At 45.1% G+C, this 57,671-nt stretch carries 53 protein-coding genes and 1 tRNA gene (2 of these 54 running past the window's edge); 31 read left to right on the forward strand and 23 right to left on the reverse strand.

What is annotated here, in order from left to right; all coding sequences use genetic code 11:
* Together LDX50_RS20005 and LDX50_RS20010 are read right to left on the reverse strand one after the other, a co-directional pair.
* Positions 1 to 302, reverse strand: the beginning of a protein-coding gene (locus tag LDX50_RS20005) for an SGNH/GDSL hydrolase family protein (RefSeq protein ID WP_225697978.1). Its footprint begins 331 nt before the window's first position; 302 of the gene's 633 nt are visible here — the first part of the coding sequence; the start codon lies at positions 300 to 302; its stop codon lies beyond the left edge, outside the window.
* Positions 303 to 386: 84 nt separating this feature from the next.
* On the reverse strand, positions 387 to 614 hold the full coding sequence (locus LDX50_RS20010) for a hypothetical protein (protein WP_225697979.1): 228 nt from the start codon (positions 612 to 614) through the stop codon (positions 387 to 389).
* Positions 615 to 745: 131 nt separating this feature from the next.
* On the opposite strand from LDX50_RS20010, the gene LDX50_RS20015 reads away from it, so the two are divergent.
* The 6 genes from LDX50_RS20015 (at position 746) to LDX50_RS20040 (ending at position 4,368) form a co-directional block, all read left to right on the forward strand.
* Positions 746 to 1,216, forward strand: a complete 471-nt coding sequence (locus LDX50_RS20015) for an RNA polymerase sigma factor (RefSeq protein ID WP_255647358.1) — start codon at positions 746 to 748, stop codon at positions 1,214 to 1,216.
* A gap of 193 nt (positions 1,217 to 1,409) precedes the next feature.
* On the forward strand, positions 1,410 to 1,814 hold the full coding sequence (locus tag LDX50_RS20020) for a hypothetical protein (protein WP_225697981.1): 405 nt from the start codon (positions 1,410 to 1,412) through the stop codon (positions 1,812 to 1,814).
* 246 nt (positions 1,815 to 2,060) lie between these two features.
* A complete protein-coding gene (locus LDX50_RS20025; RefSeq protein WP_225697982.1) occupies positions 2,061 to 2,909 on the forward strand; it encodes an SPFH domain-containing protein in 849 nt (282 codons plus the stop codon).
* A 2-nt stretch (positions 2,910 to 2,911) separates the two neighbouring features.
* The gene (locus LDX50_RS20030) at positions 2,912 to 3,424 is read left to right on the forward strand and encodes a hypothetical protein (RefSeq protein ID WP_225697983.1); all 513 of its coding nucleotides are present in this window, start codon (positions 2,912 to 2,914) and stop codon (positions 3,422 to 3,424) included.
* Positions 3,417 to 3,587 (forward strand): type II toxin-antitoxin system antitoxin, encoded by a 171-nt coding sequence (locus tag LDX50_RS20035; protein ID WP_225697984.1) that lies wholly within the window; start codon positions 3,417 to 3,419, stop codon positions 3,585 to 3,587. The genes LDX50_RS20030 and LDX50_RS20035 overlap by 8 nt, the downstream gene beginning before the upstream one ends.
* A gap of 16 nt (positions 3,588 to 3,603) precedes the next feature.
* On the forward strand, positions 3,604 to 4,368 hold the full coding sequence (locus LDX50_RS20040) for a hypothetical protein (protein WP_225697985.1): 765 nt from the start codon (positions 3,604 to 3,606) through the stop codon (positions 4,366 to 4,368).
* Here the strand turns inward: LDX50_RS20040 and surE are convergent, their stop codons facing one another.
* The 4 genes from surE to dnaG form a co-directional block, all read right to left on the reverse strand.
* Positions 4,369 to 5,145: a 5'/3'-nucleotidase SurE gene (gene surE / locus LDX50_RS20045; RefSeq protein ID WP_225697986.1), complete on the reverse strand. Its 777-nt coding sequence runs from the start codon at positions 5,143 to 5,145 to the stop codon at positions 4,369 to 4,371.
* Entirely contained in the window at positions 5,142 to 5,762 is a 621-nt protein-coding gene (locus LDX50_RS20050; RefSeq protein ID WP_225697987.1) for a hypothetical protein, read from the reverse strand. Before LDX50_RS20050 ends, surE begins: the two co-directional genes overlap by 4 nt.
* Entirely contained in the window at positions 5,752 to 6,978 is a 1,227-nt protein-coding gene (locus tag LDX50_RS20055; RefSeq protein WP_225697988.1) for a bifunctional 3,4-dihydroxy-2-butanone-4-phosphate synthase/GTP cyclohydrolase II, read from the reverse strand. The genes LDX50_RS20050 and LDX50_RS20055 overlap by 11 nt, the downstream gene beginning before the upstream one ends.
* Before the next feature lie 99 nt (positions 6,979 to 7,077).
* On the reverse strand, positions 7,078 to 8,997 hold the full coding sequence (dnaG, locus tag LDX50_RS20060) for a DNA primase (RefSeq protein WP_225697989.1): 1,920 nt from the start codon (positions 8,995 to 8,997) through the stop codon (positions 7,078 to 7,080).
* Positions 8,998 to 9,088: 91 nt separating this feature from the next.
* On the opposite strand from dnaG, the gene LDX50_RS20065 reads away from it, so the two are divergent.
* From LDX50_RS20065 to LDX50_RS20095, 7 genes are all read left to right on the forward strand, one after another.
* Positions 9,089 to 9,586, forward strand: a complete 498-nt coding sequence (locus tag LDX50_RS20065; RefSeq protein WP_225697990.1) for a hypothetical protein — start codon at positions 9,089 to 9,091, stop codon at positions 9,584 to 9,586.
* Positions 9,587 to 9,671: 85 nt separating this feature from the next.
* Entirely contained in the window at positions 9,672 to 10,763 is a 1,092-nt protein-coding gene (locus tag LDX50_RS20070; protein ID WP_225697991.1) for an Mrp/NBP35 family ATP-binding protein, read from the forward strand.
* A gap of 17 nt (positions 10,764 to 10,780) precedes the next feature.
* Positions 10,781 to 11,068, forward strand: coding sequence for a NifU family protein (locus LDX50_RS20075; protein ID WP_225697992.1), 288 nt, complete (start codon positions 10,781 to 10,783; stop codon positions 11,066 to 11,068).
* Between the two features lie 62 nt (positions 11,069 to 11,130).
* Entirely contained in the window at positions 11,131 to 14,118 is a 2,988-nt protein-coding gene (locus LDX50_RS20080) for a T9SS-dependent choice-of-anchor J family protein (RefSeq protein WP_225697993.1), read from the forward strand.
* A gap of 44 nt (positions 14,119 to 14,162) precedes the next feature.
* Positions 14,163 to 15,224, forward strand: coding sequence for a D-alanine--D-alanine ligase family protein (locus LDX50_RS20085; RefSeq protein WP_225697994.1), 1,062 nt, complete (start codon positions 14,163 to 14,165; stop codon positions 15,222 to 15,224).
* Positions 15,225 to 15,285: 61 nt separating this feature from the next.
* Entirely contained in the window at positions 15,286 to 16,083 is a 798-nt protein-coding gene (locus tag LDX50_RS20090; RefSeq protein WP_225697995.1) for a PASTA domain-containing protein, read from the forward strand.
* Positions 16,083 to 17,987, forward strand: a complete 1,905-nt coding sequence (locus LDX50_RS20095; RefSeq protein WP_225697996.1) for a T9SS type A sorting domain-containing protein — start codon at positions 16,083 to 16,085, stop codon at positions 17,985 to 17,987. Before LDX50_RS20090 ends, LDX50_RS20095 begins: the two co-directional genes overlap by 1 nt.
* 1 nt (position 17,988) lies before the next feature.
* Here the strand turns inward: LDX50_RS20095 and LDX50_RS20100 are convergent, their stop codons facing one another.
* On the reverse strand, positions 17,989 to 19,098 hold the full coding sequence (locus tag LDX50_RS20100; RefSeq protein WP_225697997.1) for a site-2 protease family protein: 1,110 nt from the start codon (positions 19,096 to 19,098) through the stop codon (positions 17,989 to 17,991).
* A gap of 222 nt (positions 19,099 to 19,320) precedes the next feature.
* Here LDX50_RS20100 and LDX50_RS20105 point away from each other — a divergent pair, with 222 nt between their 5' ends.
* Both LDX50_RS20105 and LDX50_RS20110 read left to right on the forward strand, forming a co-directional pair.
* Entirely contained in the window at positions 19,321 to 20,451 is a 1,131-nt protein-coding gene (locus LDX50_RS20105) for a tetratricopeptide repeat protein (protein WP_225697998.1), read from the forward strand.
* A gap of 62 nt (positions 20,452 to 20,513) precedes the next feature.
* Positions 20,514 to 21,815 (forward strand): GntP family permease, encoded by a 1,302-nt coding sequence (locus LDX50_RS20110; RefSeq protein WP_225697999.1) that lies wholly within the window; start codon positions 20,514 to 20,516, stop codon positions 21,813 to 21,815.
* Here the strand turns inward: LDX50_RS20110 and LDX50_RS20115 are convergent.
* Positions 21,812 to 22,438: an HAD family hydrolase gene (locus tag LDX50_RS20115; protein ID WP_225698000.1), complete on the reverse strand. Its 627-nt coding sequence runs from the start codon at positions 22,436 to 22,438 to the stop codon at positions 21,812 to 21,814. The genes LDX50_RS20110 and LDX50_RS20115 overlap by 4 nt on opposite strands.
* A gap of 154 nt (positions 22,439 to 22,592) precedes the next feature.
* Here LDX50_RS20115 and LDX50_RS20120 point away from each other — a divergent pair.
* Positions 22,593 to 22,666 (forward strand) — tRNA-Ile (locus tag LDX50_RS20120).
* Between the two features lie 355 nt (positions 22,667 to 23,021).
* On the opposite strand, the gene LDX50_RS20125 is transcribed toward LDX50_RS20120, so the two are convergent.
* The 6 genes from LDX50_RS20125 to LDX50_RS20150 all read right to left on the reverse strand — a co-directional run bounded on the left by LDX50_RS20125 (position 23,022) and on the right by LDX50_RS20150 (position 28,392).
* Complete coding sequence (locus tag LDX50_RS20125) at positions 23,022 to 23,630, reverse strand: TMEM175 family protein (RefSeq protein WP_225698001.1); 609 nt, start codon at positions 23,628 to 23,630, stop codon at positions 23,022 to 23,024.
* A 23-nt stretch (positions 23,631 to 23,653) separates the two neighbouring features.
* A complete protein-coding gene (locus LDX50_RS20130; RefSeq protein ID WP_225698002.1) occupies positions 23,654 to 24,175 on the reverse strand; it encodes a hypothetical protein in 522 nt (173 codons plus the stop codon).
* A 74-nt stretch (positions 24,176 to 24,249) separates the two neighbouring features.
* On the reverse strand, positions 24,250 to 26,625 hold the full coding sequence (locus LDX50_RS20135) for an ABC transporter permease (RefSeq protein ID WP_225698003.1): 2,376 nt from the start codon (positions 26,623 to 26,625) through the stop codon (positions 24,250 to 24,252).
* A 273-nt stretch (positions 26,626 to 26,898) separates the two neighbouring features.
* Positions 26,899 to 27,435 (reverse strand): DsrE family protein, encoded by a 537-nt coding sequence (locus tag LDX50_RS20140; protein WP_225698004.1) that lies wholly within the window; start codon positions 27,433 to 27,435, stop codon positions 26,899 to 26,901.
* Positions 27,436 to 27,465: 30 nt separating this feature from the next.
* Positions 27,466 to 27,813, reverse strand: a complete 348-nt coding sequence (locus LDX50_RS20145) for a putative quinol monooxygenase (protein WP_225698005.1) — start codon at positions 27,811 to 27,813, stop codon at positions 27,466 to 27,468.
* Between the two features lie 210 nt (positions 27,814 to 28,023).
* A complete protein-coding gene (locus LDX50_RS20150) occupies positions 28,024 to 28,392 on the reverse strand; it encodes a hypothetical protein (RefSeq protein WP_225698006.1) in 369 nt (122 codons plus the stop codon).
* 118 nt (positions 28,393 to 28,510) lie between these two features.
* On the opposite strand from LDX50_RS20150, the gene LDX50_RS20155 reads away from it, so the two are divergent.
* Together LDX50_RS20155 and LDX50_RS20160 are read left to right on the forward strand one after the other, a co-directional pair.
* Positions 28,511 to 29,419 (forward strand): alpha/beta hydrolase, encoded by a 909-nt coding sequence (locus LDX50_RS20155; protein ID WP_225698007.1) that lies wholly within the window; start codon positions 28,511 to 28,513, stop codon positions 29,417 to 29,419.
* A 171-nt stretch (positions 29,420 to 29,590) separates the two neighbouring features.
* Positions 29,591 to 30,367 carry a hypothetical protein gene (locus LDX50_RS20160; RefSeq protein WP_225698008.1) on the forward strand — a complete coding sequence of 259 codons (777 nt, stop codon included), beginning with the start codon at positions 29,591 to 29,593 and terminating at the stop codon, positions 30,365 to 30,367.
* 58 nt (positions 30,368 to 30,425) lie between these two features.
* Here LDX50_RS20160 and LDX50_RS20165 read toward each other — a convergent pair whose 3' ends face one another.
* The 4 genes from LDX50_RS20165 to LDX50_RS20180 all read right to left on the reverse strand — a co-directional run bounded on the left by LDX50_RS20165 (position 30,426) and on the right by LDX50_RS20180 (position 37,019).
* Positions 30,426 to 32,345: a DUF3604 domain-containing protein gene (locus LDX50_RS20165; protein WP_225698009.1), complete on the reverse strand. Its 1,920-nt coding sequence runs from the start codon at positions 32,343 to 32,345 to the stop codon at positions 30,426 to 30,428.
* A 160-nt stretch (positions 32,346 to 32,505) separates the two neighbouring features.
* Positions 32,506 to 33,030, reverse strand: coding sequence for a hypothetical protein (locus LDX50_RS20170; protein ID WP_225698010.1), 525 nt, complete (start codon positions 33,028 to 33,030; stop codon positions 32,506 to 32,508).
* Between the two features lie 17 nt (positions 33,031 to 33,047).
* Entirely contained in the window at positions 33,048 to 33,506 is a 459-nt protein-coding gene (locus tag LDX50_RS20175; protein WP_225698011.1) for an ankyrin repeat domain-containing protein, read from the reverse strand.
* Between the two features lie 135 nt (positions 33,507 to 33,641).
* Positions 33,642 to 37,019 carry a HEAT repeat domain-containing protein gene (locus tag LDX50_RS20180; RefSeq protein WP_225698012.1) on the reverse strand — a complete coding sequence of 1,126 codons (3,378 nt, stop codon included), beginning with the start codon at positions 37,017 to 37,019 and terminating at the stop codon, positions 33,642 to 33,644.
* Positions 37,020 to 37,199: 180 nt separating this feature from the next.
* Between LDX50_RS20180 and LDX50_RS20185 the strand changes: the two genes are divergently transcribed.
* A complete protein-coding gene (locus tag LDX50_RS20185) occupies positions 37,200 to 38,141 on the forward strand; it encodes a hydrogen peroxide-inducible genes activator (protein WP_225698013.1) in 942 nt (313 codons plus the stop codon).
* Positions 38,142 to 38,152: 11 nt separating this feature from the next.
* Here the strand turns inward: LDX50_RS20185 and LDX50_RS20190 are convergent, their stop codons facing one another.
* Both LDX50_RS20190 and acnA read right to left on the reverse strand, forming a co-directional pair.
* Positions 38,153 to 38,443 (reverse strand): hypothetical protein, encoded by a 291-nt coding sequence (locus LDX50_RS20190; protein WP_338030001.1) that lies wholly within the window; start codon positions 38,441 to 38,443, stop codon positions 38,153 to 38,155.
* The gene (gene acnA, locus LDX50_RS20195) at positions 38,440 to 41,166 is read right to left on the reverse strand and encodes an aconitate hydratase AcnA (RefSeq protein ID WP_225698014.1); all 2,727 of its coding nucleotides are present in this window, start codon (positions 41,164 to 41,166) and stop codon (positions 38,440 to 38,442) included. The genes LDX50_RS20190 and acnA overlap by 4 nt, the downstream gene beginning before the upstream one ends.
* A 315-nt stretch (positions 41,167 to 41,481) precedes the next feature.
* Between acnA and LDX50_RS20200 the strand changes: the two genes are divergently transcribed.
* The gene (locus LDX50_RS20200) at positions 41,482 to 44,802 is read left to right on the forward strand and encodes an amidohydrolase family protein (RefSeq protein ID WP_225698015.1); all 3,321 of its coding nucleotides are present in this window, start codon (positions 41,482 to 41,484) and stop codon (positions 44,800 to 44,802) included.
* A 126-nt stretch (positions 44,803 to 44,928) separates the two neighbouring features.
* Positions 44,929 to 45,567 carry a hypothetical protein gene (locus LDX50_RS20205; RefSeq protein ID WP_225698016.1) on the forward strand — a complete coding sequence of 213 codons (639 nt, stop codon included), beginning with the start codon at positions 44,929 to 44,931 and terminating at the stop codon, positions 45,565 to 45,567.
* On the opposite strand, the gene LDX50_RS20210 is transcribed toward LDX50_RS20205, so the two are convergent.
* Complete coding sequence (locus LDX50_RS20210; protein ID WP_225698017.1) at positions 45,568 to 45,957, reverse strand: DUF302 domain-containing protein; 390 nt, start codon at positions 45,955 to 45,957, stop codon at positions 45,568 to 45,570.
* A 132-nt stretch (positions 45,958 to 46,089) separates the two neighbouring features.
* Here LDX50_RS20210 and LDX50_RS20215 point away from each other — a divergent pair, with 132 nt between their 5' ends.
* The 3 genes from LDX50_RS20215 to LDX50_RS20225 all read left to right on the forward strand — a co-directional run bounded on the left by LDX50_RS20215 (position 46,090) and on the right by LDX50_RS20225 (position 47,830).
* Positions 46,090 to 46,521: an Hsp20/alpha crystallin family protein gene (locus LDX50_RS20215; protein WP_225698018.1), complete on the forward strand. Its 432-nt coding sequence runs from the start codon at positions 46,090 to 46,092 to the stop codon at positions 46,519 to 46,521.
* Positions 46,522 to 46,587: 66 nt separating this feature from the next.
* Positions 46,588 to 47,439 carry a CHAD domain-containing protein gene (locus LDX50_RS20220; RefSeq protein ID WP_225698019.1) on the forward strand — a complete coding sequence of 284 codons (852 nt, stop codon included), beginning with the start codon at positions 46,588 to 46,590 and terminating at the stop codon, positions 47,437 to 47,439.
* Between the two features lie 73 nt (positions 47,440 to 47,512).
* On the forward strand, positions 47,513 to 47,830 hold the full coding sequence (locus LDX50_RS20225; RefSeq protein WP_225698020.1) for a rhodanese-like domain-containing protein: 318 nt from the start codon (positions 47,513 to 47,515) through the stop codon (positions 47,828 to 47,830).
* Positions 47,831 to 47,835: 5 nt separating this feature from the next.
* On the opposite strand, the gene LDX50_RS20230 is transcribed toward LDX50_RS20225, so the two are convergent.
* Complete coding sequence (locus LDX50_RS20230; protein ID WP_225698021.1) at positions 47,836 to 49,359, reverse strand: DUF4301 family protein; 1,524 nt, start codon at positions 49,357 to 49,359, stop codon at positions 47,836 to 47,838.
* A 172-nt stretch (positions 49,360 to 49,531) separates the two neighbouring features.
* Between LDX50_RS20230 and LDX50_RS20235 the strand changes: the two genes are divergently transcribed.
* Both LDX50_RS20235 and LDX50_RS20240 read left to right on the forward strand, forming a co-directional pair.
* The gene (locus LDX50_RS20235; protein ID WP_225698022.1) at positions 49,532 to 51,571 is read left to right on the forward strand and encodes a transketolase family protein; all 2,040 of its coding nucleotides are present in this window, start codon (positions 49,532 to 49,534) and stop codon (positions 51,569 to 51,571) included.
* 4 nt (positions 51,572 to 51,575) lie between these two features.
* Positions 51,576 to 52,601 carry an aldo/keto reductase gene (locus tag LDX50_RS20240; RefSeq protein ID WP_225698023.1) on the forward strand — a complete coding sequence of 342 codons (1,026 nt, stop codon included), beginning with the start codon at positions 51,576 to 51,578 and terminating at the stop codon, positions 52,599 to 52,601.
* A 16-nt stretch (positions 52,602 to 52,617) separates the two neighbouring features.
* On the opposite strand, the gene LDX50_RS20245 is transcribed toward LDX50_RS20240, so the two are convergent.
* Positions 52,618 to 53,346 carry a 3-keto-disaccharide hydrolase gene (locus tag LDX50_RS20245; RefSeq protein ID WP_225698024.1) on the reverse strand — a complete coding sequence of 243 codons (729 nt, stop codon included), beginning with the start codon at positions 53,344 to 53,346 and terminating at the stop codon, positions 52,618 to 52,620.
* Between the two features lie 206 nt (positions 53,347 to 53,552).
* On the opposite strand from LDX50_RS20245, the gene LDX50_RS20250 reads away from it, so the two are divergent.
* The 5 genes from LDX50_RS20250 to LDX50_RS20270 form a co-directional block, all read left to right on the forward strand.
* The gene (locus LDX50_RS20250; RefSeq protein WP_225698025.1) at positions 53,553 to 54,956 is read left to right on the forward strand and encodes a fasciclin domain-containing protein; all 1,404 of its coding nucleotides are present in this window, start codon (positions 53,553 to 53,555) and stop codon (positions 54,954 to 54,956) included.
* Positions 54,957 to 55,019: 63 nt separating this feature from the next.
* Positions 55,020 to 56,048: a sensor histidine kinase gene (locus LDX50_RS20255; RefSeq protein WP_225698026.1), complete on the forward strand. Its 1,029-nt coding sequence runs from the start codon at positions 55,020 to 55,022 to the stop codon at positions 56,046 to 56,048.
* The gene (locus LDX50_RS20260; protein ID WP_225698027.1) at positions 56,029 to 56,781 is read left to right on the forward strand and encodes a LytR/AlgR family response regulator transcription factor; all 753 of its coding nucleotides are present in this window, start codon (positions 56,029 to 56,031) and stop codon (positions 56,779 to 56,781) included. Before LDX50_RS20255 ends, LDX50_RS20260 begins: the two co-directional genes overlap by 20 nt.
* 91 nt (positions 56,782 to 56,872) lie before the next feature.
* Positions 56,873 to 57,220 (forward strand): hypothetical protein, encoded by a 348-nt coding sequence (locus LDX50_RS20265; RefSeq protein WP_225698028.1) that lies wholly within the window; start codon positions 56,873 to 56,875, stop codon positions 57,218 to 57,220.
* Positions 57,217 to 57,671: the 5' portion of a DUF4082 domain-containing protein gene (locus tag LDX50_RS20270; RefSeq protein WP_225698029.1), read on the forward strand. 124 nt of this gene lie beyond the right edge of the window; the window shows 455 of its 579 coding nt (coding positions 1-455); its start codon is at positions 57,217 to 57,219; its stop codon lies off the right edge, out of view. The genes LDX50_RS20265 and LDX50_RS20270 overlap by 4 nt, the downstream gene beginning before the upstream one ends.

A 57,671-nucleotide genomic window follows, 5' to 3' on the forward strand; every position in this document is an offset into this window, starting at 1 on the left:
TCCTTTCGATAATCCTCAACCGGACGCTGCTGATATTGATTATTCACCCCGATCAGAAGACTAACCAGGTCAAAATCGTCTGTAGGTTTCCTGTCACCAATTGCAGAGATCAGCTCATCCGTTCGCCATCCGGTTCTGGCGATGATTACCGGAGCTGCAAATGCTGAGTCAGCTAAACTATTAATCTCCTCTGCAAGTTGAACAGGCCAGCGGTCATCCTCCCCCACGGATTCACCAATCGTATAAGAATCGCCCAATGCAAGGAACTGCCGCATTTCTTTTTGCTCACTTTGATTATTCATAGAAATCATTTCAGAGGCAGAATCACTTCCGCAATGAAAACACAAGATGCAAAAAAGAAGGATGATTACGCGCACAGGCAACCTCTACTTTTGATAAAAGTAATGGATTACGCCTACAAAAGTTGTCACCAACAACGATGTATTTTCCAGTGATTTGGCTGTTGTGGAGGAAGGAATTACACTTTCTATTTCCGTCTTACTGGCCTTGGAAGCTTTCAGATGCTGTTTGCCAAGATGCACCGCACTTATACACCAGGCACACAGGAATAATGCGACGAAGATATTACGGATTTTTCTTGTAAGAGATAGCATGACCTTGGTTGTTTATGTATTAGACTGATTTTGCTGCCTTTTTGTTACACTAGCTCAAGATTTTTTTTTCAAAAAACATTTTTCGTCAACTATTGTAAGGATTTTTAATGTCGGGTTACTAATAATTCAGGTTGAACACAAAGGAACATGCATTTATTAAAATGATCACCGAGAATCAGGGGATTCTCCATAAGATCTGTAATGCGTACACATCCCCTTCTGAACGGGATGATCTGTTTCAGGAGATTCTCACAACCCTCTGGCAAAGCATCGACAGCTTCCAGAATAAATCAAAACTGAGCACCTGGATGTATAAAGTGGCATTGTTTACAGCCTTGAATTACCAGCGCAAAGAAAAATTGAGGTCTTACGATCCTCTGCCGGAAACCGTTGTAATGGATAAGACATCTTCAGACGAAGCTGAGTTGGTTCAAATAGCCATTCAGATGCTCAGGCCGGAAGAACGGGCATTGCTCATTCTGCAGATGGAGGATTACAGCTATGACGAAATCGCTGAGATTGTTGGAATTTCCGTTTCCAATGTAGGAGCAAGACTCACCAGAATACGAAAAAAGCTAAAGGAAATCATTGAAAAGATCTAGGGACATGGACGAGATTCAATACACGGAAATATGGAAAAAATCGGCTGAGGACAGTACTCATTATAACTTTAGCCAAATGGAATCCTTCATGGGCAATTCTCTCAGGAAATCCATTGCTCACCTACATAAAAAATTGATATATGATTACTTCATATCAGTCGCTATAAGTATTTTAATCATTGGCATATCCTTCATGTTTGCTTTTAAATATAAGTGGATCATACTGGCATCGATGATCGGATTCAATATTTTACTCTGGGTTCATTTCCAACTGAAATTGGCCCTGATCACCAGGAAACACACCGAAGCCGGAGGGTTACTGCAGCTTCTTAAGAATAATCTGGACATCCTCCTCCTCTATCGCAATGTCTACAGATATGGCATACCTTTATTTGCAGGCTTTTTAATGTTACTGTACGCTGTACTTTATATGCCCCCTGTGGGTTTCATTGAAATTTCTGCCATTGCCGGGGTGGTGCTATTTTCATCTCTGATTGTAGAAGCTTTATGGAAACTGATCTACCATGAGCACGTACGCAAAATAAAGTCACTAAAAGGAATTTGCGAACGACTGAGCGATCCGCACGCGACAGTGTGATAATCAGGTTAGTTTCAAAGCATAACTGACAAGGCAATCCGTAATTCCGGTCGGAATGATTTTATAAGACTTTTATTTCTCACTCCATTTGAAGTTCAGACTTCTTACCTGTGCCCTGTGAAGGAACCTCGGCAGGAAAAAGACGCCTTTGGCGCTGAATGCGCAGCACGATGGCAACCTTTTCAAAAAGATTGCGTAAATTACATTAATATAATATATTTATGATATCAATTTAATATCACACAAATGGAAAAAGAAAATAATCCCCTGTCCGGTTACATCATGTTATTTGTAACCTTTCTGCTGCTGGCAGTTACCCTCTTTCTGTTTATTGGAATGAGGAATTTAATCGGACTGGCGAGCTTACTTGCCTTTCTGATCATGCTACCCGGATTCTTCTATGTGAATCCAAACAGTTCCCGTGTTCTGGTTCTTTTCGGAGATTACAAGGGCACAGTAAAAAAGAATGGTTTCTATTGGGTGAACCCATTCTTCACAAAGCAGGCCATTTCACTGAGAGCCCGCAACTTCGACAGTGAGCGTGTCAAGGTGAATGATAAAGTTGGTAATCCAATCCTCATTGGAGTTATCCTGGTATGGAGGGTAAGCGATACATTCAAGGCTGCTTTCGAGGTAGATGATTATGAGAACTTTGTTCGAATTCAGAGCGATGCGGCAGTACGTAAACTTGCCGGATTGTATCCCTATGACAATTTTGAAGATGATGAAGCGGAAATCACTCTCAGAAGTGGCCTCGATGAGGTAAACCATGCACTGGAGCTGAATTTAAGTAACCGTCTGGAAATTGCAGGAATTAATGTAATCGAAGCACGTATCGGCTACCTTGCATACGCCTCTGAAATTGCTGGTGCAATGCTGCGACGTCAGCAGGCAACAGCCATTGTAGCGGCCCGCCATAAAATTGTGGAAGGTGCGGTAAGCATGGTGGAGATGGCGCTTGAAGACCTTTCGAAAAGAAATGTGATAGATATGGATGACGAGCGAAAGGCAGCTATGGTGAGCAATCTCATGGTAGTTCTATGTGCCGACAAGGATGTGAGCCCTGTTGTTAACACCGGAACCTTAAATCATTAGAAATGAAGTCCCGCATTTACCACGAAGTTCAGTACATGCGACAGACCGTATTCATGTATATTATGACAGGCTTCGTTGCGCTGACCCTGGGAGGTATGGCCTTCATTTTTCTTACCGAGAATAAGGAAAGGGACACCATGGAAATGATTATATCATCTGGAATTGCCATGGTTGTCCTATTCTTCCTGACATGGCTACTTTATAGCTTGTACCTGGATGTGCGCATCGAGGAAGGCCGTATCATTTACAGAATGCCTCCCCTGGTCAACAAGGAAAAATCGATATCGCGCACAGATATCAACAGCTATGAAGTCGTTAAATATCCCATCCGTCACTATGGTGGTTGGGGTGTGCGGTATTCGTTTAAACACGGTAAAGCCCTTACTATTTCCGGGACAAGGGGACTGAAACTACATCTGAAAAGTGGACAGACCCTCCTCCTGGGGACACGAAATCCCGAGGGCATCAAGAACGCGATGGAGAGAATGATGAAGAACGAATCAGATTATGTCTAAGAAAAAAGCATTTGCCTTACGTTTGGACCCAAATTTGCTTAATGCATTGGAGAAATGGGCAGCGGATGAATTCAGAAGCACCAACGGTCAGATCGAATGGATTTTGAATGATGCGCTAAAAAAAGCCGGTCGCCTAAAAAGGGATGGGAAAAGATCGGATTAATTGTAATTTTGCAAACATGAGAGGACTGATAATACTGTTTATTTTGCTTGGGTCGTATACGCTATACGCCCAGGATCAACTTGTTACCGTTCAGGGTGATACACTTTCAGGGACTATTGAAATTTTATTCCCTGAGGAATTATATGAGGAAATAATTTTTGATGACGGATCAGATAAAAAGCGTCTGAAAGCCTATGAGTTCCAAAGCATCATTAAGGACGGTCAGAAATACAGAACCATCAAGCAAGGGGATAAATATCGGATCATGATGCTGGAGAAAGATGGATACCTGAGTCTTTACAGGTTTCGCATCGATAAGAACTTCGCTTTTGCCGGCACCTACCTGTATAAGATGGACGGGACGGGTATCGAAGTTCCCACCATGTTATTCAAAAAAACCATGACGAAGTTCCTGGACGGATGTAATGCGATCACTTTGGGACTGGAAGACGGCACATACAAGCGGAAAGAAATGGAAGAACTTGTGGATGCCTATAATGCCTGTATCGCATCCAATACTTCCAATCAAATGGCTGGTAGTCCTGCAGGAATCACAACCACCGTTGCAGTTGATACAGAAGTGATGGCACAGGCAAATGATATTTTGAAGGGAGCCAAAGAAATGGGCGATGACGAATTAACCACCATGATTAATGATGTTGTCAAGCGCCTGGGCACTGGCGAGGAAATTCCACCCTATCTTAAAAAGGCCATAGAGGGGCATGTAACCGAATCACATGCTTTATATCAGCAGGTTACAGGGTTTTTGTCGCTGCTCTGATCAAAGAATATCGTCCCAGTTTGAATTAAGCGATACTACCGTGTGGTGTGCTGTCAGGTCGAACTGACATGGCACCACCGAAACGTAGTTATTGGCAATCGCCCATTCATCATTGTCCTCACCCTTATCATGATTGACGAAATTGCCCGCCAGCCAGAAATATCTGCGGCCGTTGGGATCGTACCTTAAATCGAATTCTTCCTGCCAACGTGCTCGGGCCTGCCGGCAAATTTTTATTCCCCTGATGGATTCATTCCTTTTAGGTGGAAAATTCACATTAAGGGCAACTCCCTCATTCAGACCGTCCTTAAGGACTTTTTTCGTGATGGTGCGTACGTAATCAGCCACATGACTGAAGTCAGCATCAGATGCATAATCGCACAATGAAAATCCAATCGCCGGCATCCCTTCTATGGCACCTTCAATAGCAGCTGACATGGTTCCGCTGTAAAGCACACTGATGGATGTATTACTGCCGTGATTTATCCCGCTCACCACCAGATCCGGTTTGCGGTCCTTCAGGACAAAGTGCTTGGCTATCTTCACACAGTCTGCGGGCGTCCCGGAACATTCATAAGCTGCTACGCCCGGAAAGATATCATTTTCCTCCAGCCGGAGAGTATTGCCAATCGTGATAGCGTGCCCCATCCCGGATTGCGGTCCGTCGGGAGCCACAACCACCACTTCGCCAAGTTCACTCATGATACTTACCAACAGCCGTATTCCTTTGGATGTGATTCCATCATCATTTGAAACGAGTATAAGCGGCTTCTTCATTTAGTTACGAGTGAATTATAATGGGAACAAATCTTAATCAAATGATCCAGACGATCAAGCTTTAGACGCTCATCCTTCACAAATCTTCTGATTTCAGCGGCATGATCTCTGAAAATACGGTTCAAATCGCTCTTTTTACCATTGAACTCGTTGATCCTACCAGACCTGTCAAGGAAATAATAAGTATACACCATCTCCTCATTTGTATAGGTTGAATACATGTAGGGCAGGCTTCGCACAACCAGCTCCAGCTTTTCAGTTCGCAGCAGGGAGACATACGGACCTTCATAGGACAATTCAAAAATAAAAGGTGCCTCGTAGGTTCCCTGACTTTTATAAGGAAGTATATAGAATATCCTGTAGGACTGGATTATCTTGTCATAGATTTCAAAGGCCAGGATTTTCCGGGGGCTGAACGCCTGGACTGTCGATCCATCCCTGGTGAACTGGACCGACTGGTTTTCCATATTGTACTTTATTTCACCACTCAGGGTATCCCCCTCAAACAGGAAAAGGTTGCCACGGTGCCATACGTCAGTTGAATATGACTGTCCGTGCGCCGTAAACGCAGTTACCAGGAACCCGCAGAAAATCAACGTTACTATTCTACTTTGCATCGCGCAAGATCTGATGACCCATCTTGTCTCTCTTCGTAGTCAGATAACGCTCATTGAATTTGTTTGGTTTGATCTCTACCGGCACATTATCAATAATTTCAAGTCCGTAACCGATAAGGCCAACTCTCTTTTTAGGGTTATTGGAGATAAGGCGGATTTTATTCACGCCCAGATCGCGCAAAATCTGTGCACCTACCCCATAGTCCCGCTGATCCATATCAAAGCCCAGTTTCAGGTTAGCCTCAACTGTATCAAGACCCTCTTCCTGGAGTTTATAGGCCTTCAGCTTATTCACAAGACCAATACCCCTACCTTCCTGGTTCATGTAAAGAACTACACCTTTACCAGCTTTTTCAACCATTTTCATGGCCGCATGCAACTGACCGCCGCAATCACACCTGCAAGACCCAAAAATATCACCGGTCACGCAACTTGAATGAACCCTTACAAGTACTGGTTCATCTTTCTCCCATGTGCCCTTTACCAGGGCGATATGATTATCTCCGGTATTCGTTTGTGTATAGGAAGTTAGCTTAAAATGGCCCCAGTCGGTAGGCATATCCACGTCCTCAACCTGCTTTTCGATAAGGGACTCTTTTTCGATACGGTATTGAATAAGATCCTGAATAGACACCAGCTTCAAATCAAACCGGTCAGCCACTAAACGTAAATCGGGCAGCCTTGCCATCGAACCATCCTCATTCATAATCTCTACCAGCACGCCAGCGGGCTGAAATCCTGCCAACCTGGCAAAGTCAATGGCAGCCTCAGTGTGCCCTGCGCGGCGTAAAACTCCCCCACGTTTGGCTTTCAAGGGAAAGATATGTCCGGGCTTACCAAGATCTTCCGGTCTTGTTTCCGGATTGGTTAGGGCTTTAATGGTTTTAGAACGGTCGTGAGCAGAAATACCTGTGGTGCAACCATCCCCCAGCAAATCAACCGAAACAGTAAATGGGGTTTCATAGGCCGCTGTATTTCGACCCACCATCAATTCCAGTTCAAGCTCTACACATCGGTCTTCTACCAGCGGAACGCAAATCAATCCACGGCCATGAGTGGCCATAAAATTTACAATTTCAGGTGTAATACTTTCTGCGGCACAGATGAAGTCACCCTCATTTTCACGGTCTTCATCATCGACTACGATAATGATCTTGCCATTACGTATGTCCTCAATAGCCTCAGGTATTGTATTTAGTTTTATTTTTTCCTCCATAAGATTCCAGCTGCGGCGAATTTACCGCATTTTTACCGCTTTAAAAACTCATCAGGGTTAACAATGAAATACCTGATGTCGTTCATATCTTTTCAATGTTTATTTGGGAATCACGATCCCCAGCACGTCTGCAAGCTGTTTCTCGGTTCTTTTAAGTTCCTGCTGGATGTGCAATAATTCATCAATTTCATCCGGATCAGTAGCATTTTTCAACTTCTCCTTATGTTCATCAATCAGCTTCTGAATGATACTGCGTTTCAGGCGGGCCATATTTGTAAAAAACATCCTTCCTACCAGATCCTCCTCAGAAGGAACGTAAATTTTAAACCGTTCAAACCACAGGCTGCTCACTTCATGACGATCGGAGATCAGATCCACCACGATCTTTTTTACTTCTTCCGAGCCATTTCGAATAAAATAATCTGCATCCACGGCTTCACCCGCCTGAACCCGTTTGGTGTACATGGTGAAGATTTCGCGATATATGGGGGTAATGAATTCAACATCCTCCAGTTCCTGTCGGGCTACTTCATGCATGGGCTGCTCCTCATCGTCGGGATGGGATCCAAATTTGATGAGCAACCGTATAAATTCACGTTCGTGCAGCGCTATAAGTTCTTCATGAGCTGCCGGCTGCTCCTCCGTTACAGGTTCCTGTGAATAATCGGGCAGTGGTGGCTCTGGCATATCGGGCTTACGCTGACTCCGTTGCTCCTTTATCATGAGCTTGTTGAGTTCAGACCAAAGCACTGATTCCTCCATCTCAAGCATCCGGGAAGTATCTTTTACATACACCGCCCGCTTCAGTCCATCCGGTATCTTCGAGATACTGTAAAGAATCTCCTTGATCGATTCTGCCCGTTTTATCGGATCACGAGCCGCCTCACTGGCATACAATGCCGCCTTGAAAGAAATGAAATCCTGCTCATGCTCTGCCAGATATTTCTGAAAACCCGAAGTCCCTAACTCACGCGAGTAACTGTCGGGGTCATGGCCTTCCGGAAAGACCACCGTACGCACATTCATTCCCGATTCCAGGATCATGTCAATCCCTCGCAGCGAAGCCTTTATCCCCGCCGGATCCCCATCATAGAGAACGGTGATATTCTTGGTAAACCGGCTGATCAGTTTGATCTGATCTGTGGTGAGGGCTGTACCTGAAGAAGCCACCACGTTGGGCAGATCTGCTTCATGCATCGAGATAACATCGGTATATCCTTCAACCAGGTAGCACTTATCCTGCTGACGGATGTGGTTCTTTGCCTGAAAAATACCATAAAGAACCTTGCTCTTGTGATAGACATCACTCTCGGGTGAATTCAGGTATTTCGGCTTATCGTCTTTTCGCAGTGTCCTGGCACCAAAAGCGATCACCCTGCCTGAAACGTTATGAATAGGAAAAATAACCCGTCCCCTGAAGCGGTCATAAACCTTGTCTTCAGACTTTCTTACGATAAGGCCTGCCTTTTCAAGCAATTCCTCCTTGTAGGCCCTGGCTGTGGCATCCTCGAATAAGGCAGTCCACTTCTCAAGACTGTAACCAAGCTGAAACTTTTCTATCGATTGTGAATTGATGCCCCGCTCACGGAAATAGCTTCCTGCAATGCTTCGACCTTCATCAGTATCACTGAGATTTCTTCTAAAAAAATCGGCTGCGTAATCAAGAACAATGTAGAGGCTTTCCTTTTCATTCTGAAGTTCCTGATCCTTATCAGACATCGTGGTCTCCTGAATTTCAATTCCATATTTACCGGCCAGGTAGCGGATTGCCTCCACATAACTCAACCCATCATGTTCCATCATGAAATTGATCGAGTCACCTGATTTACCGCATCCAAAACACTTGTAAATCCCTCTGTCGGGTGTTACTGAAAATGACGGTGTCTTTTCATCATGGAACGGACAGTTGGCCCATAAATATTTACCACTACCCTTTCGCTTCAGCGTAACAAAATCAGAAACGATATCAACGATATCCATTCGATCCTGCACTTCCTGTATAGTGGCCTTTGAAATCATACTGTAAATCTACTAAAATATATGGTGTCGTTCGATCCGATTTAATTTTTCGAATAATATGGTATATTCAGAATATCTAAGCCTTTTCAACATGAAAAAACCAATTATCCTTCAACTCCTGCTTGTTTTCAGCTCTTCTTTTGTCATCGCCCAGGATTCACAACTTGAAAAATTAAAAATGCTTTCCGGAACATGGCTGTTTTCTCCTGCCGACTTCTCATCGAGTGTTGACATGCCTTCACCACCCGAGACAATGATCACATGCAACGAGGTTACAGAAACCAATGGTCTTTATTGCATAGTCTATTCCAAAAATGCTACCGGCAGTTTTGAGCTTACGCAATCTGAATTAATGGCATATGACCAAATCACAGACAAAATTCACATGTTCTTTTACGATGGTAAAAGTGCTATACGTGCGGAAGGAAGTTTCAAAGGAAATTCGCTGATCTATGCCGACCTGGACATGAATGGAAATAAACTGATGGACGGCACCATTACCATTGAAAAAAATAAAATGACTCAGAAAGTGGTGACAGCCGGTGATAATCCTGCCTCACTAACATTGATCTTCCATAAGAAGAAATAAGGTAAAAGAATCCTTCATGCATTGCTGTAAAGGGAATAAATGACGTATTTTTGATGCTTCAACAAAGAACGGACAGACTGGAAATATGAAGTACGGAATTGAAGATGTTAAAAAGGCCCTTTCCACTGTAATTGATCCTGATTTAAAAAAGGATCTGGTGACGCTGAATATGGTGAAGGACATCGAGGTATTTAGTGATGCGGTAAAGTTCACTGTGGTACTAACCACCCCGGCATGCCCCCTGAAAGAAGTGATCCGGAAGGACTGTGAACGTGCCATCAATGAGCATTTGTCGCCTGAAATCCGGGCGGAGATCCTGATGACCTCAAATGTGACTACAACCCGGGACAAAGGACCTTTGTTGCCGGACGTTAAAAATATCATCGCTATAGCATCCGGAAAAGGAGGCGTAGGAAAATCAACTGTTGCCGCTAATCTGGCAGTTTCTCTTGCGCAACAGGGTGCCTCAGTAGGGCTTATCGACGCGGATATCTATGGTCCGAGCGTGCCAGTCATGTTCAATTGCGAACATGAACAACCCGGGGTTCAGCCCGTTAACGGGAAGAATATGATTATGCCACTAGAGCAATATGGTGTTAAGCTCATTTCCATTGGATTCCTCACGCCTGCCGACAATGCGGTCGTGTGGCGCGGACCTATGGCCAGCTCGGCACTTAAACAATTCATAAGTGATACGCTTTGGGGCCCCCTCGACTATCTTTTAATTGATCTGCCTCCCGGAACCAGTGATATCCACCTGACCATGGTGCAAACCGTTCCTGTGACAGGTGCAATCATTGTAACTACTCCGCAGAAGGTGGCGCTTGCGGATGCCAGAAAAGGACTTCAAATGTTCAGGCAGCCTCAGATCAATGTTCCTGTACTGGGGATTGTTGAAAATATGGCGTACTTTACTCCGCCTGAGTTGCCCGATAAAAAATATTATATTTTTGGCGAATCCGGCGGGGAGAACTTATCAAAGCAATACGATGTTCCTCTCCTAGGTCAGCTGCCGATAGAACAGGAAGTACGTGAAAGCGGTGATTCCGGTTATCCGATCGCACTGAAAAATACAGTTTCCAGTGAAGCATTCAGAAACCTTGCCGAGTCATTGGCCCAGCAGGTTGCTATAAGGAATGCCACACAGGATAAAACCAAACCAGTTGAAGTTCAATAATGGCCACTTTGAGCAAAATGAAAAAAGACGAGTTAGTTAAACGAATTGATCAGGCACTTGACAACATCCGCCCCTACCTGGAAACCGACGGGGGCAATGTTCAGATTTTAGAACTGACTGATGATATGGTCGTTCGTCTGGAATTGCTGGGCGCCTGCGGTAATTGCCCCATGTCTACCATGACCCTAAAGGCAGGTGTGGAAGAGGCCATCAAGAAGGCAGTACCTGAAGTAATTTCGGTGGAAGCCATCAATATCACCAAACCGGGAGACCCGCATGCGAAACTTCCCGATAATATGCTCTGACAGTGGCAAAATCCCGGCGAAATACATATAATTTATCAATCAGCCTGTTAATAACAGGCTTTTTGCTATTTATAAGCACTACAACATCTTTCGCCCAGGAAAAGTGTGCCATCAAGTCTTTCCAGGAATTGCAGAAAAATCAAAACTACGGCTACGAGGATCCAGCGCAATTTGAATCGTGGATGCGGGAAAAACTCAGGCAGTTAAGATCAAGGGAAGCCAATGAAAACCAGCCTCAATCAGCTCAACAGGTTATCACCATCCCGGTAGTCGTTCATATCATCAATGAAGGCGAGCTGATTGGCAATGGGACCAATTTGGCTGAAGAACAAATACTCTCCCAGATTGAGGTACTTAATGAAGATTTCAGACGCCTGAATGAAGACCGCGTCAATACCCCGTCTGTGTTTGAACCGGTAGCGGCAGATATCGAAGTGAATTTCGTACTCGCCGCCCGGGACCCCGAAGGTCTTCCCACGAATGGCATTGTTCGCAAGCAGGGAGACCGGAATATCTGGCAGCTCGCCGACAACTATGCCCTGAAAAATCTAAGTTACTGGCCGGCAGAAGATTATCTGAATATCTGGGTTACCGATCTGAATGATAACTACCTGGGTTATGCCCAGTTTCCTGTTTCCAGCCTTGCCGGGCTCGATAACGGCAGCGAATACCCATTCACGGATGGAGTAATTATTGACTACAGAGCTTTCGGGTCCAAAGAAAAATACCCGCCGGCCAATCTTATTAACCAGTATAACCTGGGACGAACCACCACCCATGAGGTCGCCCACTACCTGGGGCTTCGACACATTTGGGGCGATGGGGATTGCAGCGACGATGATTTTTGCGAGGACACCCCCCGTCAGGGCAACCCAAATTCAAATATCGGCGAACCATGTACCTTCCCGGGACCAAATAGCTGCAATACAGGACCGGGTGACCTGCCCGATATGTTCCAGAATTATATGGATTATTCAAATGATGCCTGCCTCAACCTTTTCACTCAGGACCAAAAAGACAGGATGCGTATTGTGCTCGACAATAGTCCGCGCCGACTGAGCCTTCAGTCTTCACTGGGAGCTGTTCCCCCTGTTATCGTCGCCAACGATATGGGGGTTCGGTCCATTGGTAGTCCGTCTGATTTCGTATGTCCCGGTCCCCTTATCCCGATGATCGAAGTGCGAAATTATGGCACGAATACAGTGAATTCTTTTGTTGTTGATATTGCAAAAAATGGAACTGTAATCGACACAAAAAATGTGAATGTCACCTTAGCTCCAGGCGAGATAACAACCGTTGAGATGCCGGTCGTTGAGTTTACTGGCGAGGGTGAAATATCCTTTTCCATCACAGGTGTAAACGGCGGATCTGATGGGAACCCTTTGAACGACAGCAAGTCAAAATATATTCAGGTATCTGATGAAGCATCAATCTCTATTGATTTGAATTTCAGCACATTACCAAATGATTGGATCATACAAAATCCGGACGGCCTGAGTACCTGGGAGCTCCAGCAAGCCGACAACGGAAACGCAATGAACCAGAGTCTTTACCTGAACCTTTTTGATTACGAAAATTATGGTGAACTGGACCTTTTCATTTCACCGGTAATTGATCTTACCGATGCCTCCCAGGCTTCACTTATATTCGATGTTGCCTATAGCGGATACCCCAGTGTAGATGCTAACTTCGAAGGCCTGATGATCACCGCCACCAGCGATTGCGCTTCTCCGATTTTCGCCAGCGACACGGTCTATTATAAGGTGGGATCAACATTGCGAACTGCCAGTTCAAGGACTTCACCTTTCACGCCCAGCGGACCAAATGACTGGCGTACCGATGTGGTAAACCTGACTCCCTACCTCGGCACAAAGGTGCGACTTGCATTTGTTGGAATTAACGGATATGGAAATAACCTCTATATCGATAATGTTCGTCTGGACATCGGATCATCAGTCCGTTTGCTTTCACCGGGCCCTTCCTATTGCGCTGATCGCACTGTTCCGCTTACCTTTGGAGTGGTGAACACCACTACAGAAACCATCAATTACTTTGAGCTTGATCTTCGTATCGATAACCAGCCCCAGGGTGTTTATGTATTCAACGGCAATCTGGCTTCGGGTGAAGAAATACAGATAACGACCGACATGCCGGAGCTTGCGCGAGGGTACCATTCTCTTTTTGCACAGGTGCGTAATATTAATAATTCGGGGGTCGGACTGGGTGAAAGCGGTGAATTAAGCCGGAGTTTCATTGTAAGCGACAAAACTGTTGAATTGCCAGTCCGCGAAAGTTTTGACAATTATGACCCTGAGGATCCTGCTGCCTGGCTTCCACTAACCCAGCCACCAACTACAGGATGGGAGTTGGTCTCTACCGGAAGCGGCCCTGCCATGGCTCTTTTTAATCAGAATAATAATAATCCCGGGGATTTCGATTACCTGATCGGTCCGAAATTTTCGTTACGTGATGCCGATAATGCCTTTATAACCTTTGACCTGGCGTATAAACGGGTAAATAGCACCTCCGATTCCTTCAGCGTACTTTTATCTGATGACTGCGGAATTAGCTATGACATCGTTCTCTTTTCAAGAACCGGTTCGGAGCTCGGCAATAATGATTTCAACGGACAGGAAGTTCCCGCATTACCACAGGATTGGGAGAAAATCACCATCAACCTGACACCTTACCTGGGGCAGGAAGACCTTAACATCGCCTTTCTGGGAGTGAACGGAAATGCCGGGGCAATATTTGTCGATAACATAGAATTCTTCGTGAGCAATCCGGTCGTTTCTGAAAACGGGACTCTTTTTCCCAACCCTTCAGTCAATGGACGCTTTAAGCTCACCTTCAATCTGCCTTCAAAAGAAAATGTGTTCATGCGTGTGATGGATTTAAGCGGTCGCGTGGTTAGTGAATATGAGTTTTCCGGGGTTCTGAATCAGACCTATGAATTCGATATGCAAGAGCAAAAACAGGGGGTCTATGTTATTCAGGTAAAAGGGGAAACTTTTTCCTTTGCAAAAAGGCTGATTCATGCGATATATTAATGAAAAGTGCATTATCTTGAGGGTTAATTTTATTTTTTACTTATATGAGCAAACTGCACGTAGCCGTACTTTTTGGCGGAAAATCAGTTGAACATGAGATCTCGATCAACTCAGCCAGAAATATTTTTGAATTTATAGACCGGTCGCGTTTTGAAGTATCCCTTATCGGCATATCCCGTACAGGCGGATGGTATCTGAAGAAGGAAGTAAACGCTGATATTTCGAGCGGGGAACCGCTGCGTCTGAATATGTCAGGTTCCCGCAAGGGTTTTATGCGCCTGAATAATGAAATCCTACCGATTGATGTGGTTTTCCCGGTTCTGCATGGAACAGATGGTGAGGACGGAAGCATTCAGGGTCTCCTGACTTCGTTCGAGATAACATTTGTTGGTACAGGTGTTCTTGGTTCCGCAATGAGCATGAGCAAGCTTTATACAAAAAGACTTCTCGAAGCATCCGGAATTCCGGTAAGTAAATTCCTTACCTATTCTTTTGAAGACCGGTCATCAATCCGATTCGATCATATTGAAAAAAACCTTGGTTTACCATTCATGATCAAGGCCGCCAACCTGGGTTCATCTGTTGGTGTATTTAAGGTCAAGGAAAAAAAGGGTTTTGAAGCAATAGTGGATGAGGTCTTTAAATTTGATCATACGCTGCTTTTCGAAGAGTTTGTGGAAGGCAGGGAGCTCGAATGTGCGGTTATGGGGAACCGGGACGTGAAGGCCTCACTTCCAGGCGAGGTTGTGGTAAGTTCAGATTATGAATTTTATACCTATGAAGCAAAATACCTCGATCCGGAAGCTGCGAAAATTGTGGTTCCGGCAGACATACCTGAAGATATCGCTGAAAAGATCCGGCAGCATTCCATTAAAACATATAAAACCCTCCATTGTGAAGATTTTGCCCGGGTAGACCTTTTCCTGAAAAAGGACGGAACCATCCTGATCAATGAAATTAATACGATTCCCGGATTTACAAATTCGAGTATGTTCCCGATGATGTGGAAGGAAAGAGGAATTTCATTTCAGGATCTGATCAGTCAGCTTATCGAACTGGCTATGGAACGGCACGAACAACGGAAACGGATCGTGAAGTCAAGGTGACAGACGGTTTATTTTTTACGAAGGCAAGAATTACATAATTTAGAGCGTTATTTCTCAAATCATGAATATTTTTTCAAATAATATAAAAGCATTACTGATCAACCTGGGCATCATGAGTTTGCTGCTCCTGGGTGCACTGCTTATTTTCTTCTTTGTCTATTTACCAAATAAAACCAACCACGGCGAGACCGTGACGGTACCTGACCTGGAAGGCATTCATATGGATAATGTTGAACAGTATGTTGTACAACGGAACCTTCGTTATGAAGTCAATGATTCGGCATATTCAGATGATTTCCCTCCTCTGACCATTTTGAAACAGTACCCGAAAGCTGGCTCCAAGGTTAAGGAAGGACGAAAAATATTCATTTCTGTAAATCGTGTGAACCCGCCTTCAGTACCGGTGCCGGATCTGGTAAACCAGTCCTCACTGCGAAATGCAGAGGCCGTCCTGAAGAGCAATGAATTACGCAGGGGAAATATTGACTATAAGCCAAGTCCGTTCCTCAACCTGGTTCTGGAAATGTACCATGATGGAAAGATCATCAAAGCCGGGGACAGACTCCCCAAGGGCAGTGTGATAGACCTGGTGGTGGGTAACGGGTTTGCCCGTTCCAACATCCCTACTCCCGATCTGATCGGACAGAATTATGAAGATGCCACATTTATTATTCTGGGCTCCAGCCTTCAGGTGGGACAAGTCTCCCTTGAGGTTGACACCGCACGGACAAGGGCCGTGATCATCCGTCAATCACCCAAGGCCGGAACTGAGATCAAAATGGGGGATCCTATTGACCTTTGGCTGGGAAATCCGGCCGATACCGTTAGAAATGAACCACAAGCGATGCTGAATAATTGATGAAAAGAATCATAGCTTTTATCGTCCTGCTCACCCTCCCAATGATGACATTGCGGGCTCAGATAAAGCTAATTCCGATTCAGCAAGCGCAATATCAAAAGGCCGAAAACAAAGAAAGCAAATCCGGGATATCGGCTAAAACAGATAATCAGCCATTGATACTTCCGTTTTGGGAAGATTTCTCTGCCTCACGCACACTGGATCCGTTAAAGTGGCAAAACAGTGAGAATGTCTTGTTGAATGACGGACTCACCTTCACCCCTCCCAGCCTCAATGTGGCTAGTTTCGACGGACTGGATGCCAATGGCCAACCCTATGGCAGCGGTTCTGTCAGCGGATTGGTTGACAGCCTCTCCTCTACTACAATTAATCTGAGCGGCTATTCATTTGCCGATGACATTTACATGAGTTTCTTTTATCAGGCGGGCGGACTAGGGAACATGCCGAATGACGGTGACGATTCCCTGCGTCTGGAGTTCCTCAATAACCAGGGAAACTGGATCACCGTATGGCCGGTCGCCGGGGAAACTATTATGGATGGTGATTGGCATCAGGAAATTATTCCAATCAGCTCCTCTCAATTCCTTCATTCCGGATTCCGTTTCAGGTTTCAGAGTGTTGGAAACCTGACAGGAATGTTTGATATCTGGAACCTTGATTACATTTACATCAACCGTAACAGAAACCCCACGGATAGGTCGTATCCCGATCGGGCCATTAATGAACCGTTGTCTTCTTTCGTGTCAAATTATTTCGTAGTGCCCTACGATCACTATTTGGCCAGTCAAAATATTGAGCCCTATTTCTGGATCCGAAACCTTGTTACAGGCGTATTCAATCAGAATAAAGCCTATAAATACTTCTTCAATTATCAAATTGATGTGACAGATACATTGGGAAATACTTTTCAGTTTTCCGACAGTGAATTTGTTGAACCACTGGAAAGTCCGATCGGTATCGGGGAGACGGAACAGGTTGTCATACGGGAACCATTGGCTGACTTTGGTGGAATAGATGGCGGTGATTCTGCCAGAGTTTCCATTGAGATCATCCTCGATGCTGAAGACAACCGTCCGATCAGTGATGCCGGAGATTATGATCCTTCGAAATATGCGCCCATAGATTTCCGGATCAATGATACGCTCAGGTCCACTTATTTCCTTACCGACCTCTATGCGTACGACGATGGTACAGCGGAGGCAGCAGCAGGGCTTAATTTTGCGGCCGACAGACTGGCGGTTCAATTTGAATTGCTCCCGGACAGCGGGAGAATCACCGCAGTTGATATGTACTTCCCCTTTATCGGAAGTGAACCCGCCGGAAAATCGGTTGACCTGATTATCTGGAATGATGATGAAGGTGTACCTGGCGATGTTTTGTACCGTCAACAAACAACCATTCGGCGTGAAGGCGGACTGAACAACTTTGTTCGGTATGAACTGAACCGTTCTGTAAAGGTACAGGGCACTTATTATGTAGGGTATCGCCAGAATACGAACGGTGAACTGGGTTTAGGATTGGATTTAAACACCTTCTCGGGCACAAAAATGTTCTTTAACCTGGACATCCAGTGGGAAGAAAATTCACTTGTACCGGGAAGTCTCATGCTCCGACCCGTCTTTGGAAAGGTGGACGATGTAATTGTTGGTAATGACCCATTGATCTCGGAAGAATTACAGCTATGGCCGAATCCCAGCACTGATGGGAACTTCTATTTGAGGGGCAACGTGCACTCATGGACCGTGATGGATATCACAGGAAAATCGATGAAATCAGGAAATGTCACACCGGGTCTCGGTGATCCTGTGCTGGTGGATCTCAGCACTTTCCGGTCTGGATTGTATATTCTGCAGGTAAGGCTTTCCAATGGCCAGTATCAATCCCTGAAGATCTTCAGAAAATAATTCAGCCAATTATGAACGGTGCAGGGCTGAAGGATATCACAAAAATGAGCAAGGCAATCCAACCCAATATCTGACGAGTCCTGTTCAGCGGTTCTTCATCCGTCGCTCGGGGATGTTCGATGCCAATCAGGCGACTGATCATGAATGCAAACAGCAGCCAACCGCTGTAGCCCACAAGCTCAGGATAGATCATAGGAATGAGAAACTGCGCGGTAAACATAATCAGGGCGTACATCAAAGTAGTCTGCGGAGGTTTCTTGAAACTCCGTAACACATAATAGAGAAATCCCACATACAGCGGCGCCCAGAGGAGCTCTTCCTGCGTATCATTCGGAGTGAATAATCCAAGTCCGGCATAAAACAGAAATGCCGAGAAAATAATCCTCGCCACATACGAATGAGGCTTCCACCCTATTAGTCCGTACAGCACATGACCGCCATCGAGCTGTCCTATGGGCAGTAAATTTAATGCTGTAAAGAACAAGGCGAGGAATCCTGCAAATAGAAACGGATAATGTATAATTTCATTGGCCGGGGGAATGAAGTCATCCGTTCCTGGCAAAGTTTTCTCCATGGCCAGATACAGTAGATTCTTTCCTATAGCCAGATTGATCACCGAATCGGAGTCTGCCATCGCCGCGCCCTCCTGAATGCCTGATTCCGCATATTCCGGATGGATTTCATACAGATAGGATTGATCAGGTAAATGTGTGAAGCCGTATGCGAGTGAAAGAACAGCAATCACAAATCCGGCCAGCGGTCCTGCAATACCAATATCAAAATATTTCTTTTTCGACTGAATCTTTTCCCTGATCCGGATAATTGCTCCGAGCGTTCCGACAAGGAAAAATGGGGGCAGTGGAATATAGTAAGGCAGGGTTGTATCTACGTTATGCTTACGTGCAGTGAAGTAGTGCCCGAATTCATGAACTGTAAGAAACCCAAGGAATGGCAGGGTAAAAAGTAAACCTTCCTGAAAATCCTTCCAGGTAAATTCGGTGAATCCCGGGAGTTTACCGCGCATCCAGTATTCCCCGGAAAGAGTGACTGTAACGAAGGTTGTAAGAAACAATACCAGCTGAATGATGTAGATGCGCTTAATTCCTTTCATATATCAACACCTCAATTATACGTGCAAACAATACGTGAAACAATGTTTCCATCATTTCATTAATCAACAAAAACCGGTTTTTGTTTGTAATTTCCGGTAATCTCCCCCCTCAGGGGATGCAACTATCAAAAACACGATTTTGTTGTACACCATATGGCGCGTTTATTCATTATTGTTCTTTTTCTTCTGTGCACTTTAGATGTTTCCGCACAAAAACTGCTTTTGGCGGAACAAAAGTTTGATGAGGGATTAATCCACTGGGCGCAGCGTGATTACAGCGAAGCGTTGAAATATTTCAATGATGCCATCCGAATTTATCCGAGGCTTGAAGAAGGATACCTGTACCGCGCGGATTGCAGGGCAGCACTGAATGACAATGAGGGCGCTATACAGGATTATATCCTGTACTTAAACTGGTTCCCCGAAAATCGGGAAGCCCTGTTTTCCTACAGTGAGCTAAACTACAGGCAGGGGCATTATGAGCAGGCCAGGGATGGATTCCTCCGCCTTAAAAAGCTGCCGGGGGGTGTCACCAACAGGGTTTATTACCGGCAAAAGGCCAACGAGGAAGGGGTCGAGGGTATTTTCACCACACAAACCAATGACCGGAGTTTCCTTGATAATTACCTTGGCCTCACCTACCGCGGAACCGGTCAGCTTGATAAAGCCATCTCCTATTTTGATTCTGCATTGTTTGTTCAACCGGAAAACTCAGACTACCTGACTAACCGTGCTGTTACCTACCTTGCCATGGGCATGCGCACAAAAGCGGAACAGGAATTGCGCAACGTTCTTATCATCGATCCCGGCCATACGATTGCAAAAAATACGCTGGCTATGATGATCGACGAGGAAGGCGACTCCCGCAAAGCCATTGAATTCTATTCGGAAGCTATCGCTGACAATCCGAATTCTCCCCATGCTTACCGAAGCCGTGGAAGGGCCCGGCTGCTGACCGGCGCCAATGAAGCCGCACTAAAAGACTTTAATGAAGCTATTGAGCTTGACCCCGACGAACCCACTACATGGCTGAACCGGGGGATAGTCCTGATGCGGCTCAGGTTTTACGAGGAAGCCTTTGCCGATTTTTCAAGGGCCATAGAACTGCGGCCTAATATGGCTTCAGCCTACCTCAACCGGGGCAATGTATTGTATCAGCTTGAGGAATATGGGAATGCCCTGAACGACTATGAGGTGGCACTGATGTATCAGAAGGACTATCCTCTTGCGCATTATCATAAAGGTATTACTCTCTACAATCTTGGTCGTCTGGATGAGGCCTGTAAAGAGCTCACAAAGGCCACAGGGTTATCCGTTGCAGCGGAGGCCAGACGCCGCATCTGTCCGGAATAAAACGCGCTGAGCATTGTTCCATGGGCTGATTTGATTATTTTGAATTCTATTAGCCCTGCCGAATGAGCCCGATTATTGAAATACTCCTTCTTCTTGCCGGTGTTGTTGCCGGGATTATTTTATCGATATCGGTGTTCCGGCTGCATCCGGCGATTGCCCTCGGACTGGCGGCGATTATTACAGGGTTTGTACTGGGTTTTGATATCCCAACCATCATGAATGCCCTGTACTCAGGATTCAGAAACGTGGTTTTAGGAGTAGGTATTGTAATTATCCTGGGCGCGGTTCTTGGCACATTGATGGAGCATTCGGGAGCCATGGACACGATCATCTCCTATGTATTACGCATTTTTGGAAGGGATAGACCACTGACTTCCCTTTCGGTTCTTGGCCTTGTGGTTGGGATACCGGTCTTCTGTGATTCCGGGTTTATCATTCTTTCAAGGGTTGCGAATGGCATGGCGGATCAGAACGGGATAAAACGACGCTATACGGCCATGGCACTGGCAGGCGGACTCTATACGGCCCATACCTTGATCCCGCCTACACCGGGACCTGTGGCAGCGGCCGGAAATTTAGGAATGGGCGGTGAGCTGGGTCTGGTTCTCGGAAGCGGCTTGCTGGTAAGTATCCCGATCCTGTTGGTACTGATTATGGGCACAACCTGGTTATCGAGAAATCATCGTCAGCAAACCATTGGACATCCTGAAAATCTTGTTCCTCATGCCGCATTACTCCTTCCGGTACTTGCCGCCATGATTTTAATTTCGCTGGGATCCGTTGCTTCCGCCCTGCATGAGGGTGAATTACCGCTGTGGATGAGTATTGTAGTACATCCGGTCACTGCCCTTTTCATCGGAACCATGATCGCATGGTTTCAGATCGGTGTTGAAAAAAGGAAGTTTACGCTTTGGAAGAAAGGTACTGCAGACGCGCTGCCGATTGTTTTGATCACCGGTATGGGGGGTGCTTTCGGACAAGTCCTGAAAGAAAGTTCATTATCAACCTCGTTGTCCGAGACATTTATCACCTCCGGCGGAACATTCGCTCATTTGTTGCTGATAGGATTTACAGGCGCGCTGATCATTAAAACTGCCCAGGGTTCGAGTACTGCGGCAATTGTAATTACCAGCTCAATTTTATTTCCGCTTACTGGCGGGTTATCCGGTTGGGAAACGGCGTTGCTGATTAGTGCAATCGGGTCGGGAGCAATGGCGATCTCCCATGCCAATGATTCCTACTTCTGGGTTGTTTCGAAATTTTCAGACCTGTCGGTACGCGAGAGTTACCAGTATTTCAGCGTGCTTACATTGGTGCTGGGGCTGACGGGCTTTGTTTCCTGCTGGATTTTATCGTTGATTTAGAGCAACCTGGAGCTGATGAAATCGGGAAGTGTATTGATATCCGTGAGATGATGCGTCTGGATACCCATTTCACCGGCTGCACGGATATTGAAGGGATTATCATCGATAAACAATGCCTGGGCACCCCGGATATCATGTTCAGCCAGTACGGCCTGATAAATGGCCTGATCTGGCTTTCGCAGTCCCATGCGGTGGGAATAATGTGCTTTTGTAAAGAACTGATCCAGTTCCTCGTAACCCATCTCCTGAACTTTCGAATGCACATAGCGCAGGTGGATATCATTGGTATTACTCAAAAGGAGAACTACATACTTTTCTGCCAGCTCCTCCAGCAAAGGGAACCTGTCTTCCGGAAAATCAAGAATCATCTGGTTCCAGGCCCAGTCGATCTGTTCATCGCTCACATTTGCTTTAAGAATCTCCCTCAGTCCGTCACGAAATTCAGCGTCGGATATAAAGCCCTGTTCATAGCGCAGCGGTATAGGATGGTGCAGCATTTCCTTCCAGTTAACTTCTGACTGTGGCGCCAATTCCTGAAATGCTTTAAAAGTCCGGGGCATATCCAGGTTGATCAGTACTCCACCCAGGTCGAAAATAATATGTGTCGGCTTGTTATTATCCACTTTTTGTTTTGTTTGAAAATACTATACAAATATGTAACATTGCAGTCACTTAACAAGTGAAAGGTGAAGATGAGCATAGCTCTCATCACCGCACGGCAGTGTGGAAATAGCGTTTGGGTCTATTCCCTATTCCCTATTACCCATTAGCTGCTCCGGGCCTATAGCTCAGTTGGTTAGAGCACCTGACTCATAATCAGGTGGTCCCTGGTTCGAGCCCAGGTGGGCCCACCTTCGCCCGCCATAGCTTTATACTGCTATGGCGGGCATTTTTATGCTCTTTTTGGCGGGCTATGGTGGGCGCAGCCCACTTCTTAGAATCAAAGCGAAGGCGGGAAAAAAGCCGCGACATAGTCGTGGCTTTTTTAGTTTGAGGATGCAGCAACAGGATACAGGAGTTTTGAGTGGAACGTTATTAATTTCCACCTGGGCGAGAAGTTTACCCTGAACTTGTTTAAGGATACCCACCTTCGCTTTGGCCTCAGTGGGCGAAGCAGGATACGGTTGTCTGAAAATGATTTATACTCACCAGGGCGAGAAGCCTGTCTGCCGGAGCCTTCTCTTTGATGCTTAATCCAGGTGCCTGTTAACTTTGGTTCTTGTTCCGAAAAATTATACCATAAATAACAGGAATAAAAATAAATATATAGGTACCTAAATGAATGTTAAAAGCTGCAACCGGGATTGCAATTGCGCTAATTATCGGAATTACCAGAATTTTATAAGCAATGTTTCTCTTCATGTTCCTGTCCACGGGAAACTTGAGATATTCGTTATTCGCTGTTAAATAATTCCATATGAAAAAGAGGGTAATACCCGTTATGATATGTGCCATTGCAAATATTCCCACAACAAAAAAATCATATCGGTACAATGATTTCAATTTGGAAATAAAGGGTATCAGGGAAATTGAAAACAGAAAAATGATATTTAAAACTATAATTGTCCGATTAACAAAACTCACCACATTGAAAATACGATGATGGATGATCCAGTAAATAGCGACGATCAGAAAGCTGGTGACATACGCAATTAAGGCAGGTTCCAGTTTTATTAAGAACGCCAACAAGCCATCCTGATTAAAGTCATGATCATCAGGGATATCTATTCCCAGGACCAGAAGTGTCAACGCAATTGCTATTACGCCATCACTTAAAGCATTAAGCCGCTCAGGACCAGTCTTTTCATCTTTCATTTCCTTCCACTTTATATTAATTCTTAATCAGTTGATTTTTCACCTTCGACCGCCTTGTACAATCCCTCAGATATATCAATCTCTGTATTAACAATGTCATCGATATGTTTCTGAAATTCAGGGAAGAACAATTCTCTGCGCAATTTCCAGAAAAGCCTAAACCCGGGCTGGTCCTTTACGCCTACGGCAGCCTTTGTAATTGATTCTTCTATGTGTGAATCGAGTGTTCCTTGCTGACTTAAATAGAAACTGTTTTGAAATGTCAGAAACAGGCCATGCAAACTGATGATTACCTGAAATCTTTCTTCAGAAGTTAATGAATCAGGATTTGCCATGAAATTATAGAACAGACTGCTTGATTGCTGATTATTCCCCATTTCAGTATACCATGAAGAAATGGTAGCGACCGTACTCGCAGCTGTTGCCGACTTTGTCGCCTTGGTGTTTTCTGTAAACTGAATACCGACAAAAATCAGTGAGATGACAATCGCTACGGCACCTACCACCTCGGTGACGATACTTATTTTCTGAAGTCTGTTTTCCATATTTCTCTTTGCTGCAGGAATCTTGTTGAACAGATAAGTTAGTTACAATACTACAACATCGCAATAGACAACTATCACTCCCCTCTCAGCACAGTTGAAGGATTCTTATTGGTGGTGACTGTTATCTGATACGTGAGCGTCAAAGATATCAGCATAAATAGCAATCCTCCCGAGAGTAAAAAACCTGTACCATTGATTGAAATATGATAGGCATAGTTAGCCAGCCACCCGTTCATAAGCCAATATGCCAACGGAAAAACGATGATCATCGATACCAGCGCAAGTATCATATACTCACGGCTTAATAACCGTAACGAATTTAACCAGTTGGAGCCGAGCACTCTTCTTATCGCCAGTTCTTTAAGCCTAAGTTTGATGGTATAGGCCATCATTCCGTAAAGACCGATAAATGCAATCAGTATGGCCAAAAAAGTGAAGGATGATATCAGTTTTAACTGTTTCTTTTCCTGAAGGTACTGTTGCTCCAACTCGTAATCAAGATTGCTGATTTCCAGGGGCTGGTCGGGGAAGGTATTTTTCCATAAGTCTTCAATCGAGCTATACAACCCGAAATGATCATCTGAATTTATTTTAACCAGCATATGGCGAACCCAGAGCGGTTCATAAGTGATGACTACGGGTCTGATTTGCTCATTCAGACTTTCCTGGTGAAAGTCTCTAATCACACCCGTTACAGGTCCATGCTGCAGGCTAAAATCTCCAATGGACCAGTTGATTTGCTGACCGATAGCCTCCTCAGGACTCCATCCCAACTTTTTACAGGCCGATTCATTAATGAGATAAGCCCGTTGCTTGGTTGCAAAGTTTTCCCACAAAACAGAATCCGGCTGATCTGTCGACTGCTGCAAATATTGCGGCAACTGACTGCCGGCTATAAACTCAATTCCTAATAACTCAGGGGCATTCAGATCCATTACCTGCATATCGGCAGAGATAGTGTTTTGCTCATCACCCAAAACCGTGACAGGCCCCTGATCTTTTACCGGCACAGAAGGCACCTCCATAACGGCCGTAAGATCGAGCACCCCGGATATCCTCTTCAATTCATTTTTAAAGCTTTTATATTTACGCATCACCTCTCGGTTATTATTCCTGAGAACCAGGATCTGATCACTTTCATAGCCGAGATTTTTCTGTGTCATATACGTGAACTGCCGTTGTATAATTACCATGCTGGTAATTAATAAAAGCATTGCCGAAAACTGCAGCCCTAACAAGATATACTTTTGTACACTCTTGTAACTGGCGGATGGTTTAAACCAGTTGCCGATCTGCCCAAAATCTATACGCATCATTGACAAGCCTGTAATTAATGCAGAAACGAGGGAAATAAGACCCGTCAGTGCAATCAGGCCTAAAACCATTTCCAAATAGGAAAACACAAGGCTGTGCCCAACAAATTGCTCAAAATATTTCAGGCCTGTTGTAAAAACTACGAGAGCGATGGCAGCACTGAAAAGAGCAATAATCAACGCCTCCAATACCATCTGAACTTTCATTTCTCCTTTTGGAGCCCCGAAGCTTTGTCTTAGTCCGAATTCCTTGATACGTTCAAGTGACTGTATGGTGTTGAGGTTTATGAAATTGACGGTTCCAATAATCAGCAAAAACAAACCGACAAAAATGAAGATGACGACGTACTTTATATTTCCATTGGCGACAATCTCCCTGCTCAAGTTGGAATGAAGATGAATGGAAGTAAGCGGTTGAAAATTTACAGTCAATTTATCTTCATCAGCCAAATTTTCATGGTCAGCAATGAAATCCGGCATTTTCTCCTGAATGGATTGAATATCGGCTTTATCTTTCAGAAGCATGTAAACATATGCCCAGCCTGTCCGTTCGTTCTCACTGTTAATGCTGGTGAGTAGTGTGATGGGTAAATGCGTATTTGATGGAGGGTCCTTTATGACTGCACTAACTTTGTAGGTTTCTTTGATGCCCAAATCATTGGAAATCTCCATGGTCTCACCAATTGGATCTTCACTTCCAAAATATTTTTGTGCAGAAGTGGTGGTTAGCACTACGGTATATGGTGTTAACGATTCTGCCAGGCTGCCTTTAACGATCTCAAAATCGAACAGATCGAAAACCTCCTTATCCACGGCATACGCATAGTTTTCTCTGAAATTATTACTGCCGATCTGAATGTCCCTGGTTCTGAAAGACTGAAAACGAACTAATTTATCAATCTGTGGAAAGCTGTTAGGCAATTCATTTACCCAGGTCTGGTTCATCCGGGCCCACTGGATGTCATAACCATTGGCATTTTGAAACCGATAAGTGACACGGTAAATCCTATCCACATTTTTATGGTACTTATCGAAAGACATTTCATGGGACACATAAGAAAAAATAGCCATGCAGATTAAAAAAGTCAGGGCCATTCCAAACACATTCATGGCTGTAGTCGCTTTCTTCCTCTTCATGCTACGCAGAATCACCCGAATGTAACTCTCGTACAGCGACCTGTAAAAACGGGGGCTGTTAAATGAAAATGGTTGCATAAACTGTACTACATTAAGCAGGTAAAAAATCGAGGCAAGTACTCTCCCATACTTGTGTTGATGCCGGGCAAAAGCTCAAACAGATTACCGTCGACAGCTTCCAGGAGCTCTTCAATTTATAAATATGCAATAACTTCTCCATTTTACTCAATCGTACTTATAACATTGACTATATAATTTTCAACCTTCCCAAAGTTACAATACGAACAACTTATAACCTTTACCCATCAGATCGGTAGTGGCCGTAAATCTGGATACGGCCATTTTGATACCCGGATATATGTCGCCGGGAAGCAGGTTTTGCTTCATCATGGACTGACCGCAGACGATAACCTGAATGCCGTTTCTTATAAGCTCCTCAAGCAGGGCGGCGTTCGGATTTGTCTGATCAAACCGTTGACTGTAGGTTGCGTCAGCCATCGCAATTGCAGTAGAACTGGAATAAACCACGATGGCCAGTTGAATATTTTCTCTGGGTACTCCTGCGTAAATGTGGAGATTATACATCCGGGCAGCGTAATCCAGCATATCGGCTACCTGGGTCTTGTCGGAATACCTGTGCCCCAGCTCAATCACAAATTTGTACTGCGCCGCGGGATCCGGTTTTTCGGCCTCAAAAGGGACCGGGTTCACTCCGCCATATCCCTGAACAGCCGGAAATACGATCTCCTGGGCCTGGGAAAGAGCAACTGAGAAAATTATCAGAAGGAGAAGAATAAAATGTTTTTTCATAGGATTATGGATGGTTCCGGGTACACCGTTTTAATTAATACCTGCGGCAAATTCATAATATGTGATATTCATTCCTTCCAGCGCATTTTTAAGTTCCTGGGTAGGACTTCCGAATATATCAAAAGACATATCACACAATTCAAATAACGCAACCACCAGTTCTCCCAGATTGGCAATATGCTGGAGGCCCGCTTCTGCATTAATATAACGCTCATGAACTATGCATACGGTGTTGTTTTCATTAAAATACCAATCGTATTGTAATGTTCCCTTATCCTTTTGTTTCACCATTTCAATACAGGAATGGGCCAGCGTTTTAAACTCATCAATTTTTCCTGGCTTAATATTCAAATGGGCGATTACCTGAATCTCTGTCATTATTAATAAATTAAATGTTAGTGATGGGTGCGTAAAAATAAATGTGGGACTTAAGATTCATTAAAAATATAAAAAGAGATAATTTTTAGTTCTTACAGCCAAAACCTCTCCGGATTTTTAATCATACTCCCCAAACCCCCTTGCTTAGGGGTAAAATAGTCACCTATGCGGACAGACCAAAATCCTTCTTCAGTTTCGTCATTGCCCCGTCTATTCATGCAGCTTGATCCACTCAACAGAATCCGCCGTTGTAAATTTAAAAACCAGCGATTTACTGTTGAGGGTCCAGAATCCGAGATTTGATTCATCGATAACATAATAAATATACTCTCCATTCGTCCTGTCGGGCTTTCCCAACAAATCAAGGATCTGTGTTTTCGAAAGCGTTCGAAGCGAATCACTGTATAAGACCTCCATATACATTTCTTCCCGAAAAGGATAGTTCCCTTCCCTTTTCATCTTCCATTTCTTCCAATCCAGGCCCACCTCCGTAACCGTTTCAACCGAAGATTCCGTTTCCCGATCGCTGCAGGCGATCATTCCGAACAAAAAAAGTATCACCAACACACTGTTTTTCATGAGTAGAAAATAGAAAATTTTATCAGTATTAATTCGTAATGCCCCTTCTTTCTGAATAAATTCTTCCCGATCACATCAAATGTTTAACTATTACGTAAAAAAAGGAAACCCTTCCATCATGATCATACGAACATTAGTCTTATTCTTTTGCAGCCTGCCCTGTTTTCTTCTTGCGCAAAGCAGGGAGTTTAACGACCTCCCCTACATTAACGGGCTACCGGCTGAAGACAGCCTTCGCCGGTTAAACCTTGTAATTCCGCAAAATGTGAAATCTCCTGCCCCGCTTCTTATCTGGATCGGAGGCGGCGCCTGGTCCTATGTCGACCGAAATGTGGAAATGGACCTGGCCCGTAAAATTGCGGAAGAAGGAATTGCCGTGGCCTCCATCGGCCACAGGCTCAGTCCGGCCACATGGCGCGACCCCTCCCTGAATTCGGGCATACAGCATCCCGCACATATGCAGGACCTCGCAGCTGCCGTGAAGTGGCTGTATGATCATGCAAGAACCTACGGTATCGACAAGAGCAATATATTCATCGGCGGCTTTTCTTCCGGCGCACATCTTGCAGCGCTCATTACCATGGATCCGGATTATTTAAAGGCCGCAGGATTACCATCAGACCTGTTCAGGGGTGTGATCCCAATTTCCGGGGCTTTCGACCTGGTGGACTACTACAACGCATTGTTAAACAGTGACAGACCTGAACTTGCAGAACTTCATGTTCAGGCCGTATTCGGACCAAACAAACAAGATCTGATCAGTGCCTCGCCTGTTACATACCTGGATAACCTCTCAATACCTATGCTGCTTATAAGCGATATAACTGTGCAGAACTATACACGCCTCTTTGAAGAGAGGATTCAACAGACAGATTTTCGCAACATCCAGGTAATCTATGCAAATACACTGACCCATGCTGCGCTGTGGAAAAACATGTCTTATGAAGAGGAAAGCCCATACCGCAATTATGTAATTGATTTCATCCGCCAGAATTACCGGGATCACCCGACATCAATAGCTAAATAACATCAGCATAGCCTGAATTATTTAAGAACAAACAGCAAACGGATTTGATTTTCACAATCAGCATTTCATGAAGTGAGTGTGATTGATTTGTTGAAATTATTAATCACAAATAATCTTCTGATAATCCAGAGATTTAATTATCTTATAATACCAATCAAACTATTAACAATCATGAAAAAGTTATTCACCTTATGCCTGGTCATCTTCATGGCATCCAGCATGTTTGCCCAGGACTTACCTTATCTCGTTTTTGAATTCATGAAGGTTGAAGACACAAATGGGGGGGATTATATGGAAATAGAGACATTCTGGTCAAAAATTCATCAGCAACGGGTTGCGGACGGGACTATTGACGGCTGGGATTTATGGTCCCTAACCCCGAATGGTTCGGATCAGGGAGCACAATACCTGACTGTTACACTGTATTCAAGCCTTGAAAAAATGATGACACCAATGAGTGAAAGTCAGATACGGGCATACGCAAAAAAAGCCCACAATATTTCCGACAAAGATCTTGATGCCATGATGAACAAAACCGTGGCAAGCCGAGACATTGCAACACAATTATATATGAAGGAAATCTCAGCTACCATTAACGGTCCGGAAATGAAAGTGGGCATCTACGCAACGCTTGACTTCATGAAAGAACTGGATGAAAATTATGAGAAAATGGAAGAAAGTATCTACAAAGTCTGGCACCAGCAGGCGGTGGATGCAGGTGAAAAAATGAATTGGGGACTCGTTCGCGTAATCCTTCCTTCCGGATCTGAAACCTATGCTACCCACATAACTGTGAGTATGTTTGAGGATCTTGCTCAATTGGTGAATGACATTGAATCTCCGGTAGACCCTTCGGATTATATGGGCATGATGGCTGCATCAAGTGGAATTCAAACCAGGGATCTGCGACACAGAAAAATCGCCCAACTGATCATGATGGTGCGTTAAAATTCTACATATATAAAAAAAGGCGAATCTCAGTTCGCCTTTTTTCTTTTCAGCACTTTCATTCGGGGTTGTACCAAATCGGACTTGTATAAGCCCTTTCCTGCTGGATTGTTTTGGCACCTTCCGGAATGTCGATGCCAAACCGGAATGCATCATAAACGACCCATCTGGGGGTTGGTATTTCCAAAACCCGCACATAATAAAATGCTTCCATATCAGGGTCGAAATCCGGATCAGTCCATACGGTTCCCAATTCTGAAGCACCTATGGTATTAGTCCAGTTCGCAGATTTTAAATCAACAGTATTACCAACAGGAGGTAGTTCGCCGTTCTTATTCAGTTTGCGGTCTCCGGACCAGGCAACATTATACACTTTTTCATGTGTATTGCCTTCTTTATCCATCCAACCCTTTATGATTTGAATACGATCCAGGTTGGCTCCGAGCGGATCCCTCAACGCATAGACCATGAATGTTGGTGATTTCGAACCTGAAAATGCAGGGAGGTCTCCTCCCATTGGAACACCTTTTTCATATCCCCGTGTCGCCGGTTGCCTGCTGTTGATATCATCATTTGTATAATCCCATCCCCCAAAAAATCTTACGATCATTCGGGTTCCTGTGGTAGCATACACTTCCTTCCGCTCCATCGCATCCCAAATAGCTTCCCGGGTATTTTCGGAGGCCCAAACTGCAGCACGGCCAGAGGCGGTAAGCTCATACCCTTCATATGCTCCTTTATCCGTTTTGGCAAACGGGTGAATCATCCGTTTCGTTGAAGGTTCGGCATTGGCCGCCTTGCCGAAAAAATTATCCTCCTCGATAGCCGACAAGGATGTATGGGAGTCGGTTGATCCCACCATGCCAAATTTATAAGGATTGGTACCGAATTTCGACTCAAGTTGTAAGCCCATTTTTAATGCCTCACGGGCATATTCATGTTTCAGCATATCATTTGTCTTGGCTTCACTTAAATCAAGGTTTCCGGCATCCCATGTCTCATAATCCGCAAAGGCATCTTCGGGAGACAAAAATGGATGTGCTTCCCCATCACCTTTAATCTGAGTTACCTCATAAAGTGGTTCCCACTTATGCCTGCTCTCGACATACATCTTATCGAGTTTCCTTCCTGTAAACTGAGCGTCAAACGGGAACATTGTACCGTTGGACAAATTTCCGTTATGAGCGATAGCAAGTGCCGATCCTCCCGTTTTGCTTTCATAGTTCTCCAGCCACTTGTACAATTCAAGAACATCCGTACTTCCAAAGGGTGCCTGCGTCACCATCGGGACGATCTGAGATGCCCGGTTGCCATTATCCCTCAGAATAACATTCCGGTGCATATTATTTCCTTTATTCAGAGAAGTCCACTCAAAGCCAATAAGAGTCGTGAACTTTCCCGGATCATTGTATTTTTCTGCCATTTCAATACAATCTTCCCAAACGGAAGAATAAGTGGCCGAACCTGGTGAATAATCGGCCAGCAGCTTCTGGGAAATCTTTCCCTGTGCAAACGTCGTAATCAAATCCAGGGCCGCAGAGGCAGCCTCTTCACCGCCCTTCTGAAATCCTTCATACCACTCCTTACCTTTTGCGTCGCTCAAAATATTTGGAGCACCCCTCGATAAATCTGTCGCAAAACCCATCATGTCGGAATGATCTGCAATAACTACCCAATCCAGTGGCCTACCTAACCGGACCGGAAGTCCGGTCGAGGAAATCACCTCTTCCCCCCTGCTGAAACGGTATGCCTCCTCAAGGCCAAGCACGTTGCCAAATAGACCGGCATCCGGTGATAATGCAGTGTGCAAGTGAGAATCACCCCAAAACACCTGGGTGGGATAACCCCGCTGGGCATAGGGTGAATAGGTTTTACCCGGATACAGACCGGATAACGATTCTTTTGACGGATGTATCTGTGAATAACAAACAGTGATCAGAAACATCGTTGACAGAAATAATGAGGCTATGAATTTCATATTTATAAAGGATTAATGGTAGGTTTTCACACTTTAACCGTGACAAGCCTAAGTTATACCTCATTGAATGAAGTTCCAATGACATGAATCAGCTATACGATAAAAATAACCCTGAACCCGGGTTCGAAGGGATGAATAAGAACAGTTAAATTCGAATGAACTAATTAACAGGATATTCTTCCAGGTAATTTCTCGTAAGAGCGCCAGGAATGTGAGGTACCGGGTCAGCGTACTTCGGAGTTGTATCCTCCAGATCGAAAATTTTATGGATGCCTTCGTTCTTGATGTATTTCTGACATTTGATTAATGCCTTTGCCAGGCGATGTCCTGACCTTCCTGAAATTGTTCTGCGAAGGCTCTCAACATAGGGATTAAACCATTGCTTGTTCGCACTCAGATAGATCAGACGCACAAAAAAAGCTTCGAGCGTGTCCTTCTTGGTCGTGGTTTGAAAAAAGGATCTGCGAAAAGAAGAACCGTCCGTTACGTTAGCGTACAACTGCCAGAGGGCAATGATCTTTAGGTTATGGTCTTCAGATCCCTGATAAATAATATCCGACCTGTATCCCGAGAAAATGAACAGCGCATCAGTACCCAGGATAGCATTCACGGCAGATTCAAACGCACGAATCCGGTTCTGCGGAATTGCCAGCAAGCTGGCATTAGTGCCCTGAATACTAACCATATACATAATAATCTTCTTTATTGAAGTAACTTGATTATTTCCTGATTGCCTTGCTTTTCAGCGAGTCCCACAACCGATATGCCGCTCGCATCCCGGACAGACCGATCTGCATTATGATCAAGCAATAACCTAACCATTTCTATCTGGCCAAAATTAACAGCGAAAAACAATGCCGATGCGCCGTTTCCATTCTTAAGATTCACATCGGCCCCCTTTTCAATCAGCAGTTGTCCAAGCTCAACATTCCCCTTGAAACATACACCCATCAATGCGGTATTGCCGGATGCATCCTGCGCGTTCACGGCCGCTCCATTATCGATAAGATAGGAAGTTATCTCGGGTTGTCCCAGATATGTTGCTAAAATTAACGGACTGAACCCCCTGGCATCCACCTGATTAACACTTGATGGATCGGTAGTTACCGCCTGTTTAACAGCTTCTATCGATGTTTGCTTAATCGCCTCAAATAAGTTCATACTCTGATTCTTGTAGTTAAAACATCCTCAGAATCACAATGTTCTGAAAATCCCGATGATATGAAAATGCGATAATTTAATTTTATTAAAATTATATACTCATAAGATCTTGTTATACATGAATATGACTGGTTCCTATTCCAGCCGGCTAAGAAATTCCAGGAGATCCCGGATTTCCCTTTGGGATAATAACAGTCCCATTGGAGGCATACTTGATGGAAGATTAGTTCGTTCACTGATTCTTTCAGAGGCAATATGAAGCGGTTCAGCCTCATTTGTCTTGAGTATTAACTCCGTATCATTCTCCTCCATCAGAATACCGGAAACCTTCTGTCCATCTTTCAGCGTGAGCGATACTGAACCAAATCCGGGCGCAAGACGTGCGCTGGGTTCAATGAGTGCCTCAAGCAGCTGTTCCCTGGTCAGCTTAGAAGCAATTCCACCGAGTTTAGGCCCAACATCTGAACCTTCACCCCGAATTACATGACATCGGGTACATTGGGCTGTGGCATTATAAAAGAATATCTGTCTTCCCAATCCGGCATCTCCGCCATATAAGGCCGCCTGAAAAGCTTCAACCGAAGTCTTATCCGTTGATTTCAATCCCTCAACTTTGGCCATTAATGCAGGATCTTCCGATGTCTCAACTGCTTCGAACACATCAAGAGTTAAACTCGGGTCAAGTTTACCAGCAACAAGTTGATCTGTAATGGTTTCCAGAATTGGTAAACTCTTTTCAGAGGGCATTTTACCTAACACCTTCAGTAATTGCTGCTGTTCTTCCAGTGAACCTTTCTGAAAAACCGGCCTTACAATGGAAGGAAGTGCTTCTGCAGAAACATCCATCTCATCTAGCAATCCTAGCGCCGCAGTTCGCACCCTGCTGTCGGCATCATTCATGCCTAAGCGTATCAGTGATTCCATATCCGAATAATTCAGTTCATGCAGGCTTTCAAGCGAGGCCGCGCGTACCTCAGGTGATGCGCCCGATTTCATCAGTATTGCCAGCTGTTCATTGAAATCAGTAATGTTCAACCCGCGCAGCATATCGATTGCCGCGATCTGAACCCGCGTGTCAGCAGCATCAAGAAATTCATCGGCAACCGGAATAATTTTTGCCTGAATGATCGCCGGATCGCGCTCGATAACTCCCCTGAAACGGCCATCTACACGATCTAGTACAGAGGGTGACGACCAGGTTCCGAGTGTGGCAAGTGCCTCCGCCCGGATCACCGGGTCAACATCGCTTCTTCTGGCAAAACTGATTAGCATATTCAATTCTTTTTCACCTCCCACGCGTAACGCAGCGTTAATACTGCGCCTCAATAATGGCTCGGAAGTAAAACGGGTTTCTGCAAGAATCGAAGCCAGTGCAGGAAGTGCCGCCTCAATCGAAAGATCATCATTGATGGCCCGGGCTGCTTCTGTTACAAGATATTCATCCGGGTCATCCAGGAACAATGCCACCTGCTCATCCGCCAGACGTCTGAGCACAAGCACTGCAGCAATGCGAAGCGCACGGCTGTCACTATCCTTCAGGGCAACGACGGGCGCCACCTCCCCGATCCTGCTTAATGCAAGTACTCCGGCATGTCGCAGGTAAATATCTTTGTCATCATTACTGTGAAGCATGGAAATCAATTCAGGAATGGCTTCTTTGTTGCCGATGCGGCCGATCCCTTCAGCCGCGTAAAAGCGAACCCTTGGATTTTCATGTTTCAGCAGACCCGTTAGCACGGGCCCCGCTTCTGTGTAGCGAACGTCACCCAATACCTTGGCCGCTTGTGCGATTATTTCAGGGTCTGAATCATTCAGGTATTCCATCAAAGGCGCGGCATATTTCACATCCTGCCTGCCCAGCTGACCAAGGCCCCAAATACCATGAATCCGCTTCAGTTGTTCGGTTTTTTGCTCAATTGCTTCTTCCAGGGCATTGGAATCCTGTCTTCTGACCAGCTCAAATTGAGCTTTTTGCCTGATGCGCATATCTGCATAACCCAGGAGATCTGATAATTCATTATCGTCAACATCTTCATAGTCCAACTGCATCAGGCGAAGCGTCTCGGCCCTTTCATCGGCTAAATCATTAGCAGACTCATCCACGTCAATTTTCCATACCCGTCCGTAATTTTTTGTATTCCAGCCATTAATCCAGTCAGCCGCGTACAGCGCACCTTCAGGCCCGAATTTAATTCCGGTAGGCAGTATCCCCGAGATGACCTTCTTTTCCTGCTCCAGCTTAAAGCTGGCACCTTCGGGCTTTAACGTGAATGCCCAGATGGCCGACCGGCTGGGATTCCCGACAAATTCAACCAGGAAAAAATGATCTTTCCAGGATTTACCAAGCGCCGTTCCCGGGTTGAAAATCATCCCCGTAGGTCCGTTATGATAATTCTGAATAGGCGGAATGATGTAGGCTGCCTGCCCTTCCCACCTGGGTTGAAACAGGCGCTCATTCATCCAGACCTTATATTCATTATTCTTTGGATCGGTATACTTTCCATATTGCCAGTTAGACCGCCAGCCTGCATCTGAGCCCTCTACAATATGAACCAGTCGTTCACTCTCTCCGGGATGATCCCCATCATTGTCTGAACTGATTATATTTCCGTAGGCATCAAAGACAAATTCATGTGTATTGCGTAACCCTTTTGCAAAAACCTCAAAATTGCTTCCATCCGGTTCCGATCGCACGATAACCCCTTCATTCGGGTGCGGAAGATGGCGCCCATCTACTGTGGTGATGTCAGCACCAATATCCCCGATACCGTAATATATCCGTCCGTCCGGACCTTCCACAGCACCTGACATGCCATGGCCGCCGAAACCGATATGTACTGCAAACCCATCGGATATCGGGGTTTTTGAATCCAGCACTTCGTCATCATTGGTATCTTCCAATCGCCACATATTGGGACCAACTCCAACAAAAACATCTTTATCACGCACGAGCAGTGCACCAGCAACATCGGTGATTTCATCATGAAAATCACTCAGAATGCGCTTTGACACCTCAGCCACACCATCTCCGTCTTCATCACTCAACTTCCACACTTCTTCTTCCTCCACTGCCAGGTCTTTCCAGTCATGGGATCCGTCATTATTTAAATCTGGCAACCACTCATTTTCATTGCTTTTTTCCGGGGCAAATGTCTGATGCAAAAATTCCCGGCGGTCTGCAACACTTTGAAGGGCAATCGATGCTGTCATCCAGTCCTGATGCCCGCGAATATCAAATTCGGAATTCTTTTGTCGGTTGGTTCTCGTCAGATAAACGTTTCCCTCATCGTCGATCGACATCGCTATCGGATCGGGTGCAAGTGAATCCGAAGCCCACAGGCTGATGTTTAGTCCGTCGTACAACTCGACCGGTGTAGCTGCCTCAATATCCCGGGCGCGCTGAACAGCAGTCTCGGCGTCTTCCCGTATGGTATAGGGGGTTTCCTTTGGTGCCTTTGTTTCACATCCCGCAATCAAAACAATACCCAAAAACCCAAAAACAGATGATTTCATGTGGTTGAAAAATTTCATTGAAATGTCATTAATGAACAACTAAAATATACAAAAATAAAATGCCCTCGTACCAACCTTACACAAACGGAAAATAAGTAATAGTTTTTAACTAATTCCTGAAACCATTAGAGGCTCCAATAAGTAATTTTAATTAATTTTATACCGTAATAAGATTCAATTATGACCTTCACTCAATTGCAGTATGCTATCGCATTGCAGCGATACGGGAGTTTCAAGCTGGCGGCCTCCAAGCTGGAGATTACCCAACCGGCCTTAAGCCTGCAAATCAGCAAACTGGAACGGGACCTCGAACTTTCACTTTTTGATCGCTCACACTCTCCAATTAAGCCAACTACAGAGGGTTATCAGTTTCTTCTAAGGGCGCGGGAGATTATTGGTCAGATGGAAGAATTACACGCGTTTGCTGCAGGATTCACTGAAAAGGTCTCCGGGAAACTAAAAATAGGGATCATCCCCACCCTTGCTCCCTTTCTCGTTCCGTTGTTTGCAGATTCTCTCCAGCTGGACCATCCCGGCATATCACTGGACATCCATGAGCAAATTACAAATCAGGTGGTACACGGAGTACGGCATGGAGATCTGGATGCCGGGATTATTTCCACGCCGCTGCAAGTAAGCAATATTGCAACCATCCCATTGTTCTATGAGAAGTTCATGTTTTACACGTCCGATAAAACGCAGGATGGAATCATCCGGCTCTCCAGTGTCGATTACCAGAAACTATGGTTGCTGAATGAAGGAAACTGCTTCAGGGATCAGATCAATAATTTCTGCAACCTGTCGGAAATACGCAAGAACAAGTCATTCGTATACAGAAGCAATTCGATAGATGCACTAATCCGGATCGTTGACACAAAGGGAGGCTATACCATATTGCCGGAACTTACCACGCTGAGCCTGTCAGAAGAACAGGAAGAGAACCTTCGCCCGATTGCAGATAAACCCTTTGCACGGGAAATCGGACTGATCACCCGTGTAAAAACCAACAAACAAATCCTGATCGATCAACTCGCAGATTGTATCCGTACCAATATCCCCAAACCCATGCTTTCACCAAAGGGCCTCTCGGTGGTTGATCCGGATATACATCTAGACGAATAAGCCCGGCCCGTTCAGCCGGCGATATTTTTCAATATATCGAACCACTCCTCCGTGATCGACGTGTCGGGTCGCCGCCGTCCGGCCCGGTGGTACCAGTAGTCGGCATTCCATAGGTCACCTTCCTTGCGATGCAGGTAGGCATGAACCCAAGCCCCGTTACCGGAATCCGCATCCTGAACGAGTTCATGCGCTTTTTCCCATTCACCCTGGCGGTCATACCAAAGTGCACAAATTTCCACCGGCCACTTTTTCAATGGTTCGGACTTTTCCGGCAGTCGCAATATCTCCTCAAACTGCATCATACGTTTCCGGCCAGAAAATTCCTTAATACATAGTGGAGAATACCTCCATTCTTATAATACTCAATCTCAATTCTGGAGTCGAGCCGGCAGACAATATCAAATGTTTTTTCATTCCCGTCGCCAGTTGCTACTACACTAAGTACTTTCCCCGGCTCCAGTCCTTCTTCTATACCGCGTATGGAATAAATTTCCCTTCCTGTTAAGCCAAGAACCGAAGCACTCTCACCTTCCAGAAACTGGAGTGGCAAAACGCCCATACCTACCAGGTTACTTCGGTGAATACGTTCATAGCTCTCGGCTATTACCGCCCGAATTCCAAGTAATGTCGTACCCTTTGCCGCCCAGTCACGGGAAGATCCACTTCCATATTCCTTACCGGCAATCACGATCAAATCTGTGCCATCTGACTGATACTTCATGGAAGCATCAAAGACACTCATTTCCACATCTCCCGGAAGGTATGTTGTAAATCCTCCCTCTTTGGTGCCAAGCTCATTTTTGATGCGGACATTCGCAAAAGTTCCGCGCATCATTACCTCATGATTTCCACGGCGGGATCCATACGAGTTGAAATCCCGGTATTCTACGCCCTGTTCCAGTAAATATTGACCGGCGGGCGAATTGGGAGAAAAGGCTCCTGCAGGTGAAATATGATCTGTTGTGATGGAATCAGCCAATTTAAGCAGTACCCGTGCGTCAATAATATCTGAAGACTTAGACGGGAATTCTGAAATATTTTTAAAAAATGGGGCTTCCTTGATGTAGGTTGAATCATCGCTCCAACGATAGTCCAGTCCGGAAGGCGCCGGCAGATCCTGCCATTGTGCTTCACCGTCAAAGATTACACTGTAGGTTTGCGCGAAATCTTCACGGGATATTGAAGTTTTCATCACTTCCTGAATCTCCTTCATGGTTGGCCAGATATCCTTCATAAAGACCGGGACGTCGTCCATATCATATCCTATGGGTTCGGTCATCAGATCGATGTTAACACGTCCTGCAATGGCATAAACCACCACCAGCATCGGTGAGGCAAGAAAATTCATGCGGACCTGGGGATGCACACGAGCTTCAAAATTCCGGTTCCCCGATAGTACAGAAGAAACATTCAGTTCATGTTCGGTAACTGCCTTTGCGATGGGTTCGGGAAGCGGCCCGCTATTGCCAATACAGGATGTACATCCGTAGCCTACCGTATTGAACCGCATCTCTTCAAGTGCCTTATCCAGTCCCGACCGTTCAAGATATCGTGTAACGACCTTAGAACCGGGCGCCAGGGAGGTCTTTACCCAAGGCTTCACATTCAGTCCCTTTTCCCTGGCTTTCCGCGCCACCAGTCCGGCACCCACCATTACACTCGGGTTTGAGGTATTGGTACAACTGGTGATCGCTGCAATGACAATTGAACCGTCGTGCAGAACAAATTCTTCTCCATTATATTTCACACGTGCCGACCGTACTTTTTGGATTTGATTTTCTGCATGTACGAATTCAGTAAGTGATCCTCCTTCGCCAAGCCAGTTGGATTCCGGAGCACTCTCCGCGGCCTTTTTCCGATGGTCGTACTCTTTGTTGATAAGCTCGTAGAATTTCTCCTTCAGGTTTCGAACCAGTATCTTATCCTGAGGTCTTTTAGGTCCCGAAACCGTTGGCTCAAGGCTTGACAAATCCATGGAGATCACGTCACTATACTCAATTTCTTCATTTCCGGTTCTCCAGAGATGGTTTTTCCGGGTATAGGAGATCACTCGCTCGATCACTTCATCCGGCCGGTTTGTACGCCGCATGTAGTCGATAGTCTGATCATCAATCGGAAAATAGGTGGCCGTACATCCAAATTCCGGAGACATGTTTGAAATTGTAGCCCTGTCCGGAACTGTCAGGTGATCAAGGCCGTCCCCAAAAACCTCGACGAATTTACCAACCACTCCGTATTTTCGAAGTAATTCTGTAATGGCCAGCACCATGTCGGTCGCCGTTATGCCTTCACCCAGACGTCCTGTTAATTCAAGTCCGATAACCTGCGGACAAGTAAAATAAATCGGTTGACCCAGCATTGCTGCTTCTGCTTCGATACCTCCTACTCCCCAACCCAGTACACCAATACCGTTCACCATGGGCGTATGTGAGTCTGTACCAACCAGCGTATCAGGAAACAACCAACCATCCCGATCCACCACCCCCTGTGCTAGATATTCCAGGTTTACCTGATGACAGATACCCATGCCCGGTGGTACCACACCAAAATTATCAAAGGAATTCTGCCCCCATTTCAGTAAAGAATAGCGTTCGTGGTTACGCTCATATTCTTTAGCCACGTTCTTTTCATAGGCATCTTCTGTTCCGAAAAAATCCACCTGGACCGAATGATCCACAACCAGATCCACAGGAATAAGTGGATTGATTTTCGAACCATCTTTACCTTTTCGGATTACTTCAGACCTTATGGAAGCGATATCAACAATTGCCGGAACTCCTGTAAAGTCCTGCATCAACACCCGGGCGGGTTTATAGGGAATGTCACTGTCGGTTCCCTGCGAATCCCAACCTGACAGAATAGTGTAATGATCCTCTGTAATTCCAAGTCCGTCGATATTCCGCATTACATTTTCAAGCAAAATACGAATAGAGAACGGAAGCCGGTCAATACCTGTGACCGAACCCAGGTCTGCAATTTTTCGTGTTCCTTCAGATGTGTGTATTTCTTTTATATAATTTGTCATCGTATTATAATTCCTAATTTGCGGCGTTGAATTATTTCAAGATTTTACGAGGTCAGCCGATTCCTGTGTTTACTAAAATTTCGGGAATCGGCGACAAAGAAAAAAACAATATGGGTATGATATTCATAAAAAGCTGGCAAAACCCCGGCAGCATTTAACCACTTAGGTTTCACAGGGAGTTTAAATATATTCGGGCTGCATTCAGGGCAAAACTTCGAAACTCTATGAAGTCTGCCTTATTTTTTCCGTCCATCACATTTTTCGAAAAAATACGTATGTCATTGGTTATTTTCAGGGAAACGCATCTGAACATCCATGAAGAAACCACTACTACTCGTACTTACCTTTCTGTGTGCATCAATATCCTATTCACAGGAAAAATCAGACTCAATCCAGAAATCAAACGAAGACCTGCCGCTTGAACCTGGCCGGGAATTTTCGATAAGCACAAACCAGGGAAGCTGGCTAAGTCTGGATATTCACCCCGATGGAACTCAGGTGGTTTTCGACTTCCTTGGGGATCTGTATCTGTTGCCATTTTCCGGAGGATCTGCTGAGCAACTCACCTCAGGAATGCAATTCGACAGTCAGCCACGCTTTTCCCCCGACGGCAAGAAGGTAGTTTTTACCTCCGATAAAAGCGGCGGCGAAAATATCTGGATCATTGATCTCGAAACGCGCGAGGATAAGGCGGTTACTAATGGTAATACGAACCGTTATCAAAGTCCGGAATGGTCACCCGACGGCCAATATATCCTTGCCTCCAAAGCAGGATTCAGAAGCGGCACTCTAAAATTATGGATGTATCATGTGGATGGCGGAACAGGCGTGGAATTAATGTCAGAACCCGGAAATATAAAAATGACCGGTGCAGCCTTTGGCAATTCAGACCGCTTTATTTGGTATGCCCAACGTGAGGGCGACTGGCAATACAATGCCATTTTTCCGCAATTTCAGATCGGAAGATATGATCGTCAAACAGGTAAAAACGAAGTGATGTCGTTCCGGGAAGGGTCGGGAATTCGTCCCACACCTTCACCGGACGGTAAGTGGCTTGTATACGGAACCCGCTATGAAGCTCAGACAGGCCTCATCATCCGGGATCTCGAATCCGGTGTGGAGCGTTGGCTCGCCTATCCTGTTCAGCGAGATGATCAGGAATCGCGGGGAACCCGGGATGCCTTACCGGGAATGTCATTCACCCCTGATTCGAAGGAATTAGTTGCCTCCTATGGAGGTAAAATCTGGCGAATCCCGGTTTCCGGCGGACAAGCCGTAGAAATCCCCTTCAGCATCAATACAACCATTGAGCTCGGACCGGAGTTGCAATTTGAATACCCGATTCCCGACAGCAGTGAATTCATCGTAAAGCAAATAAGGGATGCAATTCCATCACCAGATGGGTCGAAACTGGCTTTCACTTCCCTGGATCGTCTGTATGTCATGGATCTGAACGAAAAAATTCCACGCAGGCTTACGAACCAGGAGTTTATCCAGGCACAGCCCGTATGGTCGCCCGACGGCACCTGGATTGCATATACTACCTGGAATGATGGGGTTGGCCATATTTATAAAACTCTCATTAGCGGTAAAAAGGCTGGTCAACCTGTACAGTTGACCCGTGAAAATGCCATCTACGAAACTCCGGCCTGGTCGCCTGACGGCAAGCGGATTGTTGCACTTCGCGGACCGGCTGTGAATTTTCAGAAATCCCTCAACCAGCGTGCGCCCGGAACCGGACGGGAACTCATCTGGATCAGTGCAGACGGCGGGACCGCCACACTGATAGATTACACCTATCGGCGTGAGTTTCCACATTTTTCCCGTAACCCCGACAGAATTTATCTGAATAACAATGATGGTACACTCCTGTCCATACGATGGGATGGTTCAGATGAAAAGAAACATGTGAAGGTTGTTGGCACAACCCCACCCGGCTCCCAAAGCCCACTCGAGGCCTCCCGCATCATCATTGGCCATGATGAATCAAGAGCCGTCGCTCAGGTCTACAACGATATGTATCTGCTCACTATCCCGATGGTGGGAGGCGAAACGCAAACCATCAATGTTTCCAAGGGGGATAAAGCGTCCTTTCCTGTTCAAAAGCTCTCCGATATCGGCGGACAGTTTCTGGCTTTCTCAAAGGATATGACAAAGGTGCACTGGTCAATCGGCAATGCGCACATTATCTATGACCTCGATTCTGCAATGCAGTTGAAATCGATGCGTGAAACGGTAGCCACAAATTTTGAGGAAGAGAACAAAAAGTTAAACAAGGACACCCTTCAATATTCACCGGAGGAATTCCGTATCCGGGTAACGGCGAAACGGGATTTGCCCGCTGGCAAATTACTGTTAACAGGCGCGAGGATTATCACCATGAATGGTGATGAGATCATCGAAAATGGGTGGCTGCTGGTTGAAAATAACCGCATTAAAAATGTCGGTCCCTCCGGAAGTTTTGAGGTTTCAGGGGACACTGAACGAATGAATGTAACAGGAAAAACGATCATTCCGGGGTTTGTGGATACCCATGCTCACGTCAGACCGGCCTGGGATATACACAAACCGGAAGCCTGGCAATTCTGGGCAAACCTGGCGTTTGGTGTAACAACTGTTCGCGATCCTCAGACTTCCACTACAGATATTCTAACGTATGAAGACAGGGTAAAGGCGGGAAAAATGCTTGGGCCGAGGATTTACTCCACCGGGCCGGGTATGTTCTGGCAGGAGCAAATTGAGAACCTGGATCACGCCCGAAAACTTGTTTCCAGGTATTCGTCCTATTATGATACCAAAACCATCAAGATGTACGTGGCCGGAAACAGGCAGCAGCGTCAATGGATTATCATGGCTTGCCGGGAACAGGAGATCATGCCAACCACAGAAGGCTCCCTGAATTTCAAGCAAAATCTCACGCAAATCATTGATGGATACCCCGGACATGAACACTCCTTCCCCATTTTTCCATTGTATGATGATGCGATTGAATTAATCGCTTTTTCCAATACGGCGTACACCCCAACACTTCTGGTAGCCTATGGCGGACCATGGGCGGAAAACTATTACTATACCCGTGAAAATCCACATGACGACCAACAATTGAATTATTTTACTCCTCATTCTGAAATCGACAGTAAGACAAGGAGACGCGGAGCAGGCACTGGTCCCGGACCTGGCGGATGGTTCATGGATGAAGAGCATGTATTTAAACCACTGGCTGCTGAAGTAAATTCGATCGTGAAGGCCGGAGGACGTGCGGGAGTAGGGAGCCACGGGCAGCTCCAGGGTCTTGGCTACCACTGGGAGCTATGGTCTATACAGTCCGGCGGAATGTCTGCACATGAAGCACTCAAAGTAGCAACCATAATGGGCGCTGAATCGATTGGGTTGCATCAGGAGGTGGGTTCCATTGAACCAGGGAAACAGGCTGACCTTTTAATCCTTTCCAAAAATCCGCTGGAAAATATCCGGAATACACGGGGTATCGAGAAGGTAATGATGAACGGACGGCTCTATGATGCGACAACCCTTGACCAGGTATTTCCGGACAAAAAATCAGCACCGGTGCGTACATGGACCGAGGATATGCCCGGTCAGGTACCCGGCATTTCTGGTATGGAAGGGCATGAATAAGCTTTAATGAATTTGGATTTCACCTTAAATTTTATCTAATTCAACTGGTACAATTGTACTTTATAGATATTTTTTTGCAGAGAATGCATCATTTTTACTTTTTACCGGGTATTGAACCTGGAATTCATGCGTTACTATAGAGGCACCTTTCTATTCCTTGTTGTCATATGCTGTTGTTTATCTTGTTCAGATGATGACAATTCTGCAGATGTCGTGGAAACTGATCTTTCAGAGTTCCTTCCGCTGGAGGTCGACAACTATTGGGAATTTGACAAATACTTTTATAATTCTTCAGGGGATCTTTTTGCTGAAACCGAAGTTTACTGGCGCGTGGATACCTGTTGTTACTACATTGATAAACTTGAATTGGTGCCGGACAGTGTAGATCTCGGACGGGATTACCTCTACCCGGCAGAAGATGGATGGATCTACACCGCAGGTTCATATAAATACCTCAGCCTCGAATACATCAATGAACCACAGGATGCACAATTCATGGTTTCTTCCCGGGATGGAATAATACCCTATGAGCACTATATTTTAGGCGGCCTGCCTTCTATGGAAACACGCTTCGGCAACCGAAGGTGTTTGCGTACGTTAAGCATCTATTACTATCAGAATGAGCGCATAGAACAATTCCGGTGGTTCTGCAAGGGTCTTGGCGAATACCAATTTGATAATTTACAGATTGAAATAGATAAAAACGATGGCGCTGAAACATCGTACCTCACCTCTACCATCCTGAGGGATTATTCACTGAAATAATTAAATGTGATCCAATACGCGCTTTAACCGCTCCTGAACTTCTGCCGCCACTTCTGCAAGGCCTTCATTTTCCACCGCCTGCATTGAGCCCATCGGATCAACTACTGCAACTTCAGTGTTACCATTCTCAAGCTCCTGCACAACCACATTGCAGGGCAACATCGTTCCGATCTTATTCTCCAACGATAAGGCCTGATAGGCAAAGTTGGGATTGCAGGCGCCCAATATTTTGTAGGGCCGCAGGTCTTTGTCAAGCTTTTCCTTCATAACACGGGCCACATCAATTTCAGTTAGCACTCCGAACCCTTCCTTCTTCAGTGCTTCGGGAACAAGCGCCAATACCTCCTCATAGGATAACCCGGCAAATTCCCTGGCGTGATAATATTCCATAATTTATTCTTTCCACTAAGTTCAGCGTAAAGTATGTAAACACTTATGACCAGCATCATTGCAATCCTTGATGCAGGTCAACGAATCCGACTGAGTTCCTTTGTATATTTTCATAAATAAAAGGAGGTTATCATGTTACCGCTGCATATTCGAAATAACCCGTTTCACCGGATCGGGGATAGTTATGGACATTTTATTGACTACGGGCATTTTATGGGGAGGAGTGCCTTCGATGACAGATGGTTAACCAAACCAATGGCCAATATCATTGAAGCCGAAGACGAGTATAAGATTGAACTTACCATGCCGGGATTTTCGAAGGAAGACATCACCATTGAGTTGAAAAATGATATCATTAAGGTAAAAGCTGAAAGAAAAAGAACTCAACAGGATGAACTTATTCATCAGGAAGTACCGGGAAGATTAAGTGAGCGATCATTTGAAATTGCCGATGCCATTGACCAGGACAGGATTCATGCTTCACTGGACAAGGGTATACTTACTATTTATATGCCTCATAAAACAGGAGTACAACACATCAGCCGTAAGGTAATGGTGGAATGAAGCAAACAAATCAATCAATGGGAACAGCCTGGCAGGTAACTGTCAGGCTTTTTGTAAACTGAATATATGGAGTCGGCCTACAGTTTTTTCGATCAACTTATACTTTCCGAACTTACCAATTCACTCCAATTACTTAAAACGAGTCATGAAAATGTTGTACACCCGGTAGTTCATGAAACGCGAAAATCACTAAAAAAAATAAGAGGATGGCTCAAAGCAGCTGGCTCTCACCCAAATACTAAAAAATACAATCAACAACTATCCTCTATCGGGAAAGAGATTTCCGCCCTGCGCGACAGTTCTTCCGCCATGGATGCTCTTCAAAAAGTAAGGGAAAAGTATGGATCACTTTTATCCCCGGCTGTATTCATGCCCGTTGTTGAATATCTGAACAACAGGAAGGAAATACTTTCCGGGGCCGCTATTAAGCGTCTCAGCAAAACCGAATCGCGATTACTGGAATTTCAAAGGTCTTATGAACCATTTTATGTAGATGATCCGTCGGATTTGTTGCAGGGTATTTCAAAAACCTATGGTGCTGCACGTGCGGCTTTTTCAGCTACCAAAACCACCGGAGAGTCAGAACATTTCCATGAATGGCGAAAGCGCAGTAAGGATTTACAGTATCAGTGTCTTTTATTCCCCGAACCCCCGGTATTTATTCAGGATCTGAACAGGGAAATATCCTTACTTACGACCATCCTCGGTGATGATCAGGACCTGTATCTTTTAAATAATGCCCTGGCACACCTTAACCTGGAAGACACCCACCAGGACCTGATAGAGGATATTCTAACCCGTGAGCACAGCCTGCATCATAATGAGGCAATCACCATAGGAAGTAAAATATTTAAAGATCCAAAGAATATTTTCATAAAAGAACTGGCAGAATTTTATGACGAAAACACCTCACAATGAGGCAGGTAAGATTAAGTATAATAACGCTTTGAAATAAAGGTATTTATCTAGTAATATAGAAACAAAAAAAGCTATGTATCAGAATATTTTAAATCATGAATTCAAAAGAATCATGAAAGAACCCGGTGCGGTGATCATTGATGTTCGAACACCACAGGAGATCCAGGAAGGATATATCCCCGGCGCCAGCATTTTCGTTGACTTCAATAATGAATCATTTGAGGATAAGGCAAAAACCATGGATAAAAGTAAGACGTACCTGATCTATTGCCGAAGCGGTGCACGTTCGGCTAAAGCATGCAGGATCCTGGAGGAACTGGGCTTTAAAGGTCCTTTGTATAACCTGGCAAAAGGCATTTCCGAGTGGGACGGAGAAATTAAAAATAAATGATCCTTTTACTGATGTTCATCAGACATCAGGTCGTTCACGCTCTTAACGGGATTAAAAGTAACCGCAGGTACTTCCATAAAAACAGTTAACCAGTCGGCCATGGAACCATTCCATAAGCCGGGCAGTTCAAGCGCCTTAAGACTTTTGCCACCCTGGGATTTTTCGGTGATGATACCCGTATTATCATCCCTGTATTTCATTAAATTAAAAGGCTGTCCCTTATAATCCCTGAGTCCGCAGACCACGTCTACCGGATTGAAATAATTCGCGTCTTCCAGTAGTGTTTTAACCTTCGGATCATCCAGGTTCATCTGCGCTGTCTCCACAATTTGAAGTGATGAACTTCCGTCTTCATTTCGAACCCAGAAAGGACCTCCGCCTGTAGCTCCCGTATTCACCACCATCCCGCAAATACGTATAGGCCTGTTCAAGATATGGATGAGCACCTGTCGCTTTTCCTTATTGGTCAAATTGTTAAACGTGGGTGCAACCTGATAAAAGACTTCTTCACGTAAAAATTTAACTACTTCATTCACAAAATCATCAGCAGGATCGGGCTGACTCTCCAGTGCCTCCATGAAGCTGTAAATCTTGCGCTGATAACGAATGAGTAATCCTCCTAAAAGTTTCTTATAGGTAATGGTATCGGCCTTGAGCCTGTCGGGCACCACATTGTCTATATTCTTTACAAGTACGATATCGCTATCCAGTTTATTAAGATTCGATAGCAGCGCCCCATGCCCCGCAGGCCGGAAGAGGAGTCTGCCATTCTCATCCCTGAATGGCTCATTATCAAACCCTACGGCGATAGTATTGGTGGCAGGGTCCTGAATACTGTATTCAATATGGTAGGTAACATTAAATTCATTTTCGTATGCCCCTTTAACTTCGTTCAAATGGGCCCTGAACAATTCTGTATGTTGGGGTGAAACCGTAAAATGAAGGTATACCTGACGCCCCTTTGAAACAGCATATTGGGCAGCTTCCACCAAATGCTCCTCGGCAGCTGTTCTTGAATATGAATCGTACTGGTGGAATTTTATAAGACCTTTTGGCAGAAAGCCGTAATTAAGGCCCTGCTCATCCAAAAGATAATTTAAAACTGTTTTGTATTCACCGCCTGCAATCAGCGCATCCAGATCTTTGCCATTTTCCTGAAGCACTTTCCTCAAGTCTGAATAGAACGCAAATTTGTTGATACCTTCGAAAAATGCTTTCACATCCTTATGGGTGCCGAGGCTGGCATTATCATCCGCCACGAATTCATACAATGCTTTGAACATCCTTGAGGCGGCTCCTGACGCAGGTACGAATTTTTGGACCTGAAGATTTTCACAGGCAGTTTCATAAAGCCCGATCAACTCCTCCCGGTCGGATTCCTGAATTTTGTGAATTCCATCTCCTTCCGAAACATTCTTTACAATGGGCAACGGTGGAAAACCATTCCTGAACTGCACCAATTGCTTTTCAATATCTGAATGAGAAATTCCAAGTTGGTCTATCTGTTGCTGATCTTCGGAAGTAAACATACAATAGTATTTGATTATGGGCTCAAGTTACACACAAGCCGAAATTAGTGCAAATACAACCCACAGGTAATCGCATTTATCGTTACAAATATTTCAGCTCCCTTGGGATACATCAGCAGGAATCGTAATTTCACCAACGAAATAATTAAATCCCCAGACAGAGCAAACAAACATGCAAAACGACATTCAACTAAGAGCTGCAGATAACATCCGAATTCTTTCGGCTGCCATGGTCGAAAAGGCAAATTCCGGTCATCCCGGAGGCCCCATGGGAGGAGCAGATTTTGTACAGATCCTGTATTCAGAATTCATGAACTTTGATCCGGATAATCCGCGGTGGCCCTACCGCGACCGCTTCTTTCTTGATCCGGGCCATATGTCGGCCATGTTGTACGCAGTTCTTTCATTTCAGGGAAAGTATTCCATCGACGATATGAAAAACTTCCGGCAATGGGGCAGCCCGACCCCCGGACACCCGGAAGTGGATGTTGAACGCGGCATTGAAAATACTTCAGGACCACTGGGTCAGGGCCATGCAATGGCTGTGGGTGCTGCCATTGCAGAACGTTTTCTGGTTGCCCGCTTCGGCGACTGGATGGCGCACAAGACATATGCCTACATATCCGATGGTGGTATTCAGGAAGAGATCAGCCAGGGTGCAGGCCGGATCGCGGGATACCTGGGGTTATCCAACCTGGTTATGTTCTTTGATTCAAATGATCTACAGCTGTCATCAGCCACAGAGGATGTAACAAATGAAGATACGGCCGCAAAGTATGAAGCATGGGGCTGGCGCGTAATGACGATTGACGGGCATGATCATGCACAGATCAGAAGTGCGCTGAAAGCCGCCGGTGATGAAAAAGAAAAACCATTCCTGATCATCGGAAAGACCATTATGGGTAAAGGCGCAGTCGATGAAGAAGGCGGCAGTATGGAAGCAAATTACCATACGCACGGACAGCCATTAACCGGTGCAGGGGCATCCTTTGCGAAAACTGTATCCAACCTGGGAGGTGATCCGGAAGATCCATTCAGAATATTCGACGATGTAGCTGAATACTATGCCAGCGTTCTTGATGAAAAACGCGCCTATGTCAAACGTAAAAATGAGGAATACAACGGCTGGGCATCGGCAAACCCCGAAAAAGCCGGTCTGCTTGACCAGTATCTGAGCGGTGATGCTCCCGTTCTTGATTTCAGCCAGGTTGAACAAAAACCGAATATTGCCACAAGGAACGCATCCAGCACGGTACTTTCCATGTTTGCAGAAAAGGTTGGAAATATGATCGTCTCGTCGGCAGACTTGTCAAACTCAGATAAGACCGACGGTTTTCTCAAGAAGACAACTTCATTCACGAAAGGGAATTTCCAGGGTGCTTTCCTGCAGGCCGGTGTTGCCGAGTTAACAATGGCAGCAATCGCGAACGGACTGGCATTGCATGGCGGTGTAATACCGGTGGTGGCTACATTCTTCGTATTTTCTGATTTCATGAAACCTGCCATCCGTCTGGCTGCTTTGATGCAGTTACCGGTGAAATACGTCTGGACCCACGATGCTTTCCGCGTCGGGGAAGATGGACCGACACACCAGCCGGTAGAACAGGAAGCGCAGATCAGGCTGCTTGAAAAGTTAAAAAACCATTCCCATAAAATGAGTCTGCTTGCTCTTCGTCCAGCGGATGCAGTGGAGACGACGGTGGCATGGGAAATGGCACTTGCCAATACAGACTCCCCTACCGCCCTGATCTTCTCCCGTCAGAATATTAAGGACCTTCCTGTCGATGGCTCCATGAGTCGCTATGAGGCCGCACAGGGTGCAAAAAAAGGAGCGTATATTGTTACACGGGATGAAAATCCAGACATCATTCTGGTTGCCAATGGTTCTGAGGTTTCGACCCTGGTAGATGCCGCAGAAATTTTACGTGAAGCAGATGGGTTGAAAGTACAGATCGTGAGTGCGATTTCTGAAGGTCTGTTCAGAACACAGCCCCAGGCATATCAAAAGGAAGTGATTCCTGATAATGTGCCTGTATTCGGACTTACAGCGGGATTGCCGGATAATTTACTGACACTTGTCGGACCAAAAGGCAAAGCAGTTGGTCTGGATCACTTCGGATATTCTGCCCCAGCGGGAGTCCTCGACGAGAAATTTGGCTTTACCGGCAAGCAGGTAAGTGAAAAAGTGAGGCAATACCTTTCAAACTATTGAAAAGATGGAGTTACATATAAACGACAAATCAGGCATTACCCCCTATCTGCCTGCTTCCAACCGGTATGACCAGGAGTCATTCAGGCGATGTGGAAATAGCGGCATTCTGCTTCCCAATATTTCGCTTGGACTGTGGCATAACTTCGGATTTATTGATGACCTGCACAAAGGACGTATGATCATCCGCCGGGCATTTGACCGGGGTATTACGCATTTCGACCTGGCCAATAATTACGGACCCCCATTCGGGTCGGCGGAAGAGAATTTCGGGACCATTCTACGCCATGATTTTAAAGGATATCGCGACGAGCTGTTTATTTCAAGCAAAGCTGGTTTTGATATGTGGCCTGGTCCGTACGGAAACCTGGGTTCGCGCAAATATCTGATTGCAAGCCTGGATCAAAGTCTGAAGCGTATGGGGCTCGACTATGTCGACCTTTTCTACCATCACAGACCTGACCCCGACACTCCGCTGGAAGAAACAATGGGCGCACTGGACCAAATTGTTCGTCAGGGCAAGGCGTTATATATCGGCATTTCGAATTATCCGGCTGATGAAGCTCAAAAGGCATTTGATATTCTCAATAAACTGGGCACACCATGCCTGATTCACCAGGCGAGGTATTCCATGTTCGATCGATGGGTTGAAGACGGCCTGCTTGAAACACTTCGGTCAAACGGCACCGGGCTTATTGCATTTTCACCCCTGGCGCAGGGCATGCTCACTTCCAAATATATCGACGGAATTCCTGCAGATTCCCGGGCAGGTAAAAGTATGACCTACCTGGAAAAGGATGAAGTCGGGAAAATGGTCCCGGTCATACGGGCACTGAATGAGATTGCGAAAAATCGCGGACAGGAATTGTCACAGATGGCGATTGCATGGCTTCTCAGGGATCCGGTTGTGACATCCGTACTGATTGGCGCAAGTTCTGTTGGTCAGCTTGACCAGAATCTTGAATCACTGAAGAACACTTCATTTACCAGTGATGAACTGGATGAGATTGATAAAATATTAAAGGGCGCCTGACAGGACGCCCTTTTCATTATAGTTTTCTGATCCAGATATTTCTGAAACTTACAGGATTCGAGTGATCCTGTAATTCCAGGGGCAATGCATCCGGATGAGGCTTATATACCGGCTGGCCAATGTACTCTGTAGGCCCCTTCAGCTCCACATCATGCTGTAGCAAAACACCGTTATGAAACACCGTTACACGGGCGGGTGTATCCAGGGATCCATCGGAATTGAAAGATGGTGCGATGAATACAATATCGTAGACCTGCCACTCACCTGGTGGTCGTGTTGCGTTTGCGAGCGGGATATGTTGCTTGTAAACACTGCCAGCCTGTCCGTTGGAATAGGTTCTGTTATTATAGGAATCAAGTACCTGAACCTCATATCTGCCCATTAGAAAAACACCACTATTTCCCCTGCCCTGGCCTTCCCCAACCACTTTTTCCGGTGCACGCCACTCGATATGCAATTGAATACTGCCAAAACTATCCCTGGTACGGATCATACCTGTACCGGGCTTTACTGTAAAGTGATCTCCTTCTACTATCCATCCAGGTTCGCCCCCTTTTGTCGATTCCCATGCGCTAAGCCCCTTTTCTTCAGAAAATAAAACAATCGCATCAGAGGGAATTTCACCCATGGTATTGACAACCGGAGGTTCCGGCTCCCAGACTTCAGTCTCTTCAGGCTTGGTCTGACCATAAAGGCTAACAGATAAAAGCATCAGACCGGACAACAGTATATTCGAATATTTCATAGAGTCTCTTTTTTTATCCCAATCTAAACATTCTGCTCCACAGGTAAAAGTGCATATACATGAAATACATGTTCACACCCCTATTTATCCCATTCACTCCGGAATATATGCAACTCACTCCTTTAAGCCGGGAACATCTGCCAAAATAGAAGTTATAACATCCAAAGCACTGAATCAATTTTTAAAAACTAAAACATTACAGAGTCATGAAAAAATTTAAATCACTTTTGTCTATGATGCTGATGGGTACAATGATTGTTGTACTTAGCGCATGCGGCGACGATGATGACGGCGGAATGAATGTCAATGACGACAGCATCGTTGAAATCGCACAGGGCAACGCAGATCTAAGTATCCTGGTTGACCTTCTTGAAAGAAACCCAGACCTCGTTCAATTATTAAGCAACGATGGTGACTTTACAGTATTTGCTCCCACTAATGCAGCGTTTGCAAGCTTGTTGGGGGTTGTTGGACAAACAAGCGCAGATGATATTCCTGACGCAGTTGTTCGTCGAATCCTTTTGAACCATGTTCTTTCAGGTGCACGTGTTGCTTCAGGTGACATTACCAACGGACTTACGGCGACAACAGCTCTGTCGGCAAATGATATCCTTACCTTCGGTGTAGCCGGCGGTGGTGTAACCGTAAACGGTGCAAACGTAACTACAGCAGATGTAGATGCCAGCAACGGTATTATCCACATCGTGGATGCAGTTCTGGTTCCTGAACTTGAATTGAGCATTGTAAATACAGTTGTTGAACCTGCGTATTTCAACAAAAACTTCTCAATTCTTACTGAAGCTGTTGTAACTGCCGGACTACTTGAAACTTTGATTGATCCGGAAGCAGAACTGACAGTTTTCGCGCCCGATAATGACGCGTTCGCTGCTGCCAACATTACTTCCCTCGAGGGATTGACTGCAGATGATCTTACTCCGATTCTTACCTATCACGTATTAGGTTCAGAAGTGAAGGCAGCTGACCTACCCAGCACTGCTGGAGGATTCGCTACCACAGTTTCTTCACTTGGCGGTGATTTTTACCTGACTAACAACGCCAACGGAGTTTTCATCAACGGAAATTCACAAGTGGTTGCTACAGATATCGATCAGGACAATGGTGTGGTACATGTGATCAACAGAACCCTGGTACCTGCAAGTGCCGACATCGTAGGTGTAGCCGTAGCAGCTGGTTTTTCAGATCTTGCCGCAGCCCTTACTGAAGCAGGTTTAGTTGATGCTGTAGCATCGCCTAACGGACCTTTTACTGTATTTGCTCCTACCAATGACGCATTCCAGGCGTTGTATACTGCACTGGGTGTAGATGGTCCGGAAGACATCGATCCCCTTCTGGGCGACGGTACATTGTCGGCCGTACTTACATACCATGTATTGCAGGGAAGAGTATTCTCTTCAGATCTTTCTGATGGATTAATGCCTTCTACTCTGCAAGGTGGAGATTTCACGATCAACGTGGGAGCTACAGTGACACTTACTGATAAAGATCCAGATGTTGCTGATCCAACTGTTACATCAACAGACGTATTGTCAACTAATGGTGTGATACATGTGATTGATGGCATATTACTGCCTATCGACACTGCACTTTAATCAAAATGAAAATATGGGAAAAGCGCGGTCAATCCGCGCTTTTCCCTATTTTTAATTTCAATTATGTTCACAAATCCATACAGATATCTTTTTATCCTGCTACTGGCTGTATATTCCTACCTGAATATACTGTTTACGGAAGGGGATAAATTATTCGGGTTTCGACCGAGTCCGCTGTTATTCTTCGGAATAATCCTCGGCATGGTATATCTGATATGGGAAGGAAACCGGCTCATCGAAAAACGACTGTCAATACTTCAGTCGATCCGTGTTCATCCATTACTTAAGTTCTATCTGATCAGCCTTTTTTGGGTTTTGATGATTGGGTTTGCCGTCACCGGAATACTTCAGATCACTCACCAGCTATCAGAAGATGCCTTTCTTACATTAAAATTATCACTTGGTTTCGCATTCAGGGTTAACCTGTTTCTGCACTGTGTTAATGCGATTGTTTATTTCATGAATCAGAGTCGTGTCAACCAGCTTGAAAAAGAAGGTTTGCTCAAAGAAACGGCTGAAGCCCGCTTTGAAGCTTTGCGTAATCAGGTAAATCCACATTTTCTATTCAATAGTTTCAATGTACTCAATACACTGGTACACAAAGATCCTGACACTGCTTCAAAGTTTATTCAACAATTAAGCAAGGTATATCGCTACCTGCTCAATAACCAAACCAGCAAGGTGGTTCCACTCAAATCCGAACTGGAGTTCCTTGATGCCTATATATTTCTTCTAAAAATTCGTTTCGGTGAAAATCTGCAAATTCAAAATGAGATTGAGAACACCGTCGGGCAAAACTATATCGCTCCGGCAACGCTGCAGATGCTCATTGAAAACGCAATCAAACATAATATTGTCTCGAAAGCAGACCCGCTCCAAATCAGATTGTTTCGAAATGGAGAATATTATGTAGTGGAAAATAACGTTCAGTTGAAACCGGTCCCTGAGGAGTCAACCAATACCGGACTCAGAAATATTCGACAGCGCTATGAGTTTTTATGTGGAGAAAATGCGGTAATCGTTCAATCTGATGGGAAATTCGTTGTAAAAATACCTATTTTGGACGTTGAAGATGAAAATTCTAATCGTTGAAGATGAGGAACTGGCTGCAGAACGCCTGCAGGAAATGGTCAACACGTATGATCCGTCTATTGAAATTCACGGACCCCTGGATACCATTAAGGAAGCCGTCCGGTTTCTTCAGAAAAATCACGAATCCATCGACCTGATCCTGTTGGATATCCAGCTTGCCGATGGTAAAAGCTTCGAGATATTCAATCAAATTCAGTTCAATAACCCGGTAATATTCACAACAGCTTACGATGAGTACGCGATTGACGCGTTTCGTCTGAATAGCATTGATTATCTGTTGAAGCCTATTTCAACGGAAGACCTTAAAAAGGCACTGGACAAATTTTTTAATGTCCAGAAAAGTCAGACCCCTTTTATTTCCCGTGAACTAATTCAAACTATCCTATCCAAGCGCAAGTTCAAAGAACGTTTCCTGGTGAAAGCAGGGCAGCGTATGTATTTCAGGGAAACCCCGGAAATTGACCATTTCTTTGCCGATGACAAGCTTTGCTATCTTACAGATCTTGAAGGTAAAAAATTCCTGATCGATCATACGCTGGAACAACTGGAGGATCTGCTGGATCCCGATATGTTTTTCAGAGTGAACCGGTCGGCAATTGTACAATTGCAGGCCATTCGCGAGATCCGTCAAATCAACGGTAATCGTCTTCAAATCTTTACAAAAACCGGAACGGGTGATCACCTGATCGTCAGCCGCTCACGGGTGCCCAATTTTAAGTCATGGCTTGAGTAGCACCCGGTGAATTGTCTTTCGGTTATTCAATCAACAATAAATTAGTGTCTCAAATATTTTCAAACATCACGGAATGATTTAATTTGGTGATATGAAAATACAGCTTGTGCTTACAACGATCATATTATTATTTGTGGCTGGGCCAGTAATGTCTCAAACCCAGGATCGACTGGACTCGCTCAAACAAGAGATCATACACTTACAGGCAGAAGTGGATAATATCAACCTGAATCTGGAAAAATCCCGGACAAAATTTCAGAAAGGCATCCTCATTGCGACAATTGGATACACGGTGACCATTGCAGGAGGATTGATGCTGGGAAGGGAAAATGACAGTCTCGGACAGGTATTGCTTATTACCGGCGGGGTTACCGGCATCACAGGAACCTATATGATGGTTGATGCATTTAAATTTTTAGGAAGAAGCAGAAAGGAATGAAGAATTTGAAGTGGGTTTGTGGGGTGATAGCCCTGGTTGCTGCTGGTTTTTTTGCATCATGCAATGACGGAATAGAATTACCCGAACTCACTGGTGAATATCCTATTGTTGAGGTTGCACGCCCCCTGGCTATCCGTGATACCGTACAAAACGAATTGGGCAGATTTGAAATGGGCTATGAATTTATACCCCGGGTCGATGGTCAGTTTCAATCCATCACCGGCGTATTACCTAAAACAGCCACCTATAAGATCACCCTGTGGGATGCCTTTTCGAAAGAAATCATTCAATTCTGGGAAATACAGTATTTTGAAAACATTTACCAGGAAGTATTTATTGATGAGCCGGTTGATCTAACCGCCGGAAAATCCTACATGCTCACCATCAATACGATTAATTGGTATGATTATGAGCCTCCTGCCGTTGGAACGATTTTCCCCCAAACCATCGG

It is taken from the genome of Fulvivirga sedimenti (assembly GCF_020328055.1).

Coding starts and splice junctions, on each gene's coding strand:
- LDX50_RS20010 (WP_225697979.1), bottom strand. CDS start 614: ATGCTATCTCTTACAAGAAAAATCCGTAATATCTTCGTCGCATTATTC.
- LDX50_RS20020 (WP_225697981.1), top strand. CDS start 1,410: ATGTTTGCTTTTAAATATAAGTGGATCATACTGGCATCGATGATCGGA.
- LDX50_RS20025 (WP_225697982.1), top strand. CDS start 2,061: ATGGAAAAAGAAAATAATCCCCTGTCCGGTTACATCATGTTATTTGTA.
- LDX50_RS20030 (WP_225697983.1), top strand. CDS start 2,912: ATGAAGTCCCGCATTTACCACGAAGTTCAGTACATGCGACAGACCGTA.
- LDX50_RS20035 (WP_225697984.1), top strand. CDS start 3,417: ATGTCTAAGAAAAAAGCATTTGCCTTACGTTTGGACCCAAATTTGCTT.
- LDX50_RS20040 (WP_225697985.1), top strand. CDS start 3,604: ATGAGAGGACTGATAATACTGTTTATTTTGCTTGGGTCGTATACGCTA.
- surE (WP_225697986.1), bottom strand. CDS start 5,145: ATGAAGAAGCCGCTTATACTCGTTTCAAATGATGATGGAATCACATCC.
- LDX50_RS20050 (WP_225697987.1), bottom strand. CDS start 5,762: ATGCAAAGTAGAATAGTAACGTTGATTTTCTGCGGGTTCCTGGTAACT.
- LDX50_RS20055 (WP_225697988.1), bottom strand. CDS start 6,978: ATGGAGGAAAAAATAAAACTAAATACAATACCTGAGGCTATTGAGGAC.
- dnaG (WP_225697989.1), bottom strand. CDS start 8,997: ATGATTTCAAAGGCCACTATACAGGAAGTGCAGGATCGAATGGATATC.
- LDX50_RS20065 (WP_225697990.1), top strand. CDS start 9,089: ATGAAAAAACCAATTATCCTTCAACTCCTGCTTGTTTTCAGCTCTTCT.
- LDX50_RS20070 (WP_225697991.1), top strand. CDS start 9,672: ATGAAGTACGGAATTGAAGATGTTAAAAAGGCCCTTTCCACTGTAATT.
- LDX50_RS20075 (WP_225697992.1), top strand. CDS start 10,781: ATGAAAAAAGACGAGTTAGTTAAACGAATTGATCAGGCACTTGACAAC.
- LDX50_RS20085 (WP_225697994.1), top strand. CDS start 14,163: ATGAGCAAACTGCACGTAGCCGTACTTTTTGGCGGAAAATCAGTTGAA.
- LDX50_RS20090 (WP_225697995.1), top strand. CDS start 15,286: ATGAATATTTTTTCAAATAATATAAAAGCATTACTGATCAACCTGGGC.
- LDX50_RS20095 (WP_225697996.1), top strand. CDS start 16,083: ATGAAAAGAATCATAGCTTTTATCGTCCTGCTCACCCTCCCAATGATG.
- LDX50_RS20100 (WP_225697997.1), bottom strand. CDS start 19,098: ATGAAAGGAATTAAGCGCATCTACATCATTCAGCTGGTATTGTTTCTT.
- LDX50_RS20110 (WP_225697999.1), top strand. CDS start 20,514: ATGAGCCCGATTATTGAAATACTCCTTCTTCTTGCCGGTGTTGTTGCC.
- LDX50_RS20125 (WP_225698001.1), bottom strand. CDS start 23,630: ATGAAAGATGAAAAGACTGGTCCTGAGCGGCTTAATGCTTTAAGTGAT.
- LDX50_RS20130 (WP_225698002.1), bottom strand. CDS start 24,175: ATGGAAAACAGACTTCAGAAAATAAGTATCGTCACCGAGGTGGTAGGT.
- LDX50_RS20135 (WP_225698003.1), bottom strand. CDS start 26,625: ATGAAGAGGAAGAAAGCGACTACAGCCATGAATGTGTTTGGAATGGCC.
- LDX50_RS20140 (WP_225698004.1), bottom strand. CDS start 27,435: ATGAAAAAACATTTTATTCTTCTCCTTCTGATAATTTTCTCAGTTGCT.
- LDX50_RS20145 (WP_225698005.1), bottom strand. CDS start 27,813: ATGACAGAGATTCAGGTAATCGCCCATTTGAATATTAAGCCAGGAAAA.
- LDX50_RS20150 (WP_225698006.1), bottom strand. CDS start 28,392: ATGAAAAACAGTGTGTTGGTGATACTTTTTTTGTTCGGAATGATCGCC.
- LDX50_RS20155 (WP_225698007.1), top strand. CDS start 28,511: ATGATCATACGAACATTAGTCTTATTCTTTTGCAGCCTGCCCTGTTTT.
- LDX50_RS20160 (WP_225698008.1), top strand. CDS start 29,591: ATGAAAAAGTTATTCACCTTATGCCTGGTCATCTTCATGGCATCCAGC.
- LDX50_RS20165 (WP_225698009.1), bottom strand. CDS start 32,345: ATGAAATTCATAGCCTCATTATTTCTGTCAACGATGTTTCTGATCACT.
- LDX50_RS20170 (WP_225698010.1), bottom strand. CDS start 33,030: ATGGTTAGTATTCAGGGCACTAATGCCAGCTTGCTGGCAATTCCGCAG.
- LDX50_RS20175 (WP_225698011.1), bottom strand. CDS start 33,506: ATGAACTTATTTGAGGCGATTAAGCAAACATCGATAGAAGCTGTTAAA.
- LDX50_RS20180 (WP_225698012.1), bottom strand. CDS start 37,019: ATGAAATCATCTGTTTTTGGGTTTTTGGGTATTGTTTTGATTGCGGGA.
- LDX50_RS20185 (WP_225698013.1), top strand. CDS start 37,200: ATGACCTTCACTCAATTGCAGTATGCTATCGCATTGCAGCGATACGGG.
- LDX50_RS20190 (WP_338030001.1), bottom strand. CDS start 38,443: ATGATGCAGTTTGAGGAGATATTGCGACTGCCGGAAAAGTCCGAACCA.
- acnA (WP_225698014.1), bottom strand. CDS start 41,166: ATGACAAATTATATAAAAGAAATACACACATCTGAAGGAACACGAAAA.
- LDX50_RS20200 (WP_225698015.1), top strand. CDS start 41,482: ATGAAGAAACCACTACTACTCGTACTTACCTTTCTGTGTGCATCAATA.
- LDX50_RS20205 (WP_225698016.1), top strand. CDS start 44,929: ATGCGTTACTATAGAGGCACCTTTCTATTCCTTGTTGTCATATGCTGT.
- LDX50_RS20210 (WP_225698017.1), bottom strand. CDS start 45,957: ATGGAATATTATCACGCCAGGGAATTTGCCGGGTTATCCTATGAGGAG.
- LDX50_RS20215 (WP_225698018.1), top strand. CDS start 46,090: ATGTTACCGCTGCATATTCGAAATAACCCGTTTCACCGGATCGGGGAT.
- LDX50_RS20220 (WP_225698019.1), top strand. CDS start 46,588: ATGGAGTCGGCCTACAGTTTTTTCGATCAACTTATACTTTCCGAACTT.
- LDX50_RS20225 (WP_225698020.1), top strand. CDS start 47,513: ATGTATCAGAATATTTTAAATCATGAATTCAAAAGAATCATGAAAGAA.
- LDX50_RS20230 (WP_225698021.1), bottom strand. CDS start 49,359: ATGTTTACTTCCGAAGATCAGCAACAGATAGACCAACTTGGAATTTCT.
- LDX50_RS20235 (WP_225698022.1), top strand. CDS start 49,532: ATGCAAAACGACATTCAACTAAGAGCTGCAGATAACATCCGAATTCTT.
- LDX50_RS20240 (WP_225698023.1), top strand. CDS start 51,576: ATGGAGTTACATATAAACGACAAATCAGGCATTACCCCCTATCTGCCT.
- LDX50_RS20245 (WP_225698024.1), bottom strand. CDS start 53,346: ATGAAATATTCGAATATACTGTTGTCCGGTCTGATGCTTTTATCTGTT.
- LDX50_RS20250 (WP_225698025.1), top strand. CDS start 53,553: ATGAAAAAATTTAAATCACTTTTGTCTATGATGCTGATGGGTACAATG.
- LDX50_RS20255 (WP_225698026.1), top strand. CDS start 55,020: ATGTTCACAAATCCATACAGATATCTTTTTATCCTGCTACTGGCTGTA.
- LDX50_RS20260 (WP_225698027.1), top strand. CDS start 56,029: ATGAAAATTCTAATCGTTGAAGATGAGGAACTGGCTGCAGAACGCCTG.
- LDX50_RS20265 (WP_225698028.1), top strand. CDS start 56,873: ATGAAAATACAGCTTGTGCTTACAACGATCATATTATTATTTGTGGCT.